Consider the following 57671-nt stretch of genomic DNA (forward strand, 5'->3'; position numbering starts at 1 on the left):
GTGATGATCGGCTTCCCGTCGATCGGCGAGGCGCGGGCGTGGTGGGACTCGCCCGCGTACCGGGAGATCGCGCCGCTGCGCTCGCGGCACATCGAAGGCGACATCATCCTGGTCGACGGCGTGCCCGAGGGCTACGACCCGACTCCCCTGGCAACGGCGATACGGGACGCCGCGGCCACCAGCTAGCTGCACTGCCCAGGGCAGGATGCGATCGGGCGACTCCGGATCGGATGACCTTGACATCGCCAGATCGCTGCTGGAGGCCGGTGGATTCAGACCACAGCTACACCCTCGATGTTTTGTCGAGCTTCAATACCGACGTCGAGGTTGCTACCCGTTTATCTGCGGTAGCGGGCCCGGAGCGGAGGCCATCGACACTAGCGTCGCCTACGGGCCGCGAGTGACGAATGAGTTGATCCGCGAAGCCCTGCACCCCTATCCGGGGTCGTTGTTCATCGCGACCAAGGTGGGAGCGGAACGCGATGCACAGGGCGGCTGGCCCACTGCCCGCCGACCCGAGGATCTACGTAAGCAGGTTCACGAGACCCTCCAGTCCCTCGGGGGCGAGGTACTGGATCTGGTCAACATGCGCATGGGCGACGCCGAAGGCCCTCAGCCCGGCTCGATCGCGGAGGCGTTCGAGACACTCGTCGGGCTTCAGCAGGAGGGTCTGATCCGCTATCTCGGGGTCAGCAACGTCACCAGCGAGCAGGTCGCCGAGGCCCAGGCCATCGCCCCGATCGTGTGCGTGCAGAACATGTACAACCTCGCCCACCGCCGCGACGACGATCTCATCGACCGACTTGCCGCCGAGGACATCGCCTATGTGCCGTTCTTCCCCCTCGGGGGTTTCACGCCACTGCAGTCCGAGACGCTCTCGAGGGTTGCCGTCCGACTGGGGGCAACATCGATGTCTGTCGCTTTGGCCTGGCTGCTGCAGCGTTCCCCGAACGTCCTGCTCATCCCCGGCACCTCTTCGACGGCGCACCTGCACGAAAACATCACCGGCGCTGGGCTCTGCCTCTCCGACGAAGACGTGACCGAGCTGGACAGCATCGGCCGCTGACCACCCGTGCGAAATGAGCCATATTGATGCGCTCGAACGTTGCATGCGCCCGGTTCGCCCAGCGGTGGCGAGGGGCGTCCACGCCCCCGCGACGAGGTACCCCCGGACTGTAGGGTTAGTAAATTGTGGTTTACTAACCCTATGGTTCGTCCTCGGGAAACGACAAGCGAAGAGCTGCTCGCTCACGCACACGAACTACTCCTCGAGAGTGGAGCGGCCGGATTCACGCTCGGTGATGTGGCCGCCCGTGCAGGTGTCTCTCCCGCAACCCTCATCAAGCGATTCGGGTCCAAGTCTCAAATGGTCGTTGCCGTTTCGGAACGGTGGCTGGCCTCGATAGCGCCGGGGATGGCGTCCGCTATGCGTCCGCACGACGACCCTGTGGAACGACTCATCGCCGGCGCGCTGTGGGACACCTCCACGTTCGACCACGCCTTCAGGGCGAGCAGTCAGCTGGCCGCTTTTGCCGACGATCTGCGGGACTCGACCTTGCGGACTCTGCTTGCGGAAGGGTGGGAGCGGGAGACTCGAATCCTTCAGTCCGCGGTCGAAGAGGCCCGTGCGCAACTTCCGTCCGCTCCCGATCACCGCAAAGCAGCGCGTATGTTGCGCGCCTTGGTGGCCGGGATCCATCTTTCCTGGTCGCTTGCCCCCGTCGGCAGTCTGGTCGATGACGCACGCGACCAGCTCACCACCCTTGTCTACTCCTGGAAGGTCATCCGATGACTGCACCCACCCGCCCCCTTACCGGACGCGTCGCTCTTGTGGCCGGCGCTACCCGTGGTGCAAGTCGCGCGATCGCCGTGGAGCTCGCGCGAGCGGGAGCGTTCGTGTATGCAACTGGCCGAAGCAGTGCATCCGCGGGGCGGTCGGAGATCGATCGGCCCGAAACGATCGAGGAGACGGGCGACCTCATCGCCGCCGTCGGAGACGGGCGCGCACTCGTCGTCGACCACCTCGACATATCGGCGGTGTCGAATCTGGTCGAGCAGATCGAGTCGGAAAAGGGCCGACTGGACATCTTGGTGAACGGTCTGTTCGGCGGCGACATCTATGCGCAGTTCGGCGACAAACTCTGGGAGCACAACCTGGAGCGAGGTCTCCGGATGCTGCGACTGGGTATCGACGGCCATGTCATCACCGCGCACCAGGTGCTTCCACTGATGTTACGTCGGCCCGGATCGCTCTTGATCGAACTCACCGACGGGACAACCGAGTACAACCGGTCCTATCGCAAGGATCAGGGATTTTTCTATGATCTGGTCAAAGCATCGACCGAGCGGATGACCGGCGCCCTCCAATACGAGATGGCCCAGCACGGCGGTACGGCTATCGCAGTCACGCCGGGTTGGCTTCGCTCTGAAGCGATGCTGGACCTCTTCGGCGTCAGGGCGGACAATTGGCGCGAGGCGCTCGCGGCTGAGCCGCATTTCGTGATTTCGGAGTCGCCCACGTTCGTTGCACGGGGAATCGCGGCGCTGGCTGAGGACCTCGATCGCGATCGTTTCGGGGGTTCTGTCGTTTCCAGCTTCGAACTCGCATCTCGCTACAATTTCGACGATGTCGACGGCACGCGCCCAGATGCCTGGCGTTACATCGTCGAAGTACAAGATCGGGGCCTGCCTGCCGACGATTCGGGATTTCGTTGATGACGGCCTACGACGAGGTTCCCCGGACGACGACGATTCGTGACGCGCCCGGATTGCGTTCGCACGAGGTGATCCGAGTCCGTGGCGCCAGGGAAAACAACCTCGCGAGCCTGTCCCTGGACATCCCCAAGAGATGTATCACTGTCTTCACCGGAGTCTCGGGCTCCGGCAAATCATCGCTGGTCTTCGATACCATCGCCAGAGAGTCGCAGCGTCTCGTCAATGAGACGTATTCGTCGTACGCACAGAGCCATCTGCCGCGTCTATCTCGTCCGGATGTCGACGCGCTGGAGAACCTCGCGGCGACCATCGTCATCGATCAGAAGCCCCCGGTCGCCAATGCCCGGTCGACCGTCGGCACCTCGACGGATATCAACTCCATGTTGCGGATCCTGTTCAGTCGGCTCGGCCGGCCGCAGGCAGGGCCGGCGTCGTCGTTCGGGTTCAATGCGGCAGACGGCATGTGCCTTGGATGCCAAGGGGTGGGTGTTGTGAGCGACATCAGCCTCGAGGAGTTCGTCGACCGAACAAAGAGTCTGAACGAGGGCGCAATCACCGTTCCGGGCTACCGGCCGGGTGGATGGCTGGTTCGCCTCTTCGTCGAGGCCGGCGGTCTGGATGGCGACAAGAAACTCGCCGACTACAGCGAGCCCGAGTGGCACGAGCTCCTCCACAGAGAAGCAGTGACGGTGCCTATGAACGGCATAAATGCCCGACATGAGGGTCTCTTACCGAGAGTGCAGAGAACGATACTCTCCAAGGACAAGCACCTGGTGAAACCCAATCTCCGTGCATTCATGGAGCGGGCCCTCACCGATGAAGTCTGCCCACAGTGCGATGGGACCAGACTCAACAGCACTGCACTCTTGTCCCGCATCAAGGGGAAGAACATTGCAGAGTGCTCATCGATGCCGGCACGTGAACTGCGCGACTTCGTAGAATCCATTCGCGAGCCGAAAGTAGCGCCGCTGATCCGGAGCGTCATCCAGTCGCTCGACTCGTTGATAGAAATCGGCCTGGGATACCTTTCGCTCGACCGCACATCCGTCTCGCTCTCCGGAGGAGAGGCGCAGCGGATCAAGATGGTCCGCCATCTCGGGGCCGGTCTGACAGATCTTGTCTACGTGTTCGACGAGCCCACCGCGGGACTGCACCCTCACGACATCTGTCGGATGAACGACCTTCTCATACGCCTTCGGAACGGCGGAAACACGGTTCTCGTCGTCGAACACAGGCCGGAGACCATCGCCATAGCGGATCACATCGTCGACCTCGGACCGGGTGCAGGTATCGACGGCGGCCGCGTCACATACGAAGGTTCCCTGGCCGGGCTGCGGAGTAGCGAGACCATCACCGGCCGACGGCTTGATGATGCGATCGCCATCAAAACGGCGCCGCGACGGTGGACAGGCGTACTGAGCATCGACTCTGCGAACACGAACAATCTACGGAACGTCTGCGTCGATATTCCGCTGGCCGTGCTGACCGTGGTCACGGGAGTCGCAGGGTCCGGTAAGAGTTCGCTACTTCGCGACTTGATCCCGCGCGGTGAGAATGTTGTGTTTCTCGATCAAGCGTCCATCCGCGGATCGAGAAGAAGCAATCCCGCTACCTACACAGGAATTATGGACGCCATCCGTCGGGCGTTTGCTAAAGCGAACGGAGTGAAGCCTTCACTGTTCAGTTCGAACTCCGAAGGCGCTTGCCCGAGTTGCAACGGAAATGGCGTTGTATATACCGACCTCGCGATGATGGCGACCGTGGCCACGCCCTGCGATGCGTGCGCCGGCAAAAGGTTCCGGTCGAAGATACTCGAGTATCACCTTCGTGGGGAAAACATCAGTGCTGTGCTGGCGATGTCCATCGCAAACGCGAGGGATTTTCTCGAGTCGGACGTCGACTCGACCATCCTCGACCGCCTGATCGACGTGGGCCTCGGCTACGTCACCCTCGGCCAGCCGCTGACGACGCTCTCCGGAGGGGAACGACAACGCCTCAAGCTGGCGATCCAGCTGGCCGGACCTGGACGCATCTATGTTCTCGACGAACCCACAACCGGGCTACATCTCGATGACGTACAGCGGCTGACCGTACTTCTCGACCGCCTCGTCGACTCTGGGCTGACGGTTGTTGCCGCAGATCACCATCGAGCACTGATGGCTCGCGCCGACTGGATCATCGATCTGGGACCGGGCGCGGGGCAGGATGGCGGTCGGATCGTGTTCGAAGGCACACCAACCGAGTTGGTAGGTGCGTCGCAGACGGTAACTGCGCAACACTTGCGGAGTTATGTCGGGCTGTGAATGGGCGTCGAGTACCCTCGCTGTCGACTGTTTCGATCATCGGTCGTCCAAATGCGGCGACGGCTTCCGAACAGGATCACCCGAAATGGCCCGGCATCATTACCGAGTCGGGTACTCCGCCGACGACATGCCGAGCCTCGGCAGCACGAAGACTGTGCCAGAATGGTGAACTTCGCCCGGCGGCAAGAGGCGACACGGCACCTTCCCGCAGCCCATCTGTGGGGAATCAGGCTGGAACCTTCGACCCACAGTCTCGTAAGGCCGCGCTGCCCGCACAGTGGATTGCGATATGCATCACAGTCACGTTATGTGGTGGCATCTCGTCTCATCCATATAAGTCCTGCGACAACGACGGAGTGGGTTGAATGTTTGAGTTTCCTGACCTGTTATGGCCTGTTTTGGTCCTAGCGTTCATTCAGTTCGGTGACGCGATCATGTGCATAAAGCCGTTTCAGTTCATCGCTGACTGTTTCGAAGGGGTGAATTGGCCCAGGAGATTTTGGTGGGTTATGTCACCTATCAAGTTCGCAGCCGGCGCAGGATTGATTCTCGGGCTCTGGGTGCCGTATCTGACCGCGGTGACATGCGCTGCGCTCGTGCTCTATTTTCTCATAGCCATCGGGATGCACGTCGCAGCACAAGATTTCGGCCGCAATCTGTTTTTGAATGCGGCAGCTATGTTTGTGATCTGTGTGGGCGCTGCGGTGCTGGCGTTCCCGACGTGACTACACACTTCTCGGCTCCGGGATATTACGTACAGCGTGAAGTGCGTGCGATGTAGGTAGCGAGATCGGGTGAGCGAGCCGCTGTGGCTGGATCCAGGCGCGATGCAGGCATCGACGGCGGAGTTGGCCGAGGTTCCGACCCGAGCAGCGATCAGCACGAGCGGGTGGTTGTGGATCAGCAAGCGTTGGCGGAGTACCGGTATCGGGCAGTGTGCGAGGTTCTGGGCGGTGCTCCGATCGGCGAGGTCGCCGCTCGTTACGGCACTACCCGGCAGTCGCTGGATACGTGGCGCAAACGGTTTCGGGCCGAGGGCGTGCCCGGCCTCGCCGATCGCTCACGACGCCCGCACACCAGCCCGACAAAGCTCGATGCCGACACCGAGGCGTTGATCTGCCGCATGCGGCGCGAGCATCCACGGTGGGGAGCCCGCCGGATCGGTCACGAACTGGCCCGGCAGGGTTTGTATCGTGCACCGTCGCGGGCGACGGTGCATCGAGTACTCACTCGCAACGGGATGGTGAATGAGCAAGCGCAGCAGCATAAACGCCAGTGTCGACGCTGGCAGCGGCAGACGCCGATGCATCTGTGGCAACTCGACATCGTCGGTGGTGTTCCGCTGGCCGACGGCCGTGAGTGCAAGTTGCTGACTGGCATCGACGACCACTCCCGGTTCATGGTGGTGGCTGCGGTGCTATCGGCTCCGTCGGGCCGAGCGGTGTGTGAGGCATTTACCGCGGCGATGCGTCGCTACGGGGTGCCGTCGGAGGTATTGACCGACAACGGGGCGCAATTCACCGGCCGCCGACTCGAGCCGCAGCCGGTGGAGGTGTTGTTCGAGAGGATCTGCCGCGAGAACGGCATCACCCAGCGACGCACGAAACCACGGTCACCGACCACGACAGGCAAGATCGAACGGTTCCACAAGACGCTTCGGGAAGAATTCCTGGACCACGTCGCCCCATTCGAATCGCTGACCGCCGCCCAGCAGGCTGTCGACGGTCGGATCGCCGCCTACAACCATCACCGGCCTCACCAGGCATTGGATATGCCCACACCGGCCAGCCTGTTCCGCCCGAACGGACCCACCCGCCTCGATGTCCCTGCCAACCTCGATCCAGATCCGGTCGGTGGCGAAACAACCTCGCCCGCAACGCTTCTCATCGATGTGATCGAACCTGCTCCAATGCCCTCGAACGAGGGGCAGTCGAACTCGAGGTTCGGGTCCCGGCCCGCGGCGAGATCACCTTGGCCAATGCACGGCAGAAGGTGAGCCTGCGCGCCTATATCGGTCACATGGTGACCGTCTGGGCCGATCCACGCAGCCTCTACATCAGCCTCGACGGGCATCTGATCCGCACCGTCTCGTCCCGACTGCTGCCCGAACACCTACAGCTGCTGCGCATGCGCGGCGCGCGCCCGGCCGGGCCCCAATCAGCCAAACCGGCACTACGAAAAGCGAACGGCACCATCGCGATTCCCGTCGGCGAAGCGATCGAAATAGACCGGGTCGTCGATCGAGACGGCGGTGTCGGTGTCGGCGGGCACCACCACGTTGTCGGATTTGGCTGGGTCGGGCGCACCGTCACGCTGCGACCGGGTCGGCAGCGCTGGTCGCGGTGTCGCAGCGCGAGAGGCCGTTCGGGTTCGGAACTCGACTCGGCTTGGACCGGGTCTCACTGCCGCCGCGGCTGAGTCTGCTGAATATGTTGGGCAGCAGGGTGTTTCACAACCAGATCGGTGTGCGCGGGGTCTGTGCGGGCGGATGGCGATGCACAACTATATGTTCGGAGCCCGGAAGCGTTCGACGTAGTCCGGCCAATTCCAGGTGGACAAGAACTGCTGTGCGGCTACATACCCCTTCTGGTAGAGCGCTTCGATCTGTTGTTCCTTGATGTCGAAGTCGAGTACGCCGACGTCGGTCGAATCCACCCGGATCGCGCGGGCGTCGACCCAGGGCTGGCTCAAATATGCCTGATCGTGGCCGACCAGCATTGTGGTGAGGACACTCTCGAACAGGTGCAGGCCCCCGCCCAGGCGAAGCAGACCGAGTTGCGGAATCACCTTGTCGCTGCCACCAGGCAGATTGGGCAGCACGGTAACTCCGAAGGTGGGCCAACGGGGCGGCAGGCCGTCGGTCCGATCCAGAGAATCGATCGGAAAGTTCGATAGGACCCCACCATCCACCAAGGTCGACCTCACCCCGGCGGTACTGGTCAACCAGGCCGGTCTGAAGAAAAACGGAATCGCCATCGACGCGCGGACGGCATCGGCCACCGGTTGCGTGTCCGGGTCCAGACCGTAGACCCGGTCGTAGTCCCACGGCAGTCGCACGAGCTGGCCGGTCGTCACGTCGGTGACGGTGACCACCAGGGAATATCGCCGTTGTTCGGGGAGGGCGTCGTCGTCGATGCGCAGGTCCCGGAACGTGGTCACCCCCAATTCATCGAGTTTCTCCGCGATCCATTGGTGGGCGTAGTCGCCTCGGTAGATTCCGCTTCCACGAAGCATCGCCCACGACGGTCCGACGATGGGTATGTCCTCGATGGGCCCAGGGTCGAGAAACTTGTCGTACTCGAGACTGAGCGCGAGGTCCTTCACATCAGTACCGGTCAACCGTCTGCTCTTCGACGCTGCCGCGACGATGGCCCCGAATACCGCTCCGGCCGAAGTGCCGGACACTCTGCAGACCCGGTACCCGACGTCGATCAGCGCGGCGACTGCCCCCACCAAGCCGATACCTTTCACGCCACCACCCGCGAGAACCAGGTCGGCGCGTAGATCCGACTCCGGCGTGGTCACGGGCGACATCCGTGGTCACGTCTATCGTCGTCGCATCTGGATCGGTACACGGACATTGCCACTCCTCCAGCGTCGAAGGTCGCCGTTCCGGTGAGTACTCTGCTCGTGTATTTCGTTCCCGATCTTCCTCTCCGCGACAACCGTGTGTGTGCGAATCGGGAAGTCGGTTCGATTCGGACCTCAACCAAGATCAACAAGCAGCGGCTTGACAAACTAGAAGCTGTGATTGCTCAGATTAGCCGGGCGTCCTTGAAAGCTTCAGCGCATTTCACCGCTTCCTACCCATGATCCTGCCCAGCTCGGTGTACGCGGCGAAATGATCCTCGGTGAGTGGTCGGTCGACGAGTCGGTGGGATGGCGGCGAGTTCCAACATCCGGGCCATGCCATGGATACCTTCGAGACAAGCAGTGTGGATGTCTCGGTAACGATCTGTGGATTTGGCGTATTGCAGCAAGAAGTGCGGGTCGACCTCATCGGGGCAGTAGGTGTTCACCTCGATCTCCGTGTCGCTGTCCGGGTCGGCGAACAGGCAGTGTTCGCCATGGTCGTGCCACCACCAGGTTTCGCCGTCGGCCTCCAGCGGATTCCGATACTGCTCGCCTCGTTTGTCGGCGGGCTCAATGTGCAGTCGCAACAACTCGGCCAACCCGGTGAGCAAGGGCGCGGTAATCGGCTACCAGCGCCTCGAGTCGGCCATGCAGCCGCTTAACATCGTCCACGCCGATCAATTGCAGGACAGTCAGCGACGGCGAGGGTTGCGAGTGGAAACCGGGTGAGGCGATGACAAGGAGATCGTCGTCCGTGGACAGCTCTGTTTGCAGTCTGTCTGCCGCGTCCCGCGCCTGTGACCAAGTCACCTGCGCGGAAAACAGGAACTTCGCCTCCTGACCGCGTATCACCAGTCGCCGCACAGTATCCGGTTCCGGAAGGTCGTCAGGCGATATCGGCGGACCGGGACGTGAAGCCACGCCAGTATCATCCCGGCGCCTGGTGCACGTCCAAACGCGCATCAGCGCGTTCAGAGGTTTCCGGACGCACCCTTCGTACGTAGAAGTCCGAGTCCGCGCCGAAAACTCGGCCGCACTGTCATTGCCGTCTACCGCGCTGTCGCGAACGTCCGCATCTACCGAGTATCGAGTGGTAGGCGTTGATCAGTTCTGGGATCATCGGGTCAGCGTTCGATATTGATGCCGTTGGGGGGAAATCGAGCATGACCACGGTGCGGCGGTTCTGGATCGAATTCGACCGGCAGGAGTGCCCCACATGGTTATGGCAGGGCGTCGGTGTGACTGCATTCGACGTGCGGGATTGCTTGTCGATGGTGGCGGATCTGTTCATCGACGGACCGATGCCACCCGTGCGCCGGATTACGGTCGACATCTCACTGGCCGAGCCACTGCCGGTTTCGCGCTATCTCGGAGTCTCGGTGTGGCGCGGCGTCTGGTATCCGCCCGTCAACCTTGGAACCGGGCCGATCCGCGACATCGACCGAAGAGGCGCGCCCGGCGACTACCCGACACCTGTCACAGAATCACGCCGAGTGCGGGCCAGTGAGGCCCTGCGCACGAAGACCACGTGGTGGGACGAGATTCCGCATATTAATGGCATGCTGTGGCCGCTGGTGAACACGCACCGCGCCGAGTACGGCCGCGGAATGCGAGATAGCGTCCCGGTGCTGCGCGCCGCCTGCGCCACGGATCCGACCTATGGGGGCATGGTGTGCGAAGCCCTCGACTACATGATCGCGTGGCGCCCAACACCGGACGAATGGTTCGACCCGACCGAAACCAGGTTCGCCGATCAACGGGAACTGGAGGAGTACCTGCGAGCCTTCCGCGACTACTTGTTCGGGACTCGCCCGGAGCCGATCTACCCTCCCGGCAGCGAACCGCTTTCACCCGAAGACGCGGTCCAGCAAGCCATTCGCGACTTGTGCGGAACTCGCCCGGAGCCGCTCTCCCCTCCTGGCAGCGAATGGCTTTCACCCGACACGGAACCACGACTTCCCAAGGGCGAGTGAACCCTCTGGGGGCCGTGACGTTCTGCATTGCCGCTGGAGCGCGACTGAACAGGGCGGAAGGCGCTGCGGCTCGAGACATCCGGTAATGCCGCTGGTCGCGCGGTCCGTGGCAGCCACAGGGGATGTCAAGCAAGATCGCGACGTCGGATTTCGCCGATACAAGCTCATGGCCCACCTGATGATGCGGGACGTCATCAAGATCGGCCATGGGTGTCACGCCGCGGGACGCCGCGCCGTTCGAGGGCTGAGCCGACGGTGGTGTGGGCGACGTTTAGCCGGTCGCCGATGCGGTACAGTGATTCGCCCTGCTGGTAGCTGGTGACGGCGTGGTCGATTTCGTCTTCTGTGAGTCGCCGCTGTCCCCGGATGCGGGTGCCCCCGTCGCGCAGGATTGTCAGGATGCTGGCTTTGGCGAGTTGCCATTGGGCGGCGAGCTGTTTGGCGGAGGAACCGGCTTCGTAGGTGGCAATGATCTCGGCGCGGTCGCAGGCGGTGAGACGTCGTCGGAGCTGATGGGGCCGAGGCGGGTTGGGATGTCCAGTTCGTGCAGCAGCCGGTCCGGCGGGGTCGGGCAGCATCGTCAGCAGCTTTTCCAGCGCGTCTTCCTGCATGTTTGTGTTGTAGTAAGCTCCCCCAACGTCCACTGAACAGCGAAGCCGCAGGTCATCGACCTGCGGCTTCGCTGTTATGTGGCATTGCGCGAACATCTTGCGGTGGTTCAGTGTCACTTGTTGCGAGCTATCCAGGGCCTTCAAGGCCCGACACACTCCGGGCAGCCGGGTAAACGCACGCTTATGCCGAAGACAGCGTGTCCAGCACCTGTTCAGGATGTCGATTCGGCGATGAATACGAACTCGCGCCCAGGGCGGTCGGGAGCGTCCCGGATATCGTGGACTCGATAGCCGTGGGATATCAGGTCCGACTCGATCTCCGCCCGCTCGCGGAACCGGAGGGTCGAGTCCGATACGACGACGGCGCCATCGGCGGCGAATGAGTATGTGTGCCGGAACGATACGAGCGGAAGGTCCACAGCTGTGACTTCCCGCTGCTCGACCCGCCCGATGCCCGGAATATCGCGGATCACCGGAGTTGTGTCGGCGGCCCAATCCGCCCATGCGCGGCGCTCCGGCCTCCTGGTCTCGAAAGCCAGATGCCCGCCGCGCCTCAGGGCGCTGCGGATGCTGTCCAACGTATCGGTCCAGTCGTTGTCGGTGAGGAAGACCTGGGCCACGTTGCCGGTCATGACCGCCAGGTCGGCGGCTACCGCAGGGAGGTTCGCGGCGTGGCCGTGCAACCAAGTGATTCCGGGCGGTACGTGCTTCGTCTTCGCGACCTCCAGGGATGCTTCGGCTGGGTCGATTGCTACGACGCTCCGGCCGGTGCGCGCGAGCAGCGCAGCGAGCTGTCCTGTCCCGCAGCCGACATCGAGCACCACCTCGGCACCCAACTCGTCGGCGATGCCGACATAGACATTCAGATCCTCGCGATCACCTTCGAACTCGTCGTAGATCAGCGCAAGGCGGGAATGAGCGAAGATCGCATCCGGCACCGATCGACCGTAACTATGCAGGTGCGGTCCGTACCACCGGTTTTCACCGGCGGCCAAAACACGCTCTTGCCGCTGAGTGCGCGATCATCGGTTCGTAAACGTTTGTGCGACAACGCATCTTCGTTCGTAGTGACGCTTGCTCATTGAAAGAGCGCGCGGCGCATCGCACGGGTTGCAGATCCCCCGGCAGTTGAGAGCATTGTGCAGATGACCGCCACCGCGAACCTGTTTGCTGTCACCATCGACTGCCCAGACCCCACCCGACTTGCTCGGTTCTATCAGGAGTTCCTGGGTGGGCAACTAAGTTCGTGCAGCCCGGACTTCGTCGTGTTGACCAGCGAACACGAGGTACGTCTGGACTTCCAACACGTCGCCAACCATCAACCACCCCCGTGGCCCGACCCCTCCGCACCACGTCGACTCCACCTCGACTTCTGCGTCGAAGACCTCGCACAGACCGAACAGCATCTGCTCTGCCTAGGCGCTACGCTCGCACCGCACCAGCCCGGAGGCCAACGCTTTCGCGTCCTGGTCGACCCCGCCGGGCATCCCTTCTGCATCGCTACCACCGCTGCGGCCGAAATTTCAGGCCCACCTGTCCGCTGAGCCGCCCCGTTGAGGGAACGAAATACCCTGCGGCGCACAGTATCCGAAATTGCCGATTTCGTGCATTAGTGGGCCGTCGCCGCGACGGGACCCGTCCGGGGTGTGCGCGGTGGTCCCGATGCACCGGCGGAGCGCCGATCGGTGAAATAAAGCAGGTCAGGCCATGGTTTTCACCTGCCGAACGCCTACCGGCCTGATCCGAATCTCTGGACCATCGGCCGTCAGGGTGTTCGCGTTGTGGAGCGTTAGGCCCACCAAAACAAAAGGTCCCGGAGAGTTGATGCCCGGATCTGAGAACGTTGTTGCAGCTCAGTGGCTTTCGCGAAGACCGTAGCAAATCACCACAGGTGTGGTGGAAGAACTGCGTTGGTCGTGTCGATGGTGCATCGTTGGCGGATGCCCGAAAGTGCCCTGGATGGCCCGGACTGGGTCGAACTCATAGAGATGCTGCAGAAGAGCTGCCCCCGACCGGCACGCAAAACATCGGCGTGGTCGATGTGGTCGGCCCCCGGCTGGCATCGCGCTGATCAGCGCGGTCGGCTTGCCAGCAGGGTTGAGACCATCGCCCGTATCGGCCGAGGTGGCCTCCGGAGCAGGCATCGGTGTCAGAGGTGGATGTGATGATCGGACGATGCACGTCACCCTCATGGAAGAGTCCTGGCGACGGATCGACTCCTGGCTCGCCGCACATGCGCCGCGTACCTTCGCATCCCTGCGCCCACCCGCCTCGCAGGATGCCATCAGCGCCGCAGCTACCGAGCTGGGGGTGGAGTTCCCCGCGGATCTGGTCGCGTATCTGCGGCACCACGACGGAGTCTCCCCCGGGGAGCGGGGTTTCGTCTCCCCCAAGGAGGGGGGTTTCAGCTTCCCCGGCCATCAGCCCTACACCCTTGCCGAGATCCTCTCCTCGGGCCGGATGCACCACGAACTGTGGGGCAGGCATGGCGAGGACTTGCCATTCGAGGGTTACTGGCACCAGGACTTCGTCACCTTCGCCCGCACCTCCAGTGTGGACGCGCTGGTCGTGGACTGCCGTCGAGGCGAGTCGTTCGGCGCGGTAGGCGAGCACGCGGAGTCCGAGGGTACGAGCTTCGGGAACTGGGAAAGCCTCGCAGCCTTCCTGGAACAGGTAGCCGACTCTCTCGAAAACGGAACCGTCATGAAGGTGGGGCTATCGTATGTGCCTGTCGTCGATGACGGGATGCTGCTGTGGGAGTACGCTCCCGAACGGCGAGCCGAGCCTCGGTCCCTGTTCGCCCTTGCGCTCGCCGACCCGGTCATCGCCGCGCCAGGCCGGACGACTTCCCACGCCACGCTGAACAAGACCTGGCCCAGCGGTTACGACAATTTCTGCCTGACCTTCGCGCAGGCCTTGGACGAGACCGAACTCCTGCGCCGGTTCGGCGCGTTGCCCGAGACCCGGCGCCCACGGTGGAGGGAGGAGGCAGCAATTCCAGACCAGCGGCAGGACCCTCGCGTGCTGCTGCCGGTGGTCCGTGTGGGAACCCGCGGCGGTTGGGCGTTCGGCATCGAGGAAGGTCTTCATCTTTTCGAGGGCACACGCCAGGAGGTGCTGCGCCGTGTGTCCCGCGGCACCCGCGCGGTGTCCGTAAGCTATCAGGGTAAAAGCGGCCCTATCTCGGTGTCCCTTTTCGACAACGGCGAACTGGTGACGAGGTACGACACCCGATCGGCCGTCCCCCACGACGCGCGCGACCCGTTCGAGGTCTTCCCCGGTCTGCCGACGCCACCCGGTCAGGAACCCACGCCACAGCAGTGGCAGGAACGGCTGCTGGCGGTGTGTCACGAGGTCGTTCGCCGCTGTGGCATCCCACTGCCACCGCCCGGCCTGGACGGAGAACTCGACAGCGCGCGGATCCTTCCCCTGCTCCCGGACAACAACTTCGGGCTCCCGGAGCACAACTTCAAGACACTCGTGCCTGACCGGTTTACCGCCCTCGTCGACGCCGCGACGCCTGAGCGCCTGCGCCGTGTACTCGCCGCGCAGATGTCGTCACTGGCCACCGAGACCGGACTCGACACCTATGACGAGGTCGCTGCCGCACTGTCCCTGCTGAGCGAGGAGGATCACCCTGGCGTTACCGACGATTCCGCCCTTGACCTGCGGCTGCGCCGCGTGCACGCCGAGGCCCAGGTGATATACGCCGACTGGAAAGACCGGTCTGTCTGGCAGGACCGCGCCATGGCCGCCCGCGCCCTGGCCGACGCGCTCAACCTGCCGGCCCGGGAAGCCCTCGGCTTGGTCGTGGGGCGGCGTCAGGACCCCCATTGGCGGCAGGAGTTTCGCAAGCAGCTGACCGACGACTGATTCCTGCATGATCCTTGGTCCAGTCGGGCAGGGACTGCGATGATCTTTCGTCGGAGGGTAGCGCGCTGCGGGCTTTGCTCAGGATCGGGCCCGCGAGCGTACCGGCGGCGCGCAGCAGGCTATACGCGATCGTCGCGCACAGCACCCAGGCGGAGTTCACGGCGAAACGCCCCGACGTTATCTCTGGCTGAATCACGGTCGTCTACAACGTCTTCGACGTGTGGGTAGGGATCCACGGCAGCTTCGTCAGTCGCGGAACCAGGCCGCGCTGATGCCCACCTCGGCGGCCACGCGGTGTATATCTGCCGCGCCCAACAGGATTGGACTCCCGCGGGCCCTCCTCCATCAAGTAGTCGTAGTACAGCCGAACCGGCACGATCCGCTGTTGAATCGTGGCATTGGCCGCCCCCGCGCCGCGCCAGACGCAGCAGCGTGTCACTTCGAAGAAGGGTTCTTGATGGCCACCACCCGCTGGGGTCTGTTACATCGTCCCGATCATGGTCGAGATCGACTGCGGCGTCACCATCTGAAGCTCGTTTGCTTCCTCAGACGCGGCATCTCCAGGTCGGCGAATCTCACCGCGCCGAGAACTTGATCTTCGAGCTATGGGAAATCACCAGCGATGGGTCGTCCTCACGATCGCCACCCTTCAACGATGGCTGATACCTTGCAGATTCGCACAGTTCGGCCAGTGCCTGGTCCAGATAGATGTATGAAGGAGACCTCTCCGCATGAACACGGCTGCACAGTGGTTCACCGGTCCGAACAGGCGTCGAAGTTGGATCGCGGTGCTGGTCGTGGCCGTCGTGGTGGGTGTCGCTGCGGTCGTATGGGCGGACCGATCACCACGGCAGTCCCAGCAGGCAACGCCGGTGGTGGGCGGCAAGTTTCGTATCGAGCCCACTCTAGGCTCCGCACCCACTCCTCGCTGGACGGTGCGCGCCGCCGATCTGTCCACTGACCCCGGCGCTGTTCTACTGTCCGCTCCGCACAGTCTGAACGTCTACTACGGAAACGGCACGCCGATGGATGCCGGGACCACGATCGTGGCGGCCACCGCGGTGCCGGACAGCGCGGGTGGCGGGGTCGGGCAGCCGGTCAGCGCGGTGCGACTGCACGGTATCGACCCCGATACCGGAAAGCCGCACTGGACAATCGATGTCGGCGCGATCGCCAGCTGTGCCGAACGGGTGTTTCAGGGCCTGCTGAGCTGTTGGGACACCCATCGGGTCCTGATCGTCGACAGCGCGACGGGCACGGTGCTCACCGACCACATCACCGATTTCGAGGTGGAGCAGGTCGATGCTCGCGACGGTGTCGTCACGGTGGCGGGGCGAACCGCGGATTGGCAGACCGCTGTCTTCACGCGAGGAACCGTCTCAGATATCGCCGCGAGCTGGCGTAAGACGTTTCCGACAGTGGTTCCCGGAGAGCCGGTCATACCCGTCATCAGCGCACCGGACTACTTCCGGTACGGGCGCTACGGCAACATTCGTGTCTACGATTTGCGCACTGGCGAGCCGCTTTTCACCGGACCGGTCGGCTATGTCTTCGACGGCGGCATGATCGCCTCGCAGGTGATCGATCGCAGCGGCACCGCGGGAAAGGTCGCGTTGCTCGGCCGCGACGGACACCGCATCACCGAGGTCGCCAATGCCAGCTTCATGCTCGAGTGGTACCCGGTCGCCACCGCGTCGCCACTGCCGATCCTGACCGGCGAGAGTGCCTACGAGCGCACGACAGGCCGAGTCCTGTGGACCAATCCCGAGATCGGCATCGACGACACAGCCGGGCGCAAGGACGCGATCGAGGGTGTGGTGCGAGATACCGTGATCATCCGATCACTCGATGGCACAATGCTTTCCGGGCTCGATCTCACCGACGGGCATCGAATCTGGCAGCGGCCCTCGCCGTTCGAACACGCCACGAAATTCACAAGCTATGACGGCATCACCGACGCAACCCATCTCATCCTGACCGACGGTGTCACCGTGCAGGCGATCGATGGCGTCGACGGAACTCCGGTGTGGTCGATGCTGTTGCCGCCCAGTGGTGATCCCAGAGTCCACTCGCAGGTGCGGGCGATGGGCGGTCGCATGGTCACCGTGACCGCGCACGAATTCACCGGATACGCTGCGGCATAATGTGACTCGAACGTTCGGCGGCAGCCTTCATCGGCGGCAAATTCAGTCGGCGACCGCAAGCGCCGGGTAGCCGGGTCGGTCGGTCCAAAGCGGGCCGCTACTCAGACGGATGACATGGCAATGCGCCCGCTACCGAGGTCTTCCGTGAGTATCTCGGGTGGGTATTCCGTGTTGGCGGAGTGCGGTCAGGGTCGTGGTGTGGGCTACGCCGAGATGCTGCCCGACTCAGGTGAGGGACCATCCGAGCCGGTAGAGGTGGACGGCGGTCTCGACCTGGTCGGGCAACCAAACCGACTCCGAGAAACCCGGAGAACATCAAAGTCTGCTGACATGCCGGGGATTCAGTGCACGCAGAATTCGTTGCCCTCGACATCAGCCATGGTCACGAAGTACTGACCGCGCTCCCGGCCGGTCCGCAGCGCGGTACCACCGAGGCCGTGGAGTTCGGCCACCAGCGCGTCGACCCGCTCGATCTTGCGCGCCAACGAGTCATCCGGAGAGGTCGCCTGAATGTCCACGTGCAGCCGGTTCTTGACTGTTTTGGATTCTGGCACCGCGAGGAAGCATAGCCGCTCCGGCCCCCGCGGGTTGTGCACCGCAGCGAAGTGAACCCGCTCGTTCTCCGGGAACCCCCGGCCGACCTGGTAGTCCATCCAACCGTCATAGCCGGCCGGAGCTGGATCAACCCGATAGTCCAGGGCCGCAGACCAGAAGGCGGCCATCCGATCCGGATCGTGGCAGTCGATGACAACCTGAAACTGTCGAGGCATGATCGAAAGGATGCCAGCCTGCCTATCGTCCGTAACCCACCGGGCTTGCGATTCGCCGACGCTGGCCGAAGATGTTCGGCGGGTGCCGACACGTGCGATCTGTAGTTTCGGTCCCGGCACGGTCAGCGGGTTCGCGTCATGCCTCGTTAGGTCCACCGGCCCCCTACCTGTTTAGGCGGGTGGATGGCCTTTTTATGCGCTGACTAACTCGCTCACGCCGAAATCGCGACGACGCGTGTAACGATTCCACGGGCACTTCTCGCCACTCCGTCCGGGAGGGAGCCCGTAGAAGAGGTAAACATCGAGGTCCTTGACGCCACGGTCACCGTACACGTAGTGCCTCGCCCCACCCTGAACGAGGCAGCATGCCAGCAGATCGGCGGCCCACTCGGGATGAGTCCGACAAAACTCCATGTGATCGGTCTCCGCGAAACGTGCGAGCCGGCTCAGGTGCTCATCCGTGAGCGGTAGGAAGCTGCGCTCCGAGCGCTCGTCGGTCATTCGATCAATACTGCCACCGGCACCAGCCAACCGATGCGCCAGCAATAGAGGACCGGCCGTCAGGCGCAGTCCAAGGCGCGGGACGCCGGGCAGTGCTCGCATCAGCCGGTCGGCCGCCTCATTCTGCCTGGTCCCGAAGTTGTGCTCGATGAACCGGGCGGTCAGCGGGCCCTGTGCCGTCCCGGATACACCCGAGCGGCCCGTGGCGATGGCCTTACCCATCCATCCATACGACGTAGCCGACTAGGACCAACGGAGACATCAAGGTGCAGAGAATGCAGAAAGCGACATGTGAGACGAGCTTGCGCATATGCCCTCCTCGAATCATCTTCGCCGTGAGGTGCTACTCAGCGTTGTCGACGTTACGGCAGAGCGATGTACTTGGTCTCCAGGTATTCGTCGATGCCCTCGCTGCCGGCCTCACGGCCGAGCCCGGATTCCTTGACACCCCCGAACGGGGCGGCGACGTCGGAGATGACGCCACGGTTGACGCCGACCATCCCGGACTCCAGTGCCCGCGACACCCGCAGGGCACGGTCGAGGGATTCGGTGTAGATGTATGCGGCCAGGCCGTATTCGGTGTTGTTGGCGGCGGCGATGCCTTCGGCTTCACCGTCGAATCCGGTGATCGCGGCCACCGGGCCGAACACCTCTTCGGTGAGGATGCGGGCATCGGGCGGGACGTCGGTGAGCACGGTGGGGGTGTAGAACCAACCTGTGTCGCCGACGCTGTCGCCGCCGGCGCGGACGACCGCACCCTTGTCCACGGCATCGGTGACGAGTTCGGCGACACTTCGGCGTTGTTTGTCGCTGATCAGCGGACCGACATGGGTGCCGTCGGCGTCTCCGGGACCGATCCGCAGCGCCGCCATGCGGGTGGTCAGTTCAGCGGTGAACTGCTCGCGGACGCGGTTGTCGACGTGGAAGCGGTTGGCCGCGGTGCAGGCCTCACCGGTGTTGCGCATCTTGGCGGCCATAGCGCCTTCGACGGCTGCGTCGATATCGGCGTCGTCGAACACCACGAAGGGGGCGTTGCCGCCGAGTTCCATGGAAGTGCGCAGCACCCGGCCGGCGGCCTGGGCGAGCAAGGTCCGGCCGACCTCGGTGGAACCGGTGAAGGTGAGCTTGCGCAGCCGGGGATCGGCGAGTAGGGAAGTGGTGAGCGCAGCCGCGAATGTTGTCGGCAGTACCGACAGCACGCCATCGGGCAACCCGGCGTCGCGGAAGACCTCGGCGAGCAACAGCATGGTCAACGGTGTCTCCTGCGCTGGCTTGACCACGACGGTGCAGCCGGCGGCGAAGGCGGGGCCGATCTTGCGAGTTCCCATGGCCAGCGGGAAATTCCATGGGGTGATGGCCAGGGTCGGGCCGACTGGTTCCTTGGTGACCAGGATGCGTCCGCGCCCGGACGGAGATTCGGTGTAGCGGCCGTTGATGCGGACCGCTTCCTCGGAGAACCAGCGCAGGAACTCCGCACCGTAGTCGACCTCACCCTGACTTTCGGCCAACGGCTTGCCCATCTCCAGGGTCATCAGCAGGGCGAATTCGTCGCGGCGTTCGATGATGAGTTCCCAGGCGCGGCGCAGGATCCGGGAGCGTTCCCGGGCCGGGGTCGCGGCCCAGCCGGGTTGGGCGGCGGCGGCCGAGTCCAGCGCGGCCGCGCCGTCGGCGGGGGTCGCGTCGGCGACCTCGCGCAGCACCTGGCCGGTGGCCGGGTCGTAGACCGGGAAGGTAGCCGCCCCGCTGGCCGGGACCGGGGTGTTACCGATCCACAGCGAGGTGGGCAGTGCAGCGAGGAGCGCGTCGCGCTGGATCACGGTGTGTTCCTGTCGATGTCGGATGACCGGAGGTGGTCAGCTGCGGGTGCGGAGTACGGCTTCGAGGACGTCGAGTGCTTCGGAGAGCAGCTCGTCGCCGATCACCAACGGCGGCAGCAGCCGGATGACGTTGCCGTAGGTGCCGCAGGTCAGGATCAGTACGCCTTGGGAGATCAGTTCCTCGGCAACGGCTTTGGTCAATTCGGGATTCGGCATGTCGGTGCCCGGCCGGACCAGTTCGATGGCCAGCATGGCGCCGCGGCCGCGAACATCGCCGATTGTCGGGACTTCGGCGGCGAGGCGTTGCAGGCGCGGCACGACCAGGGTCTCGATCCGGCGGGCGCGGGCGGGCAGTTTCAGGTCCCGCATGGCCTCGATGGTGGCCAGGGCCGCCGCGCAGGCAACCGGGTTGCCGCCGTAGGTGCCGCCGAGGCCGCCGGCGTGCACCGCGTCCAGCAGCTCGGCGCGGCCGGTGACGGCGGCCAGCGGCATACCGCCGGCGATGCCTTTGGCCATGGTGATCAGGTCCGGCACGACGCCTTCGTGATCGCAGGCGAACCAGTCGCCGGTGCGCGCGAAACCGGTCTGCACCTCGTCGGCGATGAACACCACGCCGTTGCTGCGCGCCCATGCTGCCAGAGTCGGCAGGAATCCCGGTGCGGGAACGATGAATCCACCCTCGCCCTGGATGGGTTCATAGATGATGGCGGCGAGCGAGTCGGTGCCGATCTGCTTCTCGATCCGGGAGATGGCGTGCTCTGCGGCCTGCTCACCGGTGAGACCTGATTCGTCGCGGTAGGGGTAGGAGCCCGGCATCCGGTAGATCTCCGGGGCGAACGGTCCGAAGTGGGATTTGTACGGCACGTTCTTCGCGGTCAGCGCCATGGTCAAGTTGGTGCGACCGTGGTAGGCGTGGTCGAAGGCGACAACCGCCGACCGGCCGGTGGCCAACCGGGCGATCTTGACCGCGTTCTCCACCGCCTCGGCGCCGGAGTTGAACAGCACCGACCGCTTCTCGTGCTCGCCCGGGGTGATCATCGAGAGTTGTTCAGCGACATGGACATACCCCTCGTATGGGGTGACCATGAAGCAAGTGTGGGTGAACCGCGCCGCCTGCTCGGCCACTGCGGCGGTGACCCCGGGATGGGAGGCTCCGACGCTGGTGACCGCGATGCCGGATCCGAGGTCGATCAGAGAGTTGCCGTCCACATCGACGATCACGCCGCCGTCGGCGTCGGCCGCGTATACCGGGACCGACGAGCCGACGCCTGCCGCCACCGCGGTGCGGCGTCGCGCGGTGAGTTCCAGCGAACGTTGGCCCGGGATCGCGGAGGTGAGGTGCCGCTTTTGCGCCAAGCGGTAGGTGGGTTCGGTCATGAACGCTCCTGGGGAATGGTGGGGTCAGCCCGCGAGATGGGTGTCGGCGACGGTGAGCGCGGTGTCGAGGATTTCCAGCCCGCGTCGGACTTCGGCCTCGGACACCGTGCAGGGTGGTACCGCGTGGATACGGTTGAAATTGGCGAACGGCAGCAGGCCGCCGGCCTTGCACGCGGCGATCACGTCGTCCATCGCCGGGCTCGACGACCCGTAGGGGGCGAGCGGAGCCCGGGTGGCCCGGTCGGCGACCAGTTCGATCGCCCAGAACACCCCGAGTCCGCGCACCTCACCCACCGACGGATGTCGCTCGGCGAGCGCGCGCAGCCCGGGGCCGAGGACCTCGGCACCGATCCGGGCCGCGTTCTCGACGATCCCCTCCTGCTCCATGGCGGTGATGGTCGCGACCGCAGCGGCGGTCGCGAGCGGGTGGCCCGAGTAGGTGAGCCCGCCGGGGTAGGGCCGGTCGGCGAAGGTGGCGGCGATCTTTCCGCTGATCGCCACGCCGCCGAGCGGGACGTAGCCGGAGTTCACCCCCTTGGCGAAGGTGATCAGATCCGGCACGACATCGAAGTGTTCGATGGCGAACCAGCGCCCGGTCCGGCCGAAGCCGGCCATCACCTCGTCGGCGATGAACACGATCCCGTACCGGTCGCAGATCTCGCGGACCCCGGCGAGGTAACCGGGCGGGGGAACCATGATTCCGGCGGTGCCCGGCACCGACTCCAGCACAATCGCCGCGATGGAGTCCGGGCCCTCGAACCGGATGAGCTGGTCGAGATGTTCCAGCGCGCGCTCGGACTCCTGCTGTTCGTCGGCGGCGTGGAACTGCGAGCGATACAGGAACGGCCCGTGGAAGTGGATCACTCCGCTGCTGCCGTGATCATTGGGCCAGCGCCGGGGATCGCCGGTCAGGTTGATCGCGGTGTCGGTGCCGCCGTGGTAGGAGCGGTAGCGGGCGAGCACCTTGCGCCGCCCGGTGTGCAACCGTGCCATCCGCACGGCGTGCTCGACGGCGTCGGCGCCGCCGTTGGTGAAGAAGATCTTGTTCAGGTCGCCGGGGGTGCGTTCGGCAATGAGCCGGGCGGCCTCCGAGCGGGCGTGGTTGGCGTGTTGCGGTGCCACGGTGCACAGTTTGGCGGCCTGGGCCTGGATCGCCTCGACGACCTTCGGGTGTTGATGCCCGATATTGGTGTTCACCAACTGGGAGGAGAAGTCCAGCAACCGGTTTCCCGCGCCGTCCCAGACGTGGGAGCCTTCGGCGGCGATGATCGTCATCGGCGAGATCCGGTTCTGCGCCGACCACGAGTGGAAGACGTGGGCGCGGTCGAGCGTGTACGCGGTTTTCCCTTCGGCGAGTGCGGATTCCAGCGTCTGGCCGTTGGGAAGCAGGTCCTGCCCGAGCGAGGTGGTCATGATGTCCGTCCTTTCCGGGGCGCTCAGTTGTTCTGCGGGAAGCCGAGATCGATGCCACCACGGCCGGGGTCGAGCCACCGGCTGGTGACCACCTTGCCGCGGGTGAAGAAGCGCACGCCCTCGGCGCCGTGGGCGTGGATGTCGCCGAACAGTGAGGCCTTCCAGCCGCCGAAGCTGTAGTAGGCGGTGGGCACCGGGATCGGCACATTGATGCCGACCATGCCCACCTCGACCTCGTTCTGGAAACGCCGAGCCGCGCCACCGTCATTGGTGAAGATCGCGGTGCCGTTGCCAAACGGGCCGTTGTTGATCAGATCCAGGGCCTCGTCGTAGCTATCGACCCGCACCACCGACAGCACCGGGCCGAAGATCTCGTCGGTGTATACCGACATCTCCGGTCGCACCCGGTCGATCACGGTGGGGCCCAGCCAGAATCCGTCGGCCTCGCCGTCCGGCTGCACTGTGCGGCCGTCGAGCACGACGGTCGCGCCGGCCTCGATACCCGCGTCGATGTAGGACGCGACCCGGTCGCGATGCGCGCGGGTGATCAGCGGTCCCATATCGGCGTCGCGGGTACCGTCGCCCACCTTCAGTTCGCGCGCGCGGCGGGCGATCCGCTCAACCAGGTCGTCGGCGATTGCGCCGACCGCCACCAGCACCGAGATGGCCATGCAGCGCTCACCCGCCGAACCGAATCCAGCGTTGACCATGGCGTCGGCCGCGACGTCGAGGTCCGCGTCTGGCAGCACCACAGCGTGGTTCTTGGCACCGCCGAGCGCCTGTACCCGCTTGCCGTTGGCAGTGCCGGTGGCATACACGTAGCGGGCGACCGGGGTGGAACCCACGAACGACACCGCCTTGATCGCGGGATTGGACAGCAGTTCGTCGACGGCGACCTTGTCGCCCTGGAGCACGTTGAACACTCCGGCGGGCAGGCCTGCCTCGGACCAGAGTTCGGCGATCCACAGTGCCGCGGACGGATCCTTCTCCGACGGCTTGAGCACCACGCTGTTGCCCGCGGCAATCGCGATCGGGAAGAACCACATGGGGACCATCGCCGGGAAGTTGAACGGCGAGATCACCGCCACCGGGCCCAGCGGCTGCCGGATGGACTGCACATCGACGTCGGTGGAGGCATTCTGGGTCGCCTCACCCTTGAGCAGATGCGCTATGCCGCAGGCGAATTCGACGACTTCCTGGCCGCGGGAGATCTCCCCGAGCGCGTCGGAGAACACCTTGCCGTGCTCGGCAGTGATGATCCGGGCCAGCTCCTCCTTGCGCTGGTCGAGCAATTCGCGGAACCGGAACAGGATCGTGGTGCGCCGAGCCAACGAGGTGTCCCGCCAAGCCGGGAACGCCGCTGCGGCGGAAGCGATCACGGCGCGCGCATCGTCGCGGGTCGCGAGCAGCACCTCTCCGGTGACGGCTCCGCTCGCGGGGTTGGTCACTGCGGCGGTAACGCCACCGGTGCCGTGGAAGAGCTTGCCTTCGCTCCAGTGCGCGATGACGTCGGCCTGCGTGCTGCTCCGAGGGGCTGTCATGGTGGATGTCCTTGTCGGGTCGGGGAGGCGGGTCGGTCGGCTCCACTCTCCGGCAGGAAACAGTCGGGATGGACCGACGGGTTGTCAGATTTCTAGATCTCTTCTTTACACTGTGTCAATGCTCCCCACTGTTGCCGACGTTCTCGCATCCCCGGTGATCCAGGCGGGAAAGCCGGAGGTCATCGGTGGCGGCCCGCTCGATCATCCGGTCCGCTGGGTGCACGTCTCAGACCTGGCCGACCTGTCACAGCTGTTGCAGGGTGGCGAGCTGGTGCTCACCACCGGGCGACCGCTGGCCGACCCACATACCCGGTCCGATTACCTGCCTGGCCTGCGCGCCGCGGGCGCGGTCGGGGTCGTGGTCGAGCTGGGGCCGCAGCTGCCGCAGGTGTCGCCGGAACTCGCCGCGCAGGCCGATGAACTGGGACTGCCAGTGGCGGTGTTACGCGCGGAGGTGCGGTTCGTCGAGGTCACCGAGCACGTGCACCGCGCGATCGTGGCCGACCAGTACGACGAGCTGGTGTTCGCACGCAACGCCCATGAGGTGTTCACCGGACTGAGCATGCGGCGGGCCTCGCTGGACGAGATTGTCGAGGCAGTCGCGGAGATGGTCGACGCCCCGGTCGTACTCGAGGACCTCAACCGGCAGGTGCTCGCTTTCGTCGCGCGAAGCCGCTCCACCCAGGTGCTGCTAGACGACTGGGAGCGACGCTCACGGCTGACGCCCGTTACCGTGCATACCGCAGTGAGTGGCCCCGAATCGTGGCTGACCACCCCGGTAGGCCCGCACCGGCAGGAATGGGGTCGGCTCGTCGTGCCCGCGCCGCGCGCCGTGCCTTCGCGGGCGCGCATGGCGCTGGAACGGGCCGCGCAGGCGCTGGCGCTGCATCGCATGGTGGAACAGGACCGGACCGCCGCCGAGCAGCGGGCGCAGAGCGGTCTGGTCGACGAATTGTGCCGCGGCCGCATTCGGGACGAGGCCGAGGGCCTCGCTCGCGCGGCCGCCCTCGGGCTGCGGATCGGCGGGCACTACATCCCGGTCACAGTGCGCATGGAGGGCCCACCCGGCGGCGATCAGGTGCTGGCGCAGCATTTGCAGGTCCGGCTGCTGGACGCGATGCGCCAAGCGGTGCGATCCACCGGGCTCACGGTGCTGACCGCAGCACGGCGCCCGTGGCAGTTCGATTTGATCGTGTCGCTGCCGTCCACCGATGCCAGCGGGCGTCGGTTGTCCGCGTTGTGTGCCGCGATCCGCGCCGCCCTGCTGCGTTCGGAGTCGGTGTCGTGCTGCGCGATCGGAGTGGGTGCGGTGGCGAACGGTTTACTGGAAGCAGCTGCGCTGCTGGAGGATTCCGCGCACATCGCGGATGTGGCGCTGTCGCTGCCGGACGACGGCAAGGACTTCCACCGTGCCACCGACATCCGGCTGCGCGGCCTACTGGCCTCCCTCCGCGACGACGCGCGGGTGCAGGCCTTCGCCGAGACCGAGTTACGCGGCATCCTCGATCACGATGCCCGGCACGGCGAGGACACCTACGGTGTGCTCCGGCACTTCCTGGAGGTAGGCGGTAACAAGTCGGAGCTGGCCAAGCGGCTGCACGCCTCCCGGCCGACGCTGTATGCCCGACTCGCGACAGTGCAGCGCCTGCTCGGCGTCGACCTCGACGATCCGGAATCGCGGACGTCGCTGCATACCGCCGTGCTGATCCTGGATGCGCCCCGGACACGCCGAAACTGAGCGCGGGCAGGCCGCCCGCTTGGTGTCGATATGGTTCGCGACCTGCCGCACCCACGCCGTGCTCGCGGCGGTCGGCATCCCTTTGGATGCCTACCCCACCCTCAGGCCGACGACACAGCAGCACATCACATTGTGCGCAACACCGCCTCGCCCGCAGTGAGGCCGGTGCTGTAGGACTTGTGGATCGTGCTGGTCACCGCTCCTGCCCTGAAGACGGTGTTCTCGATCGGCTCGTAGAAGCCATCCCGTTCTGAGCTGGGGGCGGGGTAGGCGCCCAGCGCGTACTTGTCCTGCGCCCAGTCGTAGGTCGAGGCTTGAACGGTGGTGAGGCCGCGGTCGCCGGTGTGCGACCGCACGGTTTCCAGAGACGCGGCGAGTCGCTGATCTTCGGGCATGGCCAGTAGTTCCCGCGATTGTGCTGCCCGATGCGGGCACGACTGATGAACGTCGGTGCCCTGGCGGGCTCGGCGGATGTTTGCGGGGGAGGGGCTATTCCGTGACCGTGTCCGGCGTGAAACCGGACTCCAGGCCGGGAACGCCCCACCCGTAGGCCAATTTGTGCACTTCGAGCACGAACAGCGACTCGGTCGACACGACACTCTCCAGCGCGCCGATGTGGTGCTCGACCACATCGACGAAGTGTGCGACGTCGCGGCAGATGACTTCGACCATCACGTCGAATCGGCCGCTTGTCATCACCACGTAGCTGGTTTCCGGGAGCGCGGCGAGTGCCTCGCAGACCTCGCGGGCTCGGCCCGCGCGCACTCGTACCCCGATCATGGCAAGCCGGTCGAATCCGATGGCCAGCGGATTGGCGATCCCGACGATCTGGAGGATCCCGGCGTCTTCGAGACGTTTGGTCCGGTAGCGGACCGAAGACGCCGGGATGCCCAGCTCGTCGGCGAGATTGGAGAAGGTACGGCGACCATCGAGCTGGAGCGCGGCGATGATGCGCCGGTCCAGATCATCCATATCGTCGACGATGTCCACGATGTGCGAGCGTACCGGCCCGCCACCGGGTGCTCGGCCGGTGGTCATCGGCCCAGGTGCAGCACTCCGGTACGCAGGTCGCTCATGTCGATCAGGGTGTGTACCCCGCCGATGCGGCCCCACCCGGTGCGCTTGCCGCCGACCCCGCCGAAGGGCATGTTGATGTCCCAGAAACCGTTGCTGTCGTTGACGATCACCTGTCCGGTGCGCAGGTTCTCCACGAAGTGGTAGGCGCGGTTCATGTCGGAGGTGAACACCCCCGATTGCAGACCAAGGGCGTCGTCGTTGGCCAGCCGCAGCAGTTCTTCGTCGCTGGTCGCGGTGATGATCGGCAGCACCGGACCGAATGTCTCTTGCCGGTTGAGCAAGCTGTCCGGCGCGACATTGTCGACCACGGTGAACTCGTAGTACAGGTCGGTCGGGTAGCCGGAGCTGCGGCCGCCGCCGGTGCGGATGTCGAAGCCGCGGGCGCGGGCCTCCTCCAGATGGGTGTCGACCTTGGCCGCGGTGGACGCGTTGTTCATCGGGCCGAGAGTCGTCGTGCCGGCGAAGGGATCACCCAGCACGGCCTCCTCGGAAGCCTTCAGGGTGGCGGCGACGAATTCGGCGTGGACGTCGGCGTGCACCAGGACCCGGCCGGTCGCGCAGCACACCTGCCCGGCGTTGTAGTAGGCGCCGCGCACCGCCGCCAGCGCGGCTGCTTCGATGTTGGCGTCGTCGAGCACGATCAGCGGGCCGTTGCCGGAGGCCTCGATGATGGCGCGCTTGAGTCCGGCGGAGCGCACGATCTTTTCCGCGGTGGCCGAGGAGCCGATGAACCCGATCGCGTCGATCCCAGGGTGGGTGACCAGTTCGGCGCCGAAGTCTCCCTCGCCCGGCAGCACGCTCACCAGGCCCTTGGGCACGCCCGCTTCTTCGAGGATCTCGACGGCGGTGAGCAGGGCTAGGGAGGTGTGCGTCGGCGGTTTGACCACGAGGGCGTTGCCGGTGGCCAGGCCCGGCGCGGCGAACTCGGTGAACATCAGCACCGGGAAGTTCCACGGCACCACGATGGCCCAGGTGCCAACTGCCTGGTAGAAGGTCCACATCCGCTTCTGCGGATCGTTGGACGGCAGTGTCTCGCCGTGCAGGCGCACTGCGTCTTCGGCGTGCAGGTGGAACAGCTTGGCCGCTTCCTCCAGGTCTGCAACGGATTCCGCGAGCGGCTTGCCCTGCTCGAGGGTCTGGATCCGGGCCAGCTCGTCGATCCGCGCGGACAGCAGATCACCGACGCGGTGACAGATCTCGGCGCGCTGCCACACGCCCATCCGGCGCCACTGGTCCTGCGCCAGACGCGCGGCGGTTACGGCGCGGTCCAAGTCGTCGCGGCCCGGGACCGGCAGTGTCGCGATGGTCTCGCCGGTCACCGGGCTGACGATGTCGGCGGTGCGGCCGCTGGTGCCGTCAACGTACTCGCCGGCGATGTAGAGCTGGGTACGAGCGCGTTGCGAAAGCAAGGTGCTGGTCATCTCGTGTATTCCTTTCGACGGGGTGAAAGTGGGTCAGGCGGGGGTGGTGGGGCGGGTGAGGTGGTCGCCCTTCGGTCCAGGCTCGGCGTCAGCCGACGCGGGTAGTTCGGTGGATCTGTCGTCGCTGCGCTGCACGAAGAACCAGAGTGCGACACCGGCCGCCAGGATTGCCAGTGCGATGCTGAGTTCCTTTGTGCCGCCGTATCCGGTGACCGAGAAGCCGGTGGCGCCGACGACGAGGATCACCGCGAGCAGTGCGGAGAGTACAAGGGACAGCGGCACGAAAACGCGGGGGAGCCGGATCGGCCGCGGCGCTTCCGGTCGATCCTTGCGCAGCAGCGCGAACCCGGCCACAGCGAGGACATGGGTGAGCAGGTAACCCAGGTTGCCGGTGACAATGATGGCCAGCGGCTGCTGCAACACCACGAGCAGCACGACGTTGAGCACCAGCATCACGTTCAGCGCGCGTACCGGCACGCCGCGGCTGTTCAGCTTGCCGACCGCCCGCACGGTGATGCCCTCCTTGCCCATGTTGAACAGGACGCGGGAGGCGTCGGCCACCGAGGTGAGCATGACCAGCAGGAGCGAAGCGATCAGGCACAGCACCATCACGCCGGCTCCGGCCCCGGTCAGCTCGGAGAAGGCGGAGACGAAGAAGGTGCTCGGGTCCGCCGCGACCGCGTCCTCTCCGGCGAAACCGCCCAGGGTAAGCGGCACCAGGAAGAAGATGCCCAGGCAGAACAGTGCGGCGGCGCGGATCGCCCGGGAGGTGTCTTTGACCGGGTCGCGGTACTCCGAGGCAAAGGTCGCGCAGACCTCGATGCCGAGGGTCGTCCAGGCCATCACGTACAGCCAGACGATGGCGGTGTGTAGGCCGTCGAGGCCGTGCAGGTTCCAGCCGTAGTCCAGCGGTGACCACTCGGCCTTGAAGAGCGGGAAGACGATGAACACCGTCAGCGGGATCATCAGGATGGCGGCGGTGACATAGACGAACGCCATCGTCATCCGAACACCGACCATGTTGATGGCGTAGAGCGCGACGATGACGATCAGGCCGATCACGATCGGGAAGCTCAGATGCAGCGGGCCCGCGGCGACCTGCCAGGTCTGGTCGGGGAACCACTGCGACTGGATGAGCAGGCCGGTGAGCGAGCCGTAGGTCGCCAGGTTGGAGCCCCAGGGCAGCCAGTACCCGACCCCGGCCAGCGGCGCCAGGAACGGGAGGCGGTCCTTCCACGCCTCGGCCGCGTAGCCGGAGATGCCTCCCGAGGCATTCGGGAACATGGCCGCCAGTTCGATGTAGAGCCAGTTCACGCCCAGCGCGATGATCATCGAGACGGCCCAGAGCACCGCGGCGCCCCAGACGCCGAGGCCGGCGATCGATGCCCCGAGGGTCGCGATGAGCGCGGCGGGCATCGTCATCGAGAAGGCGAATCCGTCGAACCACCGCATTTTGCGTGGTAGAGCGTCGCCGGATGCAGGCGGCGGAGCTGAAGTGTCGTTGTGGGCCATGGTCACTCTCCGTGGAAACGGGCCGGGCGGCACCGAGGGGGCGTCAGGTCATCGGCAGCTCGCGTGCTGCCGGACTCCTGGCGGACGCCGAACACCGAATGCGATCCGCTCTCAGTGGCGGTCTTTCGTGATTGACATCACGGACAGTTTGACTAACGTTCATCGAATGCGCAACCAATTGCGCAAATATTTGACGAATCGATGAATGATTAGCCTATTTTTGAATGAATCGTGAAAGGTGGAGATGTGCAGAAAACTGTCTTCGAGCGGCGCCCTCCAGCGGAGGCGGTGGTGGAGCACGCGCTCCGCGGCACCGAGCACGGCGTGGTCTGGCTCGATGGCCTGACCCGGCCCCCGCACACGGAGCTGACCGGCTGCATCGACGCCGATCTAGTGGTTGTCGGGGGCGGGTACACCGGCCTCTGGACGGCGTTACGCGCCAAGGAACGTGACCCCGACGCCAGGGTCGTGCTGCTCGAGGGCAAGCGGATCGGCTGGGCCGCGTCGGGGCGCAACGGCGGCTTCTGCAAGGTCAGCCTGACCCACGGCCGGGACAACGGCCTGCGGCGCTGGCCAGACGAGCTGGACACCATCGACGCGCTGGCCGAACGCAACCTCGCCGACATCGCCGACACCATCGACCGCTACGGCATCAAGGCCGACGTGGAGCGCGCCGGGGTCATCAAGGTGGCCGTCGAACCGCACGAGGTGGAGTGGCTGCGCGCTCGCGAGTGCGACGATCGCAACGTCTATCTCGACGAAGAGGCGATGCGTGCGGCGGTGCACTCGCCGACCTACCTCGCCGGCCACTGGGACAAGGGCGACCTGATCGTGCAGCCGGCGAAGCTGGCCCTGGAACTGGCTCGCGTCGCAGTCGAACTCGGTGTGCAGGTGTTCGAGAAATCGCCGGTCATCGGGCTCGAGGAGCAGGGACGGCACATGGTGGTGCGAACCGCCGCCGGTTCGGTGCGGGCGTCGCGAGTCGCGTTGGGCACCAACGTATTCCCTTCGTTGCTGAAGCGGAACCGGTTGATGACGGTGCCGGTCTACGACTACGTGCTGGCCACCGATCCGCTGACCTCCGCCCAGTTACGTGAGATCGGGTGGCAGGGACGCCAAGGCATCAGCGATCTGGCCAATCAGTTCCACTACTACCGGCTCACCGCCGACGACCGGATCGTGTTCGGCGGCTACGACGCCATCTACCGCTACGGTCGGCGTATGCGCCCGGAATACGAGGATCGACCAGAGTCGTTCCGCACCCTGGCGCGCCACTTCTTCACCACATTCCCGCAGCTGGAAGGGGTGCGCTTCACGCACCGCTGGTCCGGCGCGATCGACACCTGCACCCAGTTCTGCGCCTTCTTCGGCACCGCGCGCCACGGCAAGGTCGCCTACGCCGCCGGATTCACCGGCCTCGGCCTCGCCTCCACCCGGTTCGCCGGCGACGTGATGCTCGATCTACTCGAGGGCGCGGACACCGAGCGCACCCGGCTGCGCATGGTGCGCAAGCGCCCGCTGCCGTTCCCGCCCGAACCCTTCGCCTCGATCGGGATCAATGCCGCACGCTGGTCGCTGGACCGCGCCGACCACAACCACGGCCGGCGCAATCTCCTCCTGCGCGCGCTGGACGCCGTCGGCCTCGGATTCGAATCATGACCGGCCCGCAACTGACCGCGGGCACCGCTACCGACGCCGTTGCCGCCCCCCTCGATCGCAGCCCGCTGCCGGAGGACCAGGTCATCAGCGGACCAGAACCGACCGTGGGCAACCTCTCCCTGGGCGCACTCGCCGGTGTCAGCGTCGGTATCTGGGAGATCGGTCCCAGCGTGACCCGCGACGTCGAGGCCGACGAGATGTTCGTGGTTCTGACCGGTTCGGCGACCGTCTCTTTCGAGGACGGCACCCCCGACCTGACCTTGCGACCCGGCACTGTGGCCCGGCTGGCGTCCGGTCAGCGCACCCGTTGGGCGGTCACCGAAACGCTGCGCAAGATCTACGTGCTCGCCCCCGCCGCGAAGGAGGACACGGCATGACCACCGACCCAGATCTGCCCGGCCTGCACATCGGCGGCGTGCCGCGGGAAGGCGGCGGTACCGAACACTACGAGGTGCGTGACCCGGCGACCGGCCGGGTGGTGAGCTCCCGCCCAGAGGCCGACGTTCGTGATGTGGACGACGCGGTGCGCGCCGCCCACACCTCATTCGCCGACTGGTCGCGCACCACACCGGCCGAGCGTTCCACACTGCTGTTCCGCTGGGCGGCCGAACTCGACACCGTCGCAGCGGAACTCGCTGACATAGAGACGCTGCAAGCCGGCAAGCCGATCCGACTGTCCTCCGGGTTCGATGTCCCGGGCAGCATCGACAACGTGGCGTTCTTTGCCGGCGCCGCCCGCAACCTCGAGGGCAAGTCGAGCGCGGAATACTCCCCGGACCACACCTCGAGCATCCGGCGCGAACCGATCGGCGTGATCGGCTCGATCGCACCGTGGAACTACCCGCTGCAAATGGCGGTGTGGAAGATCCTGCCCGCAGTCGCCGCGGGAAACACCGTCGTGCTCAAGCCCGCCGAGATCACCCCGCTGACCTCGCTCATGCTGGCCGACGCCGCGACCCGCGCTGGCATCCCCGCCGGCGTGGTGAACGTGATCACCGGATCGGGCGCCAGCACGGGAGCGAGCCTGGTCCGCCACCCCGATGTCCGGATGGTGTCCTTCACCGGGTCCACTCCGGTGGGCACGCAGATCGCCGCCGCGGCCGCCGGAAAGCGGCTGCACCTGGAACTGGGCGGCAAGGCGCCGTTCGTGGTGTTCGACGACGCCGACCTGGACGCGGCGATCAACGGCGCAGTGGCCGCAGCGCTGATCAACACCGGCCAGGACTGCACCGCCGCGACCCGCGCCTACGTGCAACGCTCGCGCTACGACGAATTCGTCGCGGGCGTGGCCGCTCTCATGGACACCGTCATCCTCGGTGCCCTCGGTGCCCCCGCGACCGATCAGGGCCCGCTGGTCTCGCGCCGCCAGCAGCAGCACGTCGCCGGATTCGTCGAACGTGCCCGCGCAGATGGAGCCCGTGTGGTGCGAGGCGGCGCGATCCCGGGTGGGGAGCTGGCCGAGGGCTACTACTACGAGCCGACGCTGATCGTCGACGCGGATCAGCGCAGCGAGATCGTGCAGCAGGAGGTCTTCGGCCCGGTACTGGTCGTGCTGCCGTTCGATGACGACGCGGAAGCCATCGCGCTCGCCAACGACACCCCTTACGGTCTGGCCGCCTCCGCCTGGACCCGGGACGTATACCGCGCCCAGACCGCCGCCCGCGAGATCGCCGCCGGCTGCGTCTGGATCAACGACCACATCCCGATCATCAGCGAGATGCCGCACGGCGGATACAAGGCCTCCGGCTACGGCAAGGATATGTCCACCTACTCGTTCGAGGAGTACACGGTCGTCAAGCATGTGATGAGCGATATCACCGGCATCGCCCGAAAAGACTGGCACCGCACGGTTTTCGGACGTTGACGAGGGGCGGAGGCTAGAGTTATGGCAGCTTCGAGATTATGGGACCGTCCACACGCGACCTGAGGAATCCGGTCAGTCGATGAGGGCGGTCGCTTCGACCTCTACGAGCACATCCGGCTCGAACAGGTAGTCCACGCCGATGAGAGATGCTGGTGGCAGCGGCAAACGGGAGCCCGATCTCCTCGGCGACCTGCTCGATCCCCGCCATGAACTCGCCGATCTTTCCAGTCGGTGACGTAGAAGGTCAGTCAGCCGAAGGACGTCGGGGAAGCTCGTGCTCAGACCTGTCAGCGCCCGTAGCGTCAGGGCGACCCGGGCAGGGAACGGCAGAGCGGGATGGCAGCACGTGAAGATCAGCCGTAACCGCTCGTCCGGAATCTCCTCGGCCGACGGCTCGATAGGATCCCGCTGCAGCACAGCAAGCTGCCGCAACTTCGCCGCCCCCGTTGCGTTCCGCCGCAGCCGATCGGTCGCCCGGTGACGTGCCGTGGTCGTCAGCCACGCACCCGGACGAGCCGGAACACCATCGCGTGCCCACGTCGCCAGCGCGGCGGCAAACGCGTCCTGCGCGCAGTCCTCCGCCAGGTCCCAGTTCCCGGTCAGCCCGATCAGCGTGGCGACCACTTGGCCCCACTCGTCCCGATACGCCGCATCGACCGCGGCCCGAACCGCCTCCGGCGCGGTCATTCCCAGACGGGGCGGACCTCGACACAACCCCGGCTCGCGTAGGGGTGCCGGGCCGCCATCGCGAGCGCCTCGTCCAGATCCGCGCACTCGACGATGTCGATACCGCCGATGAAGTCCTTCGTCTCCGCGAACGGACCATCGGACACCAGCGTCTCCCCATCCCGGACACGGACCGTCGTCGCATCCGCCACCGGGCGCAACCGCGCACCACCGACAATGGCTCCCCGCCGATCCACCTCCGCCCCATACGCCTGATACGCCGGGTCCGCCGCAATCTCCTCCATGGTCGGTGACACCTTCTCATCGTCACAGATCAGGAACACATACTTCATGAGGCCACTATGCCCGACCCGTCCGAACGCCACACCTCTGCCAACGATCTGCCGCCGCCCCACCGGGATCACGGTTGATTGCCCCAACTGCCGCAACCAGCTCGCTGCACAGATTGTTTCGGATCGGTGAGACGGTGTGGGTTGCTGCCGTCGCTGTTCATCACCCAAAGCTCACGGAACTCGACTCCTCGTGTGGACTCCGGATCGCGGGCGGCGCGGGTGTAGAGGATCTTCGTGCCGTCCGGCGAGAACGACGGGCCCCACCCGTCGTCGTTGAGCAGTCGGATGTTGTGACCATCGATGTCCATCACGTAGATCCCGGACCGGCCATTGTGAGCGCGGTTGCTGGCGAAGACGATCCCGGCTCCGTCCGGGGTGAAGACCGGATTGGAATTGTCATTCGGATCGCCCGGCAGCAGTTGCCTCGCACCGGTTCCATTCGATGCCATCACCCAGATAGCTCCGGTTTTGGCGACCAGGAGCTTGGAACTGTCCGGTGAGAATGCGGGACGATCCGTCGAGCCCTCGCTGTCGGGGTCCTCGACGCGACCGGATGGAACAGGGACGTTAGCGCCGGGAATGACGATGACGGGGAGGCCGGGGAGGGCTGTCGGGGCGGGATCGGGGATCACGCCGAGTTGCTTCAGCTCGCTGCCATCGGCGTTCATCACGTAGACGGCATGACCACGAACGAACGCGATCTGGGTGCCGTCGTGAGAGAACGTCGGGGAGGTGTACCAGGTGTACCCACCGTCGTTGAGTTTCCTGACGTTGCTGCCGTCGGGATCGATGACCGTGATCGTGTACCCACCGACGACGATTTTCGAGCCGTCACGGGCAAAGCTCGGACAGGCGCCGTCGCCGATCCGGGTGACCCCGGTGCCGTCGGGATTCATCACGAAGATCGAGTACCCGTCGCCAGCGAACACGATCTGCGCCGGACGCGACGACTGGTCAGCATCCGCACCGCAGCCGACGATCAGCCCCGACACGGCAACGGTGATGGCGACGGCCCGCAGCAATCGGCTTCTCGCCCCGACGATATCGCCCACCAAACTCACACCAGGCGCAGGCGTCTGCGCCGACGCACGCTCATGTTCTTTCCGGTCCCGCCCATTCCCGCCCACCTTCACCGTGCGACCGATCAACATGCCGGTCCGGCCGACGATGCCAGCCCAGCGCGTGGGAGTGAGGATGCTCGACATGTCCAGCATCGTCCCCGGACCCCCCACAAACCGCTTACCAATCCTGGGAATCCAGCGACCGAACTTCATGAGGGCGGGGCCAACACAACCCGTCACACCGGGGCCAAATCAGGTTGACATAGCCAGTTATTCCGGGTTCCGTTCGTCGGCGAGTGCTCGCGCGATCTCATCGCTGAACGGATTGCGTGCGCGCTTGTGCCACTTGCCTGCGGACGGAATGCGGCCACGAATGCTGGTTCCAGCCCGATGTCGGCGACCCGGCCGGACGCCACTGCGCGGTAGAGAATCTTGCGGGCGTAGTTGAATGTCGTTCGCCGGGTGGTATGGGTGACGATCACGGGCGCGCCGTCGCGGCGGACCTTGGCCAGCGAGGTGAGCCCGTGGCGTTCGCGATGCAGGTGGTCAGCGACGAATCGCTGCCCGTGTTCTTCGCCGAGTAAACGTGGGTCGTGACCGCCCTCGGGGGCATCGACCTCCAGGAACGCCGAGAGCTCGACGAAAGCGCGGCGCATCTGGTCGAACGGATTACGGGTGCGCGGACACTCAGGCGATCGCAGCAGCTCGGCCGAATGATCCCAGAGCAGGTTGCGCAGCCATCGCTGGAAATCGCATTCAAATCGAAATAGCTTGCGGCACTGGGGAAGCGGCGACCGAAGCGGTCGGTCTCGATGAATCCGGCGTCGCGGGTGTCGGCCGGGCTGTAGTAGATCACCCGTAACCAGTCGATAGTCTCGCGGGCTATGTTCTTCATGCGCCCCCCGACGCATTCTCCGAGCTTCATGGCTTTGTAGTCATGGGCGTCGAGGGCGGCCATCGAGGTGTAGCTGTGCAGACGGCAGAGATCGGCCAGTTTCTGGAGGGTATCGATGTCCCAGAGAGTGCGCTCACCCACCTGAGCGTGAGCGAACAGACCCCACTTGAGTCGTCCGTGAAGATGATGTGGTGCGGGTCGCGGTTGACCAGCACCTCGATCTTTTTGCGTGCCGCGTCCCTGAGTTGGTAGGCGACCGTCCGTGTCGTCCCCAGCGCGGCTGCGACCTCCGCACCGTTCATCTCTACCGCCCAGCTGAGATACGCGGCCTGAAATTCTCTGTTGGTCAGGTCTTCTCGCAGCACCCGCCAGAATCTATCGAGCACATCGACGGCCAGAACGCGTTCACTGGGATCCGACGCCACGGGGGGTCTCGCTAAGGCCTGCACGGTCTCATGTGTGGGATCGGGAACTGCGATCTCCCTGCGGTTCCTACGGTAGAAGTCGATAACGCGAGAGTTCGCTGTCATGATCAGCTTCGCCCGCACGTGAGTGTGCGACATCGCAGCGATGGCATCGCCGTGTAAGCGCCACAGTTCCAGGAAGACCTCGTGGGCGAGATCCTCAGCGAGACAGGAATTTCCACGCAACGCGAACTTCAGATGTGAACGAAGGCGCTGATACTCACGTACGTAAATGTCCCTGATCGACGACAAATCCTCGCTATCGGAAGCTTCCGTCATGCCCGCGGTCTCTTCTGTGGCATCAACTCGACTGGCGTGACCACGTCCATCGCTGGGACGGTTGCTACTTCGATCACATGCGATGCGATCGATGATCCGCACTGGTTGATTCTGATCACTCGGCTACCGGCAGGTGCTTCACGCAAGATCATTCGTGTATCACGATGCTGCTGGCAGGCTCGAATACAACCGATCAGTCCTGACCCGACAGTCCCCAGGATGGGGATGAGAACAAACCACAGCGGGCCTGACCACGGTAGGTGGCTCCAGGAGGACATCGTCATGCAGGGTAATCGTTTTCCGGCCACAGAATCTCTGGATCGGCAGGTCAGGCCGAACCATCTGACCGCCGACGCCAGTAGTCAGTGACTATGTGCGGTGAGGGCTAAGCGCCGGATCGGGCAGAGATGTTCCTCGACCCCCTAAGCGCCGGATTTCTCAACGATGTTCCTCGCCCCCGGACCAGGGAGGATTCCGCTCATGACCACCCCCGACCCTGCCGCGATGGCTACCGCGATGCGCGACGCGCAGCAGGCCGCCGACGCCGCCCGCTGGCAGGCAGCCGCTACGCACCTGGCCAGCGCCGCAGCCCTGGCTGCCGCCGACACCGCGAGCGCGCCGCAGGCCCGGCCCACGCGTGCCGCCCGCCCCGCAGGCACAGCCCGCACCCGCCTCGGCTCCGGATGTGGACGCGGCGGCGGTGGCCGCGCACCTGCGGTCCTTGGCCACCCTGGACGATGGGGCGGCGTACCTGGACAGCTTGGGCCTGAAGGCCCCGGCTCTGCGGGCGGTGGCCGCGCAGCTGCACCTGACGCGAATCGACCGGCTCAGCGCCCCCGCGCTGCGGGCGCGGATCGTGCAGCAGGCCATTGGCGCGCGGAACAAGTTCGCCGGACTGCGGCACTGGTAGTTCCTCCGCGACGACAACGCGGAAAGGCCCGTGACGGTGCATTCTGCGCGGTCCTATCCCGCGACCGGGCCCAGCTCCCGAAGGGACTGTCCATCCAGGCCGTACGTACCGAATTCCCTTTTGGCAGTTAACTTCGGTGTCGGGATACGGGCTTCCTGGGTTGGGCAGGGCTCTCGGAACGCCGATTTCAGTTGGTGCTGGTGTTCTGGGTGATCCAGCTGCTGGTCATCGTCTGCACGGCCGAGCCGTCACCGTCGGTGAGTTTCACGGCGGTGAAGGCGCGCGCTGCATCGGAGGTCTGCACGCGGAAGGCGGGCCGCTCGATGTTCAGCAGCTCGACGATGGTTGCCGCCGCACCCTGGGGTGTCTGCGCGGCGGCGAAGGCTTCGCGGGAACGCGCCAGGTAGGCGCTCAGCGCGGGCGCGTACGGGCCGGCCTGCTCGAGCGCGGCATCGCGCCCGCCCACGTTAACGACGAATTCGCTGGCCACCGCGCCGGGCTCGACCACACTTACAGCCACGCCGACCGTCGCCATAACCGGCGCGAGGGACTCCATGAAGCCCTCGACGGCGAACTTGGCCGCGCAGTACGCCTCGTTGAACGGTTGGCCCACCACGCCGCCCACGCTGGTCACGGTCACCACACGGCCTTTACTCTTCCGGAGCAAGGGCAGTGCCGCCTTGGTGACGTGCAAGACGCCGAAGAAGTTGACCTCCATGACAGCGCGCACGTCCTCGACGCTTCCCTGCTCCAGCGTGCCGAGGTGGCCCGCGCCGGCGTTGTTGACCAGAACGTCCAGGCGGTCGAGACCGGCCAGACAGGACGCGCTCGACTCCGGGTCGGTCACGTCCAGCGCGCGGACATCGATACTCACCCCGGCTTCCTCCACCGCCGCGAGCAGCGCGCCCGCCTTGGTGGTGTCGCGCATGGTGGCCACGACGCGCCAGCCGCTCTGCGCGGCGGCGACGGCGGTGGCCAGGCCGATGCCGGAGGAGGTGCCGGTGATCAGGACGGTCTTGGTGCTCAATGCAAGGCTCCCTTGCTTATGATTCATAACTATTATGACTGATGATAACTATGGTCAGTTATAGTCATATTTGTCAAGCACATGGATAGAGTGGACCTCATGTCCACGTCATCGGATGAGCTGACCGGGGCGGTCGTCGGCCTCTTCGCGGCCATCAACCGCCGCTACGCACACGAATACGAGGCCGCCGCTGCCGCTCACGAGCTGACCACGCTCCAGGCCAAGGCGTTGCTTGCCGCCGAGAACTCGGTCCCGACCCGATCCGTCGCCGAAAGCCTGGGCGCGGAGCCCTCGAACGTCACCGCGATCATCGACCGCCTCGAGTCCCGCGGTCTGGTCGAGCGCCGTCCCGCCCCGGGTGACCGCCGCATCAAGCTCGTCGCCGCCACCGCAGCCGGCCGCACCGTCACCGCCGATCTCCGCGCGCGTACACCCTTCGCTTCTGCCCCACTCCACCGACTTACCACACAGCAGCGCGAAACCCTGCACCGACTGCTGCAACTGATGCTCGACGCCTGACCGCAGCCAGCCCTATTCCGCTCAGGACAAGACATCCATGCGTCCTCAGCGCGCATGAGAACCTAATCGGCCGGTCCCTCCACCGAACAAATAGCGGGAGCCCGGCCGCGCAGACCGGCCTGGGGCACCAATGACGGCAGCGAACGGCAATACGCGTTTTGCCGGAGCCTCTAGGACAAACCTTACCCGTGATAACAGGCTGTTATCCGGGGTAACAGTTGGAGGCGCGCTGCGACGACCCTGTCGCGGCGCAACGTGAAGCGGCCCCGTTATCCGGGGCAAGCGAACAGGAGTGGTCCGATGACGGCGAGCGTGACCCGGATCCGCACCGCCGCGCCCCGCACCCTGCGCGGATCGGCCGAGGCCTTCCTCGACACCGTCCGCTCGCCGCGCCTACGGCATCGCCCTCGTCAAGACCATCAACCAGCTCGACGGCGCCGCCTCCGATATCCTCCCCGGACCCAGCCGCCCCCTCGACACGGTCGGCGACGACGAGATCGGGGACGCCCTCGAAATCCTGTGGGGCAGCGCAGCAGTCAACACATGGAACGCCCGCCGCGCGGCCGTGGGCAAGTGGCTGGCCTGGTGCCGCGACCAAGGCTGGGACGCACCCGCTGTCCCCACGTCGGCCGCACGATCCACCCCCGCCGGACTCCGACACCCCGGTCCGCTCCCGCACCGCGATCGACCGGCTCATCACCCGGCGCGACGTCCACCTGCGGGAGAAGACGCTGTGGCGGATGCTCTACGAAACCTGCGCTCGCACAGACGAACTGCTCGGAATCAACATCGAAGACCTTGACCTGCCTGGACGCTGCGCCCCGGTGAAATCCAAGGGCGCCAAACCACGCACCCGCCGCCGCGGCGCCACCCACCACGAGCACGTCCTCGAAACCGTCTACTGGGACGCCGGCACCGCCCGGCTGCTACCGCGGCTGATCCGCGACCGGACCCACGGACCGATCTTCCTCACCCATCGCAAACCCGGCCCCGGCAAATACCTCACCGACCGCGACGTATGCCCCGACACCGGCCGAGCCCGGCTCTCCTACGACCAGGCCCGCGATCTACTAGACGCCGCCACCGCCACCGCCGGGCCCGGTACCAGATGGGATCTGCACGAACTCCGCCACTCCAGCCTGGCTGTGGCTCGGTGTAGCCGCCCTCGTGACCGCCGGCCACTGACCCCCGTACCCGCGACAAGGCCCCAGGACCACGAGTCCTGGGGCCTTGTCGCGCCAGGGATGCTTCTCGGCCTCGTCGAGCAATCTCAGCGCCTGTAAGAGGTGCACCGCCGTCTGGGTGTTCACCACGCGGATACCGACAGCAGCAGCACCGCCGCTGCCGCAGTGAGCACCACCACGCACACCACGAAGCGCCACAACGCCGCCCACCCGTCCATCGCCTTGCGCACCGTTTCACCGATCTGCGACCACATCACCGGCCCTTGTGTTCATAATGAACCTCCCTTGTTTCGGGCACAGGGCATCACCGCCGAGCGACGATGGAGTTTGCGTCGATCGGACCGCTGAGGTTGGAGGCGCTCCAATTTCGGAGCCGGAAATGCTCTATGCCGTAAGCATTTTCGGTCGCCGGAACAGAGCCGGACAATAGGCAGGAGGGCTCAATCAGTTGTCCAGTTCTTGGGCACGCTGGTCAGCGCCGGAAAATATTCCACGAGCAGGGACGGCTCGGGTTCGGACGATGACGCCGAAGTGCAGCTGCGGCACAGCATTTCCGCTGGCCAAGCCATTGTCGTTGTTTTCCGCGCGATTACTACCGGAACCCCGGCGGCCGCGGCGCGGTGCGCTGCAGCGGTCGCAGCAGTCGATTCGACTGTCTCGGGCATCGCCCCGGCGCTTCGGGTGCGGCGTCGTGATGGGCCTGCCACAGCTCGTAGAGCAATGGCCTCATTCGCTGATCGGCCCACCTCTCCGTGCTCGTCTGGGCCGGACTCGCCGACTACGGGCGGTGACCGCGACGGCGGTCAGGCCGGCGTGCGCTCGATCAATGCGGTGAGCGCGGCGCGCAGCTCAGGGCGGGCCGCGTCGGAATACAGTTCGGCCAGCGCGATCTCGGCCACCATGGCGATGACCAGGAGCGCCACCGCGGGCGGGTCCGCCCAGCCCAGCTGCTCGATATCGGGCGCGATCACCGCGGCGACCAGCTGGTTGCGGGCGTTCACCTCGTCGAGCAGATCGGTCTCGGTGCGGGACTGGGCGAGAAAGGCTTTGGTGCCCCGGGTGGCCAGGCAGGCGTCGAGGTAGGCGGCGAGGCCGGTGCGCAGTCGCTCGCGGCCGGGCGCGAGGTCGCCGACGGCGGCGAGGACGAGACCGGTCAGCTCGTCGTGATACCGGCGGTGCAGGGCGACGACATAGCTGCGTCGGTCCGGAAAGTGGTGATAGAAGGTGCCTTTCGCCATGCCAGCGGCCTGGACCACGGCATTGACCGACAGTCCGGCCAGGCCTGTGCGCGCGGCGACCTCCGCCCCGGCGTCGAGCAGGGCGTTGCGGCCCGGTTCCGCGGGTCGGGGCATGGCTGAAATCCTTTCCTGTGCTGTCTCTTCCCCCGAGGGTACACAGCGGCTAGTCTATGACCGACCGGTCGGTCACATGCGGCGCGAAGGGGGCATCGTGAGGCCGACCGGCATGAATCCCCGGGAGTACCCATGCGATCGGCCACCCGCTGCCTCACCGCCGCCGTCCTGTTCGCCGCCGCGCTCGCCGTACGCCCGGCCGCGGCCGACGAGCCGGATCCGTCCTACAGCTACTTCGGCGGACTGGCCGCCGAGTTCACCGCGCCCGGGCAGGCCCCGCCCGGCGCGAACGATTGGTCCTGCAAACCCGCTGCCGCGCACCCGAATCCGGTGGTGCTGCTGCACGGGCTATCCAATGACACCGTCACCTGGAACACCCTGTCCGCGGTCCTCGTGAACGCCGGTTACTGCGTGTTCACCACGACCTACGGCACCGGCGCGCTCGGCCCGGTCATGGGCGCCATCACGCCAGTCGAGACCAGCGCACGGCAGATCTCCGACTTCGTCGACCGGGTGCGCGCCGAAACCGGCTCGGACAAGGTCGATCTCGTCGGCCACTCGATGGGCGGCGCGGTGCCGTTCTACGCCCTGAACCACCTCGGCGCTATCCCGAAGATCGACCGCTACGTGGCGCTGGCCGCGCCGCTGCACGGTTCCACGGTCAGCGGCCTCGCGAACCTGCAGAAGCTGCTCGAATCCACCGCGCCCGGAGCGGAACTGGCTGCGCAGTGCGGGCCGTGCCAGCTCTCGCCCGGCTCGAAGGTCGCCGTCGACCTGAACGCGGACCCAGCCCTCGCACCGGACATCCGGTTCACCACCGTGGTCTCCCGCTACGACGAGATCGCCACCCCCTGGACCACCGGCCTGCTGGACGGGCCCAATGTGGACGACGTGGTGCTGCAGGACCTCTGCCCGACCGACTACACCGAGCACTACGAACTGCCCGCGGATCCGGTCACGGTGCGCGTGGTCCTCAATGCCCTCGACCCTGCGCACGCCGCACCCGTCTCCTGCACGGTCGTCCTGCCTTTCGCAGGACCGCTGGGTCGATAGCAATCCGCCATTCGAGTGCGGTAGATCGATCATGTCGATCGCCTGCGGGATCCGGCAGTGTTGGACCGCAATGAACCGATGTCGCTGCTGCCAGCGACCCGAGACCTGCGCTCGCCTGATCATCGCCCTGACAGGACCGCCAGCATCCGTGCTGCACCGCGAGCCGGGTGACCGTGTCGGGTTGGACTCGATTGCGGCTGGGCCGCATGGACGTTCACTGGCATTTGTCATGACGAGGAACTACTGACATTCCAGCGACGACGAGGCGTGGGGGAGCCTGAAAGTCCTTGCATGCCCTACGGCCAAGGCCGGCCAGTTGCGTGAGCGTGCCGCGGCGGGTGAGTCGAAGTCGTTGCTGGCCAAGGAATTCGGCATCAGCCGCGAAACCGTCTACAGCTACCTGCGCGCCGACACCGTTCGAATCTGAATTCACCGTGATCGCATCGGAAAACGGCGTAGCCTTCGCGTCCGGTCTTGTCTCAGAATCGAGTAGTGAATCCGGTTGTACAGCAAGTTGTCGCTTCCGCCTGAAGACTGGTTCTGGCCCACTTTTTTCGTGATCTTCGAGGACTGGATCGGCGAAGTTGCCGACGAGGAGATCTCCCGTGCGGTGAAGGTCAAAAAGCAGTTCCTGTCGGAGATTACGCTGTACCGCATGAACGGCGCGGGTATCCGCGCCTACCAGTTGCGCTACGAGCCAGGTTCGCTGTCCCGGATATGGCGCGGGGATGTGTAAACGTTCGGTCCTGATCCGCTGTTCGACAGCGGATCAGGAGCGGCTCCCAACGGGTAGATAGGGACTGGGTTTGCCGTGCCAACTCACCCGCAGAACGTCCCTGGCCCGAGTCGCGGCGACGAGTAGCAGTGACCGAGCTTTACGGTGTTCGCGGTCATAACGCGGTGGGTCGTCGGTCCGGTAGCGCTCGATGGTGCTGCGCGGGATGATGCTGTCGCCGGCTCCGACAATGGTGAGGCGTTGGTATTCGAGACCTTTGAATCGGTGCATGGTTCCGATGTTGGCCGAGGTTCGGAGGCATCATGCCTACGACTGCGACCGGCCCGTCACGCCCCTGCTGACCACCGGAAGGGCTACTTCGACGACACCTATGACTGTGATTCAAGTCACTATGCACAGCTTCCGTCCTCTGTAGTGTGCACTTTCGTTGTTGACGGCCCAGCCGATGTCCGAGAAGCTAAGGCCTGCTAAAGCCGCCGAACCGGAACAAATCCATACATCCTCAATCCGTTCACCCGCCCGAAGGTAATGACCTTCGAGGAAGGGGCGGACTCCAGCATCTTTCCAATCTCAGGACCGACCCTTTCAGAGCGGAGATAGCTATGCAGGCAGACACCCGCCGCGCATCACGAACTGGGAATGAAAACCCTCCCACGCTGAGGTCCCTGCCAAAGAAAACCCGACGAGTCACGAATGCCGCAGCACTCGGATTCTACGTCGACGTCATCGATATCTACCTTCCCACTGTGGTTCTCGCGCCCGCCATAATCTTTTTTGCCCCACCCGAAAGCAGTTTGGCGACGAGCACCACGATGTTCTACATCATTTTCGCCGCCACCTTGTTGGCGCGTCCGTTCGGCGCAGTTGTATTCGGTCATATCGCCGATACGGTGGGTCGTCGACGCTCGGTGTCGATTGCGATTCCCTGCGTGGCTGTACTGACATTGGCGATGGCGGCACTTCCGGGATATTCCAGCATCGGAATAGTCGCTTACGTACTGATGCTAGCCGTCCGATTCATGGGTGGTTTCTTCATGGGAGGTGCAACGGCGGGCCTCCCAGCGCTGGCAATGGAGTCGGCACCCAAAAATTTGCGTGGAGCCGTCGGCGCATACACTAATATCGGATATCCGCTCGGTGCGGCGACGATCTCTGTCGCCGCCGCGATTGTGCTTCACTACCTGCCGGCCAACGGAATCGGCTCTTCCTATGTCCAGTGGGGCTGGCGGATGCCCTTTGTGCTCGGCGCCGTCGCAACGCTGGGCTTCCTGATCTACTTCCGAAAAGTTGTCACGGAATCACTGCCTGCTGAGTCGCAAGAGCAGGGCACTACTCCTCGGCGCCGACCACTCGTGGAACTCACTCGAGGGCGGAACCGACGATCACTGATTCAGATCCTCATAATGATGTCGGGGGTGTGGCTCGGCTTTCATGCCATCTCGTCTGCTGTCCCCGGCGTTCTGGTCAACTATCTTGGCCAATCGGCCTCGACAGTAAGCCAAGGACTGGTCGCGGCAAACATTATTCTCGCCTTCTGCTACTTCGGTTACGGCGCACTTGGTCAACGCATCGGCCGTAGAAAAGTACTCATGTGGGCCGGAGTATCAGTGACGACGTTAGGGGCATCCCTCTATGCGGTTGCCCTTTTAAATGCCTCGAATGGCGGTTCCGGTGTAGTCACGATGGCCTTGATCGGTATCTGTATCGTCTTGGCAGCAGGTATCTTTCCGGTGTCAGTGACGTACATTACCGAGCGCTTTCCGACAAGCGTGCGAGCCACCGGATTCGCTGTTGGTTATTCAGTGGCTACTATGCTTCCCGCTCTGTACAGCTTCTACATGCTCGGCCTCGAACTCTTGGTTCCCTATTCATACACCCCGGTGATTCTAGTCGTTATTGCCGGCTGTTTGACGACCTACGGTGCTTGGCTGGGGCCGGAGACGCGAGATGTTGACTTGGATGCGGTAGGCGCCGATCTCGGTGAATCCAATTCGCTGACAAGCAATATGGATGACCTGCAAGCCGGAGAGGTGCTACAGAAGTGAATGCCAACCCTGTATGGACTTTGTCCGCAAACGAAATCGCCAATTCCGTCCATCGACGGGATCTCAGTGCCAGTGAGGTTTTGGAATCTCACATCGAGCGTATCGAGATCGTAGACGGCGCCGTCAACGCTCTGCCCGTTCTGTTGCTCGACGAGGCTCGCGCTGCCGCAAACGCAATCGATGCAGACGCCGCGAAACGCTCAGGACTTTTGGCCGGGGTGCCGGTAGTGGTCAAAATCAACACTGCGGTAGCCGGACAACCGAATACAAACGGGTGTCCCGGCTTAACCAAGAAGGTTGAGGAAGAAGATTCCTGGGTTGTTGCGTCACTTCGCCGTCAAGGTGCCGTCGTCGTCGGCATGGCGAATGCGCCGGAATTCTCGCTTCGGTGGCATACCTCGAATCCGCTGTTCGGTACCACCGTAAACCCTCATGTACCGGACCGAGTCGCCGGCGGATCAAGTGGTGGTTCTGCCGCCGCGGTCGCAACCGGCATGGCGCCTTTGGCTCACGGCAACGATCAGGGTGGGTCATTACGGCATCCAGCTTCTTGCTGCGGAGTTGTCGGACTGCGGCCGACTATCGGGCTCACTCCTACAGATGGGGCTCGAAATAGTTTCGGTGCGAAACTCTTCGGTGCCGAGGGCGTGATCTCGCGCAACGTCAAAGATGCCGAACTCGGCTTGCGTTCGATGATCTCCGCCCGCCCCCGTGGCTTTCCGGCGCCGGAACTCCCCGAGGCTACTTCGGATTCGAAGCGGCTACGTATCGGCGTGATCGCGGAGCCGGGCGGCACAGTGTCATCAGAAGTGACGGCAGCGCTCGAGAAAGCCTGCGCCGTGTTCGAGGGGTCCGGTGCAGAGGTGGAGTATGTCGACCCGGTGTGGATTCGCGACTTGGAACAGACCCGCGGATCCATCGTCTACCACGAGACCAAGACGCAATGGAAAGCGAAGCGTCTCTTGGCCGATCCGGATACGACACTGCGTTCACTGGAATACATGGAGAGCTACTTCTCGACCTCCGGACTCCTCACCGACTATCTGAGCGCACTGAATCGACTGACAGAGCTCACCACGCGCTGGCATGAGTTTGCATCCGAATACGACGCTCTCATCGGCCCGGTCAGCATCGAACCACCGTTCGAGGTCGAGATGGATACCGGCGGTGAATCTCGCGCGCATCAGGTCATAGACTCGATGCGCTTCGTTACGGCTATTTCAGCGACAGGCTCTCCTGTCGTGTCCGCTCCGGTTACGCGAACAGCTGCCGGTCCTCTCGGTATTCAAATTGTGGCTCCACTTTGGCACGATTACCGTTGTCTGCAGATCGCCGGAATCCTCGAGCGGGAAATCGGATCTGTTGCTCCCATCGATCCGTCTCCTGTCTCGATTACACAGACTGTCTGAAGGCTGCGCCCACGCTTCGCCGACCTCTCTTCGACCCGACTCGCGATCCTTTCCCGAGCCGGGTCGAAGAAGCGTCATGCCCGTGCGAAACCCGAAGTGCCTCAAACTTCGTTGGCGCCGGACGTTACACAAGACGAGACGGGATCGTCACCGGCAAACGTTCCGGCAAGTCCTGTCAGTGCCACCCCCGCACATACCGAAAACGGCAATGCGTACGGTGCCTTCCCAAGTGCGCGGCCATCCCGACCAGGCGGCGTCCACAGCGCTGCCACCGAATCGAATAAATTGAACAATCCGAGTCTGGTACCTACCGTACCGGCCGGTGATCTGTCGGCCACGGCATATCGGGGCGATCTCCCAGCGTTATAGAAACGGAAAAACATAATGCGTTCGAAGCTCGATTCGGTTGACGGGACAACTTATTCGGCGACCGACCGCGGCATCGGGACCAGTCCGGCGCTCGCTGCACTCCTCATCGGAACGTTTGTCGGCACCGTCAGCAACAACATCGTCAACGTCCCGCTCAATGCGATCCTGGATGAGTACGACGCATCCCTCGGCAGTGGGATCTTCGTAGTAGTCGGTTTCTTGCTGACCTTCGCGGCAGCAATGCCGTTGGCAGGTTGGATCGGAGACCGATTCGGTCGACGGCGCGTGTACTGCGGGGCCCTGCTGGGTTCAGCGGCGTGCTCGCTCGGTGCTGCGTTGGCCCCCACGTTGCCGGTTCTGGTCGCATGGCGTTCGTTGGGCGGTTTGGCTGCCGCTGCTTTCGCGCCCGCCGTCATGGGCCTTATCGCGTGGCTGTTCGGTCCCGCTCGCCGAGCGCGTGCTGTCGGAGCCTGGGCTGCTGTCAACGGTCTCGGCCAGGCGGTGGGCCCGTCGATGGGCGGCGTGATCAGTGATTGGTGGGGATGGCGTTGGACTTTCGTGCCGCTGATACCCATTGCCATCATCGGCTACCTGGCGACGATGAAGTGTGTACCGAAGTACCCGGGGCGAAGGATGACGCTCGACGGTTGGTCTGCTGCGTCACTCACCGGCGGTGCGGCGCTGATGATTCTCGGCATCACGGCAATCTCCGAAGAGGGTATTCCGGTGTGGCTGAAGTTGATCGCACTCGGACTCGGCCTTGCCCTCCTGGTGCTTTTCGCACTTCGCACTCGGCGGAGCGCGAACCCTTTCGTTCCGATCGAATTGATACTCGAAACTCGTTTTCTCAGAAGTGCTTTCGCTGCATTCGTGCAGATGTTCGCGTTAGGGGCGACGCTGCTGGCGGTACCCCTCTACCTGACCGACGCGGGTAGTTCCACATCGCAGGCAGGATTGTTGCTGTTCGTTCTGCCCGTCACGATGACATTCGCGGCGACTGTTGCCGGACGTGTCATCGACCGGGTCGGGCCTCGCATCGTCATGCGTACCGGACTGATCGTGTTGGCCTGCAGTCAAATCGGATTGGCTGCGCTACTACGGCCGTCGTTGCAGCTTTCTCATGCGGCGCTGGTGGCGATTCTGGTGGCGGCAGGGCTCGGCATCGCGATGGTACAAACGCCGGCCGCCGCCGGATCGACGCGATCACCGGCGGGAGCGATGGGAACTGGTCTGGGCGTGTTCAATCTGATCCGCTTCGGGGGAACCGCCGTCGGCGCGGCGTGGGTCGGCATCGCTCTGCATGCCGGCGCTGCATCCTATGCATTGCTGTTCGGTGTTGCTGCCGTGATGGTTTCGGCAGGCTTCGGCATCTCGTTCGCAGGTCGAAACCCGGTAGACGGGTAGTTCACCCGCGCGGGGATACCTCGCGGGCAACGTTGTCACGAACCGTGGAAAGAAGGTCGAGTCGGAGTGCCAACCAGACGATGAACTGATTCTCGGGTCGGCGAATGTCCATGCCGATGATCTTCGATGCGCGGTTGAGCTTGGAGATGATGGTATTGCGATGGATCTGCAATCGTCTGGCTGCGGCGTTCAGATTCCCGCCCGCTTCGAGATAGGCGAAGAGGAACTCCTCGACGTCGTTTGCCCCGTTGCCTGCACGAAGTGGTTCGAGCACGTCGGCGATCAATCGGCGGCTCTCCTCGGTACCCGACGCAGCTTCTAGGACGCTGAAGCCGCGGAGGTCTCGATATGCAACCGACCCGGAGAGGTTGAGCCGCGTGGCTATACCGAGCGCGATCCTGGCCTCACGGTAGCTCTCGCCGATGTTCACCGCACCGTGCGCCAAGCGTCCGTGAGCAATGGGAATCGGTTGGCCCAGACGTGCTTCGAGATCACGTGCGATTTCCTCGGCATACTCCGATATCTCCAGGTCGCGACCAGACCGAATTGGGCGAATCACCACCAGTACATCGCCGATGACGGTGACGTGCGATCGGATGTCAGGATGGGGGAGCACACCTGCGGCGTATCGCGCCAGACGCATCAGGCTCGCACTCGGACCGTCGTGCGAGCGTGACGTCAGGCCGGGTGCCACGAACACCATGTAGTCCAGGTCCAGATCGATCTCGTGTAACGCCGCCCTTGTCCGCAGGTCGAGTTGGTTGGCAAAATTGTGGTGTACGAGGGCCTGGACGAAGTCGCCACGTGCGCGTTCCTCTGCTTCGTCGACGCTTCGCTGGCGCAGCATCTCCGTCCCGATAATGGTGCCTGCCTGTTCGGCTACTACCGAGTACTGAGCGATATCGTGCCTGCGCGCCTTGCCCTCTCCGACGAGGACGACGATCCACCCTTCGTGCCGACCGGCGAGTTGCATTGCTCCGGCAACGGCTAGTGGATAGGGCGATCCGCCCAACTCGAGAACTCTCACATCGTGACCGTGACCAACCAGTCGTTCGCTTCGGGTCGGTAGCACCTCCGCCAGATGGTTCAGCAATACAACAGAACTTTGCGACGTCGTGTCTTTCAGACCGGACGCGGCGATGAGGTCGCCGCGGACATCGAGCGCCAGCGCAGGGTTGGCCGTGAGCATCGATACTTCGCGAATGAGAGTCGGCAGACCTGCGCCTCGGTGCAGCAGGGTCACCAAGGCTTGGTGAACCATCACCCGGTACCGCATCACGTGCGCCTCTTGCGTCAACGCTCGTTCGGCGAGAAGTCTGTTCATCGCGGTGAAGCCGACCGGAGAACCGATCTCGAACACCGGTACTTCGTCCGGCCATCTGCTGTCCGCGGGGGCGACACCGTCGATGATCAGTACTGCTGCGCCTCGCGCGGCGAGCGAACTCAAGTTTCCATGGTAATTCGCAAGTGCGTCCGACCGCACATACACCGCTACCTCGGCAAGCGATTCGGGCCGATTCAGTACCTCATCCCAGGGCAGGCACCAGGTCACCGGTCGGTCGAGTTGATCTTCGCCGGAGAGTATCCGCCCGTTCGCAAAGACCGGTTCTTCGAGTAGACCTCGGATCGACAACCGTTCGGTTTCGGCATGATCGCCAGAATCGTTCAACGTTCGCTCCCTCTCGGCCATGGCTCGAATACGCCGATTCAGAACAGTATGACCGACATAATAACCATGCAATACGTGCACTATGACCCGAAAAGCCTCGGAAATATGGCTACTTTGCCTAGGGCAATCCGTCGGCGGCGCTGATAGAAATCCGTAATACAACCTCCAGCCGACACGAAGAAGGAGACGCTCATGCATCGAATTCACCGCATCACCCTCGACGACGCACTCCCGATCCTCGCCGCAGGACGAGCCAAAGCCGACGAGATCGGTGTCAAACAGACGTTGTGCATTGTCGATGACGGTGCCAACGTCATTGCCCTGCATCGGTTGCCCGGAGCTCGCATCACCGGGGTGGACATCGCCATCGCGAAGGCTTTCACGGCTGCCGGACACGAGCGGGCAACGCACCTGTTCAACGAGGCGCCCGACGGTCCCGCGCTCCCCGGTAACGAGGCCTTCGGCATCTCACACATGCTGCCGGGCAAGTTCGCGATCTTCGTCGGCGGGTTCCCGCTTTCGTTCGAGGGACAGATCGTCGGAGGAGTGGGAATCAGCGGAGGAAATGGCAAGCAGGACAAAGCCGTTGGTGCAGCAATGCTCGCGGAGTTCGAAGCGCTGACCGCCGCCTACGCCCGAGATTGAACACAACGCACACGAAACCCGTTGATATCGAGTCACTTTGACCGTGGCTCCAGCCCGGCGGCCTCGATAGCGTCGAATCAGGGCTCGTCAACGAAGAGCCATCACCCACACATCGCATCAGAAAATGGGGCATCTCATGACCGAACTTTTGAACCGCGACGACTTCCGCGCCGCACTCGAGAACGCCATCAAGGGCCGCGAAGCATCCAACGCCTCGTTCAGCAAGGCATGGGCCGATGGCAAGCTCGAGAAGAAGCACTTCGCACGCTGGGCCGAGAACCATTACCACTACGTGGGACCATTCGCCGACTACCTCGCGAACATCTATTCGAACACCCCGGACGAGTTCACCGGCGCCAAGGACTTCACGCTGCAGAACATGTACGAGGAAGAGCTGGCCGACATTCGGCACACCGACCTGCTCATCAAGTTTGCCGAGGCATGCGGCACCACCAAGGAGCGGGTCGAGGACCCGTCCAACATGAATGCGATCACCCGCGGACTTCAGTCGTGGTGCTACGCAGTATCTCAGCGCGAGCACTTCGTCGTCGCAACGGCAGCGTTGGTCGTCGGTCTCGAATCGCAGGTACCGAGCATCTACAAGAAGCAGATCATCCCGCTTCGCGAGGTCTACGGCTTCACCGAGGACGAGATCGAGTTCTTCGAGCTCCACATCACCTCCGATGTGGTGCACGGCGAGCGCGGATATCAGATCGTGCTCGATCACGCCGATACGCCCGCACTGCAGCGGCGTTGCCTGCAGCTGGTCCAGTGGGGTGCTGAGATGCGGTTCTCCTACACCAAGGGGCTGTACGACACCTACGTCGCACCGGATCTGGAACTGGCCGACGCCTGATTTTTACAGCATGTCGGGGCAAGCCCGGACATCATCCGTCCGGGCTGCGCCGCGGCGCAAGTCCTGTAGTTAATTCCGCCGACAACCTAAGGATCGACAGTGGAGACGACCTGGACGCTGGCAACCACGGTGAGTGCGCTCGGCAGCCGAAAGAAGCTGCGCGTCGAGATCGGCGACGTAGCTGTCGGGCTCTTCCAAGCGGGTGGCCGCATCTATGCCTTCCAAGACATGTGCGTGCATCAGGATCGCTCGCTGACCAAGGGCACTCTGTTGCACGGTCGAGTGATCTGCCCTGGGCATCAGTGGGCATTCGACCTCGAGACCGGTTACGAGGAAGACCAAGACCTTTGCCAGCCGACATACCCGGTGAAGATCGAAAATGACGAGATCTACGTCGATCTGACGCGGCGCCCCACCTACACACCGGCGACCTGAAGCAGCACCGAAGAGAGCGAGTGAGCGCATGCCGTCCAACACTATCGTCGCTATCGGCGCCGGCCAGACCGCCGCCGTTGCGGCACGCACGCTTCGGCGACGAGGATTCGACGGTCGAATAATCCTGATCGGCGACGAATGCCATGCGCCGTATCAGCGACCGCCGTTATCGAAGGAGTTTCTCGCCGGCCAGTGCGAGTCGGAATCGCTGATGCTCCTCCCCGAAGCATGGCGCGAAAAGAACGACATCGAACTGCTGTCCGGTTCTTCCGCAGTGAGAATCGATTCCGTAGCGGGCGCTGTCGAACTCGCGGACGGCCGCACACTCACGGCTGACTCGGTACTGATCGCCACGGGTGGCCGCCCTCGCACCATGGCAGTCGAAGGCTCAGAACCCGAACGTGTCCACTACCTCCGAACCATCGACGATGCGCAGCGCCTCGCCGACGTGCTCCGACCGGGCGCTCGGCTCACTCTTATCGGTGGCGGCTTCATCGGGCTCGAAATTGCTTCTACTGCTGCCCAACTCGGTGTTCAGGTCACGGTTCTCGAAGCCGGCCCACTGCCACTGTCGCGACTGCTCGGCGACCGTGTCGCTCGAGCATGCGCTGAACTACAGCGCAGCAACGGAATCGAAGTACGAACATCGGCAACTGTCGAGAATATCTCGAGCGATAGCTCCGGGGTTCGAGTGCGGCTCGCCGGAGGCGAACTCATCTCGTCCGACCTGGCGGTCCTCGGCATCGGAATCGAGCCGAACACCGCGGTAGCGGAAGCATCCGGAATCACTGTCCGGCACGGCATCGTCGTCGATGCCCAAGGGCGCACATCGATCCCATCGGTGTACGCCGCAGGCGATGTGGCAGCACGGTTCTCCGACCGAGCAGGACGGCACATACGCGTCGAACATTTCGACAATGCCAGCAAACAGGGCGCCGCCACCGCAAACCTGATGCTTGGCCGTATCGGTGTCGTCGATCCAGCTCATTGGTTCTGGTCCGACCAGTTCGGTGTCAACGTGCAGTTCACCGGATCTGCGCAACACACCGACCTCGTCGTCAGGGGCGACATCAACGCAGGCGTATTCACCGCGTTCTACCTCGACGACGGCATTCTGCGCGGCGCCTGCGCATTCGACCGTGGAGAAGACATCGGTGCCGCCCGCGAACTGGTCGGGCGCGCACTCGACCCGAAAATCCTGGCAGATCCCGATGTCGAGCTCTTCGACCTGCTGGCCGACGACGAAGAGATGGTGACAAGCTGATGATCCACGGAAAAAACTACATCGATGGGCACTGGGTCCCGGCGCATTCGGGCGCAACGTTCGAGAGGCGCAACCCTGCCGATCGGTCGGATGTCATCGGCGTCTTTCCCCGATCGGACGCCTCGGACGTCCAGGCAGCCGTGTCCGCGCTCGCGAAGGCGGCACAGGGTTGGGCAGAGACCCCACCAGAGCGGCGCGCCGCCATTCTCGAGGGCGCGGCCACGCACCTCGAGCAGCACGCCGAGAGCCTGGTCGAAGAGCTCGTCAGGGAAGAGGGCAAGACGGTTGCCGAGGCCACGATGGAGGTCAGCCGTACGCCGATGAATTTCCGTTACTACGCAGCTGAGGCTCTCCGCACCGTCGGGGCCACCTACCCGTCGTCGGGTGACGGGCTGGTGATGACGCTACGCGAACCCGTTGGGATCGTCGGAGCAATCACGCCGTGGAACTTCCCGCTCAACATTCCCTCTCGCAAGCTCGGGCCTGCACTCGCCGCCGGCAACGTCGTCGTATTCAAACCATCGGAGCTAACCCCCTTGATGGGACAACGCCTGGTGGAAGCATTACTGGCAGCAGGGTTGCCCGGCAACGCGATCGCACTCGTTCAAGGAGACGGCGCTGCGGGAGCAGCCATCACCGCAGACGAACGCGTCGACGCCGTCACGTTCACTGGGTCCACCCAGGTAGGGCGAGCGATTCACGCAGCGGTCGGGCCGGCACGTCGCAGTCAACTCGAGATGGGCGGCAAGAACCCGGTAGTGGTGCTCGAAGACGCCGATCTCGACAAGGCAGCCGCACTGATCGTCAAGGGCGCATTCGGACTCTCAGGGCAGGCATGCACCGGCACCAGCCGCGTACTGGCCGTCGACGCGGTGCACGATGCGTTGCTCGACAGAGTTGTCGCGTTGGCCGCGGATATCGTCGTCGGGCCGGGCATGGAGAAATCAAGTGACATGGGCGCTCTCGCAAGCGGCGACCAATACCGGAAAGTACTCGACTACATCCGAATCGGAATCGACGAGGGCGCGGAACTGGTCACCGGCGGCAAAGCCCTCGACGACGGTGGCACGGGATTCTTCGTGGCCCCCACTGTATTCTCCGGCGGCACTGCCCACATGCGCATCGCCGCCGAAGAAATCTTCGGTCCGGTACTGCTGTTCATGCGTGCTGATGATTTCGAACATGCACTCGAGCTCGCCAACCACACCGAATTCGGGCTCAGCGCAGCCATTGTGACGTCCGACATCGGTTGCGCTCTGGCGTTCGCGCGCCGCTCCCGAACAGGTCTCGTCAAGATCAATCAGCCGACGACTGGCATGAATATGAACGTACCGTTCGGTGGATACAAAGCCTCGAGCACACAGACGAACAAGGAACAGGCTGGTGAATCGATGATGGCTTTCTACCAATCCGAAAAGACCGTGTACCTCGCTGCATCCTGAACAGTCCCTCCCCAATCGAGAAGAGATCACTATGGAGTTCAACCGAGTTGCCCGCTCCGGACAGGTTACCGAAGGTATTGTCCGCCGATTCTTCAGCGGTGACCGTGAATTCGCGGTGGCCCGGTTGAATGGCAAGGCATATGCAACCTCGAACTACTGCACGCACTTGGACTGCTTGTTGTCATCCGGCAAACTCGTCGACGACGGAATCGGGTGCTCCTGCCACGGAAGCGTGTTCGACCTCGAGACCGGCGAACCGATCAGCCCACCCGCGACCGAACCGATCAAGACATACCCTGTCGAGGAACGCGACGGCGAGATCTATGTCGGCATCGACCCCGACGATACCGACTCGATTCCGCGTCGACGAGCCAACAGGGGCGTGTGAGATGAGTATGCGCCCTTCGACATTGTCCACAGACGGCATGGTCTCCTCGAGTCATCCGGCAGCCAGCGTTGTCGGGGCACGTGTCCTCGCCGACGGCGGCAACGCAATCGACGCAACCCTCGCGATGGCCGCGATGACCTGGCTGACATTACCTGGCCAGTGCGGTATCGGCGGCGACGCGTTCGCAGTGATCCGTGATCCCGACGGGCACGTTCATACCATCGGTGGCAGCGGATTCGGCCCCGATGGCGCCGACGTCGACTTCTACCGGGATCGAGGGCATACGAGCATCCCTCTGGACGGAGCACTCGGGGTCGCCGTGCCCGGAGCGCCGGCCGCTTTGGCGGCGCTGCACCGAAGCGGAGCGACGCGTTCGCTCGTCGAGCTGTGGGAACCCGCGGCTCGCGCAGCAGAGAGGGGACTACCCTGTTCTGCCAAAACTCGATCCGACATCGCAGAGGCGGTCGACGCGATCGCCAGGGACCCGGGTCTGAGTGCGGTGTATCTGCCGGGTGGATCCCTTCCGCATGTCGGGCAACAACTTCCGCAGGCCGATCTTGCGCGCACCATTCGCACGATGGCGACCGACCCGGGCTGGTTCTACACTGGGTCGTTCGCCGAACAGGCCGTCGCGGCCTTGGCGCGCGGCGGCGCCCCCTTCAGTGGTGAAGAGTGGGCCGCGACTGCCGATGCCCTTGTGGCGCCATCGATCACCATGAACTATGGCGGAGCCGTCGTCCATCAAACGCCGCTGCCGACTCCAGGCTGGATGGTCCTACAGCAAGCGGCACTGTGCGATCGTAGTGTCGGGTTCACACCATGGATGTCGACGATAGCGATCGACCGCATGGCCCGTGCCGCACGGATGTCGTTCGAAGATCGATTTGCCCGATGCGGAGCCGATAGCGATGCGTGGCGCAGCCTGCTGACCGAAGAATCCATAGCGTCCGCACGGAAGAAACTGGACTCAGGGACGCTGGCGCCCAGTGCATTCGACGTACATGACGGTGACACCACCTCCACGGTTGTCGTCGACTCCGACGGACGAGCGGTCAGCTTCATCCACTCGTTGGCGTTCACGTTCGGCGCCAAGATCTCGGTTTCCGGCACCGGCGTAGTGCTCAACAACCGATTCGGCCGCGGTGCGTATCTGATTCCAGGACATCCCAATTCCGTACAGCCCAGACGACGACCTCTGCACACCCTGAACGCGTGGATCGTTACCGACTCGGAGAACAACCTGCTGCACGTCGGGAACACCCCAGGCGGGGACGGGCAGGTGCAATGGAACATGCAGTTGTTGTCCCACCTCATCGATCACGGCCTGGGCCCGGCGGAAGCCGTTGCAGCGCCTCGTTTCACGG

The 57671-nt window shown here is 64.5% G+C and carries 54 protein-coding genes and 4 pseudogenes (1 of these 58 running past the window's edge); 33 read left to right on the forward strand and 25 right to left on the reverse strand.

Annotated features, from left to right (window positions below):
• From AB0J29_RS19735 to AB0J29_RS19775, 9 genes and pseudogenes are all read left to right on the forward strand, one after another.
• On the forward strand, positions 1 to 186 hold a 186-nt coding region (locus tag AB0J29_RS19735; protein WP_364787819.1), incomplete at its 5' end, for a DUF1330 domain-containing protein.
• Positions 187 to 370: 184 nt separating this feature from the next.
• Positions 371 to 1066: pseudogene (locus AB0J29_RS19740) on the forward strand (oxidoreductase); the annotation flags it as partial.
• Between the two features lie 141 nt (positions 1067 to 1207).
• Positions 1208 to 1369, forward strand: a pseudogene (locus AB0J29_RS19745) (TetR family transcriptional regulator); the annotation flags it as partial.
• A gap of 78 nt (positions 1370 to 1447) precedes the next feature.
• The gene (locus AB0J29_RS19750) at positions 1448 to 1792 is read left to right on the forward strand and encodes a TetR family transcriptional regulator C-terminal domain-containing protein (RefSeq protein WP_364788121.1); all 345 of its coding nucleotides are present in this window, start codon (positions 1448 to 1450) and stop codon (positions 1790 to 1792) included.
• Positions 1789 to 2715: an SDR family oxidoreductase gene (locus AB0J29_RS19755; protein ID WP_364787822.1), complete on the forward strand. Its 927-nt coding sequence runs from the start codon at positions 1789 to 1791 to the stop codon at positions 2713 to 2715. The genes AB0J29_RS19750 and AB0J29_RS19755 overlap by 4 nt, the downstream gene beginning before the upstream one ends.
• Positions 2715 to 5018 carry an excinuclease ABC subunit UvrA gene (locus AB0J29_RS19760; RefSeq protein ID WP_364787825.1) on the forward strand — a complete coding sequence of 768 codons (2304 nt, stop codon included), beginning with the start codon at positions 2715 to 2717 and terminating at the stop codon, positions 5016 to 5018. The genes AB0J29_RS19755 and AB0J29_RS19760 overlap by 1 nt, the downstream gene beginning before the upstream one ends.
• A 365-nt stretch (positions 5019 to 5383) precedes the next feature.
• Positions 5384 to 5743, forward strand: coding sequence for a DoxX family protein (locus tag AB0J29_RS19765; protein WP_364787828.1), 360 nt, complete (start codon positions 5384 to 5386; stop codon positions 5741 to 5743).
• 164 nt (positions 5744 to 5907) lie between these two features.
• Positions 5908 to 7014: an IS481 family transposase gene (locus AB0J29_RS19770; RefSeq protein WP_364787831.1), complete on the forward strand. Its 1107-nt coding sequence runs from the start codon at positions 5908 to 5910 to the stop codon at positions 7012 to 7014.
• Positions 6990 to 7436: a hypothetical protein gene (locus AB0J29_RS19775; protein WP_364787834.1), complete on the forward strand. Its 447-nt coding sequence runs from the start codon at positions 6990 to 6992 to the stop codon at positions 7434 to 7436. Before AB0J29_RS19770 ends, AB0J29_RS19775 begins: the two co-directional genes overlap by 25 nt.
• 84 nt (positions 7437 to 7520) lie before the next feature.
• On the opposite strand, the gene AB0J29_RS19780 is transcribed toward AB0J29_RS19775, so the two are convergent.
• The gene (locus tag AB0J29_RS19780) at positions 7521 to 8543 is read right to left on the reverse strand and encodes a patatin-like phospholipase family protein (RefSeq protein WP_364787837.1); all 1023 of its coding nucleotides are present in this window, start codon (positions 8541 to 8543) and stop codon (positions 7521 to 7523) included.
• A 278-nt stretch (positions 8544 to 8821) separates the two neighbouring features.
• Positions 8822 to 9202 (reverse strand): hypothetical protein, encoded by a 381-nt coding sequence (locus AB0J29_RS19785; protein ID WP_364787840.1) that lies wholly within the window; start codon positions 9200 to 9202, stop codon positions 8822 to 8824.
• 552 nt (positions 9203 to 9754) lie between these two features.
• Between AB0J29_RS19785 and AB0J29_RS19790 the strand changes: the two genes are divergently transcribed.
• Positions 9755 to 10564: a hypothetical protein gene (locus AB0J29_RS19790; RefSeq protein ID WP_364787843.1), complete on the forward strand. Its 810-nt coding sequence runs from the start codon at positions 9755 to 9757 to the stop codon at positions 10562 to 10564.
• Positions 10565 to 10758: 194 nt separating this feature from the next.
• Here AB0J29_RS19790 and AB0J29_RS19795 read toward each other — a convergent pair whose 3' ends face one another.
• Entirely contained in the window at positions 10759 to 11319 is a 561-nt protein-coding gene (locus AB0J29_RS19795; RefSeq protein WP_364787846.1) for a helix-turn-helix domain-containing protein, read from the reverse strand.
• A 68-nt stretch (positions 11320 to 11387) separates the two neighbouring features.
• The gene (locus tag AB0J29_RS19800; protein WP_364787849.1) at positions 11388 to 12113 is read right to left on the reverse strand and encodes a class I SAM-dependent methyltransferase; all 726 of its coding nucleotides are present in this window, start codon (positions 12111 to 12113) and stop codon (positions 11388 to 11390) included.
• Between the two features lie 207 nt (positions 12114 to 12320).
• Between AB0J29_RS19800 and AB0J29_RS19805 the strand changes: the two genes are divergently transcribed.
• Positions 12321 to 12719 (forward strand): VOC family protein, encoded by a 399-nt coding sequence (locus tag AB0J29_RS19805; protein WP_364787852.1) that lies wholly within the window; start codon positions 12321 to 12323, stop codon positions 12717 to 12719.
• 631 nt (positions 12720 to 13350) lie between these two features.
• Positions 13351 to 15048: an SMI1/KNR4 family protein gene (locus AB0J29_RS19810; RefSeq protein WP_364787855.1), complete on the forward strand. Its 1698-nt coding sequence runs from the start codon at positions 13351 to 13353 to the stop codon at positions 15046 to 15048.
• Positions 15049 to 15068: 20 nt separating this feature from the next.
• Here the strand turns inward: AB0J29_RS19810 and AB0J29_RS19815 are convergent.
• Positions 15069 to 15229 (reverse strand): annotated as a pseudogene (locus AB0J29_RS19815) (IS1380 family transposase); the annotation flags it as partial.
• A gap of 550 nt (positions 15230 to 15779) precedes the next feature.
• On the opposite strand from AB0J29_RS19815, the gene AB0J29_RS19820 reads away from it, so the two are divergent.
• Complete coding sequence (locus tag AB0J29_RS19820; RefSeq protein WP_364787858.1) at positions 15780 to 17192, forward strand: PQQ-binding-like beta-propeller repeat protein; 1413 nt, start codon at positions 15780 to 15782, stop codon at positions 17190 to 17192.
• Between the two features lie 341 nt (positions 17193 to 17533).
• Here the strand turns inward: AB0J29_RS19820 and AB0J29_RS19825 are convergent, their stop codons facing one another.
• The 6 genes from AB0J29_RS19825 to AB0J29_RS19850 all read right to left on the reverse strand — a co-directional run bounded on the left by AB0J29_RS19825 (position 17534) and on the right by AB0J29_RS19850 (position 24611).
• Complete coding sequence (locus AB0J29_RS19825; protein WP_364787861.1) at positions 17534 to 17962, reverse strand: VOC family protein; 429 nt, start codon at positions 17960 to 17962, stop codon at positions 17534 to 17536.
• Positions 17963 to 18154: 192 nt separating this feature from the next.
• The gene (locus AB0J29_RS19830; RefSeq protein WP_364787864.1) at positions 18155 to 18685 is read right to left on the reverse strand and encodes a hypothetical protein; all 531 of its coding nucleotides are present in this window, start codon (positions 18683 to 18685) and stop codon (positions 18155 to 18157) included.
• A 140-nt stretch (positions 18686 to 18825) separates the two neighbouring features.
• Entirely contained in the window at positions 18826 to 20250 is a 1425-nt protein-coding gene (locus AB0J29_RS19835) for an NAD-dependent succinate-semialdehyde dehydrogenase (RefSeq protein ID WP_364788124.1), read from the reverse strand.
• Between the two features lie 66 nt (positions 20251 to 20316).
• Positions 20317 to 21657 (reverse strand): 4-aminobutyrate--2-oxoglutarate transaminase, encoded by a 1341-nt coding sequence (gene gabT, locus AB0J29_RS19840; protein WP_364787867.1) that lies wholly within the window; start codon positions 21655 to 21657, stop codon positions 20317 to 20319.
• A gap of 24 nt (positions 21658 to 21681) precedes the next feature.
• Positions 21682 to 23070: an aspartate aminotransferase family protein gene (locus tag AB0J29_RS19845; protein WP_364787870.1), complete on the reverse strand. Its 1389-nt coding sequence runs from the start codon at positions 23068 to 23070 to the stop codon at positions 21682 to 21684.
• 23 nt (positions 23071 to 23093) lie between these two features.
• A complete protein-coding gene (locus AB0J29_RS19850; protein WP_364787872.1) occupies positions 23094 to 24611 on the reverse strand; it encodes a CoA-acylating methylmalonate-semialdehyde dehydrogenase in 1518 nt (505 codons plus the stop codon).
• Between the two features lie 118 nt (positions 24612 to 24729).
• Between AB0J29_RS19850 and AB0J29_RS19855 the strand changes: the two genes are divergently transcribed.
• Entirely contained in the window at positions 24730 to 26349 is a 1620-nt protein-coding gene (locus tag AB0J29_RS19855; protein ID WP_364787875.1) for a PucR family transcriptional regulator, read from the forward strand.
• 125 nt (positions 26350 to 26474) lie between these two features.
• On the opposite strand, the gene AB0J29_RS19860 is transcribed toward AB0J29_RS19855, so the two are convergent.
• The 4 genes from AB0J29_RS19860 to AB0J29_RS19875 are packed head-to-tail and all read right to left on the reverse strand — an operon-like array spanning position 26475 to position 30359.
• Positions 26475 to 26948 (reverse strand): FAD-dependent oxidoreductase, encoded by a 474-nt coding sequence (locus AB0J29_RS19860; protein WP_364787878.1) that lies wholly within the window; start codon positions 26946 to 26948, stop codon positions 26475 to 26477.
• On the reverse strand, positions 26839 to 27339 hold the full coding sequence (locus AB0J29_RS19865; protein ID WP_364787881.1) for an Lrp/AsnC family transcriptional regulator: 501 nt from the start codon (positions 27337 to 27339) through the stop codon (positions 26839 to 26841). Before AB0J29_RS19865 ends, AB0J29_RS19860 begins: the two co-directional genes overlap by 110 nt.
• 44 nt (positions 27340 to 27383) lie before the next feature.
• Entirely contained in the window at positions 27384 to 28847 is a 1464-nt protein-coding gene (locus AB0J29_RS19870; RefSeq protein WP_364787884.1) for an aldehyde dehydrogenase family protein, read from the reverse strand.
• Positions 28848 to 28880: 33 nt separating this feature from the next.
• Positions 28881 to 30359 (reverse strand): APC family permease, encoded by a 1479-nt coding sequence (locus AB0J29_RS19875; protein WP_364787887.1) that lies wholly within the window; start codon positions 30357 to 30359, stop codon positions 28881 to 28883.
• Positions 30360 to 30605: 246 nt separating this feature from the next.
• Between AB0J29_RS19875 and AB0J29_RS19880 the strand changes: the two genes are divergently transcribed.
• From AB0J29_RS19880 to AB0J29_RS19890, 3 genes are read left to right on the forward strand one after another with little or no spacing between them, the layout of a single operon-like run.
• A complete protein-coding gene (locus tag AB0J29_RS19880; protein WP_364787890.1) occupies positions 30606 to 32018 on the forward strand; it encodes an FAD-binding oxidoreductase in 1413 nt (470 codons plus the stop codon).
• Positions 32015 to 32395, forward strand: a complete 381-nt coding sequence (locus tag AB0J29_RS19885) for a cupin domain-containing protein (protein WP_364787893.1) — start codon at positions 32015 to 32017, stop codon at positions 32393 to 32395. Before AB0J29_RS19880 ends, AB0J29_RS19885 begins: the two co-directional genes overlap by 4 nt.
• Positions 32392 to 33882, forward strand: coding sequence for a gamma-aminobutyraldehyde dehydrogenase (locus tag AB0J29_RS19890; RefSeq protein WP_364787896.1), 1491 nt, complete (start codon positions 32392 to 32394; stop codon positions 33880 to 33882). The genes AB0J29_RS19885 and AB0J29_RS19890 overlap by 4 nt, the downstream gene beginning before the upstream one ends.
• Before the next feature lie 72 nt (positions 33883 to 33954).
• Here the strand turns inward: AB0J29_RS19890 and AB0J29_RS19895 are convergent, their stop codons facing one another.
• The 5 genes from AB0J29_RS19895 to AB0J29_RS19915 all read right to left on the reverse strand — a co-directional run bounded on the left by AB0J29_RS19895 (position 33955) and on the right by AB0J29_RS19915 (position 37702).
• Positions 33955 to 34569 (reverse strand): sigma factor, encoded by a 615-nt coding sequence (locus AB0J29_RS19895; RefSeq protein ID WP_364787899.1) that lies wholly within the window; start codon positions 34567 to 34569, stop codon positions 33955 to 33957.
• Positions 34566 to 34901, reverse strand: a complete 336-nt coding sequence (locus AB0J29_RS19900) for a YciI family protein (protein WP_364787902.1) — start codon at positions 34899 to 34901, stop codon at positions 34566 to 34568. Before AB0J29_RS19900 ends, AB0J29_RS19895 begins: the two co-directional genes overlap by 4 nt.
• Before the next feature lie 68 nt (positions 34902 to 34969).
• Positions 34970 to 36175: a hypothetical protein gene (locus tag AB0J29_RS19905; protein ID WP_364787905.1), complete on the reverse strand. Its 1206-nt coding sequence runs from the start codon at positions 36173 to 36175 to the stop codon at positions 34970 to 34972.
• Between the two features lie 23 nt (positions 36176 to 36198).
• A complete protein-coding gene (locus AB0J29_RS19910; RefSeq protein ID WP_364787908.1) occupies positions 36199 to 36618 on the reverse strand; it encodes a hypothetical protein in 420 nt (139 codons plus the stop codon).
• Positions 36619 to 36883: 265 nt separating this feature from the next.
• Positions 36884 to 37702 (reverse strand): RNA polymerase sigma factor, encoded by an 819-nt coding sequence (locus AB0J29_RS19915; RefSeq protein ID WP_364787911.1) that lies wholly within the window; start codon positions 37700 to 37702, stop codon positions 36884 to 36886.
• A 535-nt stretch (positions 37703 to 38237) separates the two neighbouring features.
• On the opposite strand from AB0J29_RS19915, the gene AB0J29_RS19920 reads away from it, so the two are divergent.
• Positions 38238 to 38510, forward strand: a complete 273-nt coding sequence (locus tag AB0J29_RS19920; RefSeq protein ID WP_364787914.1) for a hypothetical protein — start codon at positions 38238 to 38240, stop codon at positions 38508 to 38510.
• Positions 38511 to 38697: 187 nt separating this feature from the next.
• Here AB0J29_RS19920 and AB0J29_RS19925 read toward each other — a convergent pair whose 3' ends face one another.
• A complete protein-coding gene (locus tag AB0J29_RS19925; protein WP_364787917.1) occupies positions 38698 to 39537 on the reverse strand; it encodes an SDR family NAD(P)-dependent oxidoreductase in 840 nt (279 codons plus the stop codon).
• Between the two features lie 99 nt (positions 39538 to 39636).
• On the opposite strand from AB0J29_RS19925, the gene AB0J29_RS19930 reads away from it, so the two are divergent.
• Positions 39637 to 40056 carry a MarR family transcriptional regulator gene (locus AB0J29_RS19930; protein WP_364787920.1) on the forward strand — a complete coding sequence of 140 codons (420 nt, stop codon included), beginning with the start codon at positions 39637 to 39639 and terminating at the stop codon, positions 40054 to 40056.
• A gap of 740 nt (positions 40057 to 40796) precedes the next feature.
• A complete protein-coding gene (locus tag AB0J29_RS19935; RefSeq protein WP_364787923.1) occupies positions 40797 to 41339 on the forward strand; it encodes a hypothetical protein in 543 nt (180 codons plus the stop codon).
• A gap of 23 nt (positions 41340 to 41362) precedes the next feature.
• Here AB0J29_RS19935 and AB0J29_RS19940 read toward each other — a convergent pair whose 3' ends face one another.
• The gene (locus tag AB0J29_RS19940; protein ID WP_364787926.1) at positions 41363 to 41497 is read right to left on the reverse strand and encodes a hypothetical protein; all 135 of its coding nucleotides are present in this window, start codon (positions 41495 to 41497) and stop codon (positions 41363 to 41365) included.
• 546 nt (positions 41498 to 42043) lie between these two features.
• Positions 42044 to 42592, reverse strand: a complete 549-nt coding sequence (locus tag AB0J29_RS19945) for a TetR/AcrR family transcriptional regulator (protein WP_364787929.1) — start codon at positions 42590 to 42592, stop codon at positions 42044 to 42046.
• 132 nt (positions 42593 to 42724) lie between these two features.
• Here AB0J29_RS19945 and AB0J29_RS19950 point away from each other — a divergent pair, with 132 nt between their 5' ends.
• The 3 genes and pseudogenes from AB0J29_RS19950 to AB0J29_RS19960 all read left to right on the forward strand — a co-directional run bounded on the left by AB0J29_RS19950 (position 42725) and on the right by AB0J29_RS19960 (position 44381).
• Entirely contained in the window at positions 42725 to 43645 is a 921-nt protein-coding gene (locus AB0J29_RS19950; RefSeq protein WP_364787932.1) for an alpha/beta fold hydrolase, read from the forward strand.
• A 304-nt stretch (positions 43646 to 43949) separates the two neighbouring features.
• Positions 43950 to 44072 (forward strand): annotated as a pseudogene (locus AB0J29_RS19955) (helix-turn-helix domain-containing protein); the annotation flags it as partial.
• 129 nt (positions 44073 to 44201) lie between these two features.
• Positions 44202 to 44381, forward strand: coding sequence for a hypothetical protein (locus tag AB0J29_RS19960; protein ID WP_364787935.1), 180 nt, complete (start codon positions 44202 to 44204; stop codon positions 44379 to 44381).
• Between the two features lie 33 nt (positions 44382 to 44414).
• Here the strand turns inward: AB0J29_RS19960 and AB0J29_RS19965 are convergent, their stop codons facing one another.
• Positions 44415 to 44651 (reverse strand): 3'-5' exonuclease, encoded by a 237-nt coding sequence (locus AB0J29_RS19965; protein ID WP_364787938.1) that lies wholly within the window; start codon positions 44649 to 44651, stop codon positions 44415 to 44417.
• Positions 44652 to 44983: 332 nt separating this feature from the next.
• Between AB0J29_RS19965 and AB0J29_RS19970 the strand changes: the two genes are divergently transcribed.
• The 3 genes from AB0J29_RS19970 (at position 44984) to AB0J29_RS19980 (ending at position 49608) form a co-directional block, all read left to right on the forward strand.
• Positions 44984 to 46426, forward strand: coding sequence for an MFS transporter (locus tag AB0J29_RS19970; protein WP_364787941.1), 1443 nt, complete (start codon positions 44984 to 44986; stop codon positions 46424 to 46426).
• Positions 46423 to 47835: an amidase family protein gene (locus AB0J29_RS19975; RefSeq protein ID WP_364787944.1), complete on the forward strand. Its 1413-nt coding sequence runs from the start codon at positions 46423 to 46425 to the stop codon at positions 47833 to 47835. Before AB0J29_RS19970 ends, AB0J29_RS19975 begins: the two co-directional genes overlap by 4 nt.
• Before the next feature lie 384 nt (positions 47836 to 48219).
• Positions 48220 to 49608, forward strand: coding sequence for an MFS transporter (locus AB0J29_RS19980; protein WP_364787947.1), 1389 nt, complete (start codon positions 48220 to 48222; stop codon positions 49606 to 49608).
• Position 49609: 1 nt separating this feature from the next.
• On the opposite strand, the gene AB0J29_RS19985 is transcribed toward AB0J29_RS19980, so the two are convergent.
• A complete protein-coding gene (locus AB0J29_RS19985; protein WP_364788127.1) occupies positions 49610 to 51277 on the reverse strand; it encodes a helix-turn-helix domain-containing protein in 1668 nt (555 codons plus the stop codon).
• Between the two features lie 192 nt (positions 51278 to 51469).
• Between AB0J29_RS19985 and AB0J29_RS19990 the strand changes: the two genes are divergently transcribed.
• The 7 genes from AB0J29_RS19990 to AB0J29_RS20020 form a co-directional block, all read left to right on the forward strand.
• Entirely contained in the window at positions 51470 to 51922 is a 453-nt protein-coding gene (locus tag AB0J29_RS19990; protein ID WP_364787950.1) for a heme-binding protein, read from the forward strand.
• A gap of 136 nt (positions 51923 to 52058) precedes the next feature.
• Positions 52059 to 52778, forward strand: a complete 720-nt coding sequence (locus AB0J29_RS19995) for an iron-containing redox enzyme family protein (RefSeq protein ID WP_364787953.1) — start codon at positions 52059 to 52061, stop codon at positions 52776 to 52778.
• 99 nt (positions 52779 to 52877) lie between these two features.
• Positions 52878 to 53213 (forward strand): Rieske 2Fe-2S domain-containing protein, encoded by a 336-nt coding sequence (locus AB0J29_RS20000; protein ID WP_364787956.1) that lies wholly within the window; start codon positions 52878 to 52880, stop codon positions 53211 to 53213.
• 28 nt (positions 53214 to 53241) lie between these two features.
• Positions 53242 to 54477 carry an FAD-dependent oxidoreductase gene (locus AB0J29_RS20005; RefSeq protein WP_364787959.1) on the forward strand — a complete coding sequence of 412 codons (1236 nt, stop codon included), beginning with the start codon at positions 53242 to 53244 and terminating at the stop codon, positions 54475 to 54477.
• Positions 54477 to 55919: an aldehyde dehydrogenase family protein gene (locus tag AB0J29_RS20010; protein ID WP_364787962.1), complete on the forward strand. Its 1443-nt coding sequence runs from the start codon at positions 54477 to 54479 to the stop codon at positions 55917 to 55919. Before AB0J29_RS20005 ends, AB0J29_RS20010 begins: the two co-directional genes overlap by 1 nt.
• Before the next feature lie 31 nt (positions 55920 to 55950).
• Positions 55951 to 56307: a non-heme iron oxygenase ferredoxin subunit gene (locus AB0J29_RS20015; RefSeq protein WP_364787965.1), complete on the forward strand. Its 357-nt coding sequence runs from the start codon at positions 55951 to 55953 to the stop codon at positions 56305 to 56307.
• 1 nt (position 56308) lies between these two features.
• Positions 56309 to 57671: the 5' portion of a gamma-glutamyltransferase gene (locus tag AB0J29_RS20020; RefSeq protein WP_364787968.1), read on the forward strand. Its footprint extends 230 nt past the window's final position; only the first 1363 of its 1593 coding nucleotides appear in the window; the start codon lies at positions 56309 to 56311; its stop codon lies off the right edge, out of view.

This window comes from Nocardia sp. NPDC049707, from assembly GCF_040674855.1.
In the GTDB taxonomy this organism is placed as follows: Bacteria; Actinomycetota; Actinomycetes; order Mycobacteriales; family Mycobacteriaceae; genus Nocardia.

Excerpts from the sequence above, each read along its gene's own strand:
- AB0J29_RS19755 (WP_364787822.1), top strand. The coding sequence starts at position 1,789 with ATGACTGCACCCACCCGCCCCCTTACCGGACGCGTCGCTCTTGTGGCC.
- AB0J29_RS19760 (WP_364787825.1), top strand. The coding sequence starts at position 2,715 with ATGACGGCCTACGACGAGGTTCCCCGGACGACGACGATTCGTGACGCG.
- AB0J29_RS19765 (WP_364787828.1), top strand. The coding sequence starts at position 5,384 with ATGTTTGAGTTTCCTGACCTGTTATGGCCTGTTTTGGTCCTAGCGTTC.
- AB0J29_RS19790 (WP_364787843.1), top strand. The coding sequence starts at position 9,755 with ATGACCACGGTGCGGCGGTTCTGGATCGAATTCGACCGGCAGGAGTGC.
- AB0J29_RS19805 (WP_364787852.1), top strand. The coding sequence starts at position 12,321 with ATGACCGCCACCGCGAACCTGTTTGCTGTCACCATCGACTGCCCAGAC.
- AB0J29_RS19810 (WP_364787855.1), top strand. The coding sequence starts at position 13,351 with ATGCACGTCACCCTCATGGAAGAGTCCTGGCGACGGATCGACTCCTGG.
- AB0J29_RS19820 (WP_364787858.1), top strand. The coding sequence starts at position 15,780 with ATGAACACGGCTGCACAGTGGTTCACCGGTCCGAACAGGCGTCGAAGT.
- AB0J29_RS19825 (WP_364787861.1), bottom strand. The coding sequence starts at position 17,962 with ATGCCTCGACAGTTTCAGGTTGTCATCGACTGCCACGATCCGGATCGG.
- AB0J29_RS19830 (WP_364787864.1), bottom strand. The coding sequence starts at position 18,685 with ATGGGTAAGGCCATCGCCACGGGCCGCTCGGGTGTATCCGGGACGGCA.
- gabT (WP_364787867.1), bottom strand. The coding sequence starts at position 21,657 with ATGACCGAACCCACCTACCGCTTGGCGCAAAAGCGGCACCTCACCTCC.
- AB0J29_RS19845 (WP_364787870.1), bottom strand. The coding sequence starts at position 23,070 with ATGACCACCTCGCTCGGGCAGGACCTGCTTCCCAACGGCCAGACGCTG.
- AB0J29_RS19850 (WP_364787872.1), bottom strand. The coding sequence starts at position 24,611 with ATGACAGCCCCTCGGAGCAGCACGCAGGCCGACGTCATCGCGCACTGG.
- AB0J29_RS19855 (WP_364787875.1), top strand. The coding sequence starts at position 24,730 with ATGCTCCCCACTGTTGCCGACGTTCTCGCATCCCCGGTGATCCAGGCG.
- AB0J29_RS19870 (WP_364787884.1), bottom strand. The coding sequence starts at position 28,847 with ATGACCAGCACCTTGCTTTCGCAACGCGCTCGTACCCAGCTCTACATC.
- AB0J29_RS19875 (WP_364787887.1), bottom strand. The coding sequence starts at position 30,359 with ATGGCCCACAACGACACTTCAGCTCCGCCGCCTGCATCCGGCGACGCT.
- AB0J29_RS19885 (WP_364787893.1), top strand. The coding sequence starts at position 32,015 with ATGACCGGCCCGCAACTGACCGCGGGCACCGCTACCGACGCCGTTGCC.
- AB0J29_RS19890 (WP_364787896.1), top strand. The coding sequence starts at position 32,392 with ATGACCACCGACCCAGATCTGCCCGGCCTGCACATCGGCGGCGTGCCG.
- AB0J29_RS19895 (WP_364787899.1), bottom strand. The coding sequence starts at position 34,569 with ATGACCGCGCCGGAGGCGGTTCGGGCCGCGGTCGATGCGGCGTATCGG.
- AB0J29_RS19900 (WP_364787902.1), bottom strand. The coding sequence starts at position 34,901 with ATGAAGTATGTGTTCCTGATCTGTGACGATGAGAAGGTGTCACCGACC.
- AB0J29_RS19905 (WP_364787905.1), bottom strand. The coding sequence starts at position 36,175 with ATGAAGTTCGGTCGCTGGATTCCCAGGATTGGTAAGCGGTTTGTGGGG.
- AB0J29_RS19910 (WP_364787908.1), bottom strand. The coding sequence starts at position 36,618 with ATGCGCCGCGCTTTCGTCGAGCTCTCGGCGTTCCTGGAGGTCGATGCC.
- AB0J29_RS19930 (WP_364787920.1), top strand. The coding sequence starts at position 39,637 with ATGTCCACGTCATCGGATGAGCTGACCGGGGCGGTCGTCGGCCTCTTC.
- AB0J29_RS19935 (WP_364787923.1), top strand. The coding sequence starts at position 40,797 with ATGCTCTACGAAACCTGCGCTCGCACAGACGAACTGCTCGGAATCAAC.
- AB0J29_RS19945 (WP_364787929.1), bottom strand. The coding sequence starts at position 42,592 with ATGCCCCGACCCGCGGAACCGGGCCGCAACGCCCTGCTCGACGCCGGG.
- AB0J29_RS19950 (WP_364787932.1), top strand. The coding sequence starts at position 42,725 with ATGCGATCGGCCACCCGCTGCCTCACCGCCGCCGTCCTGTTCGCCGCC.
- AB0J29_RS19965 (WP_364787938.1), bottom strand. The coding sequence starts at position 44,651 with ATGCACCGATTCAAAGGTCTCGAATACCAACGCCTCACCATTGTCGGA.
- AB0J29_RS19970 (WP_364787941.1), top strand. The coding sequence starts at position 44,984 with ATGCAGGCAGACACCCGCCGCGCATCACGAACTGGGAATGAAAACCCT.
- AB0J29_RS19980 (WP_364787947.1), top strand. The coding sequence starts at position 48,220 with ATGCGTTCGAAGCTCGATTCGGTTGACGGGACAACTTATTCGGCGACC.
- AB0J29_RS19990 (WP_364787950.1), top strand. The coding sequence starts at position 51,470 with ATGCATCGAATTCACCGCATCACCCTCGACGACGCACTCCCGATCCTC.
- AB0J29_RS19995 (WP_364787953.1), top strand. The coding sequence starts at position 52,059 with ATGACCGAACTTTTGAACCGCGACGACTTCCGCGCCGCACTCGAGAAC.
- AB0J29_RS20005 (WP_364787959.1), top strand. The coding sequence starts at position 53,242 with ATGCCGTCCAACACTATCGTCGCTATCGGCGCCGGCCAGACCGCCGCC.
- AB0J29_RS20010 (WP_364787962.1), top strand. The coding sequence starts at position 54,477 with ATGATCCACGGAAAAAACTACATCGATGGGCACTGGGTCCCGGCGCAT.
- AB0J29_RS20015 (WP_364787965.1), top strand. The coding sequence starts at position 55,951 with ATGGAGTTCAACCGAGTTGCCCGCTCCGGACAGGTTACCGAAGGTATT.